Source organism: Sciscionella marina DSM 45152, assembly GCF_000379465.1.
Lineage (GTDB): Bacteria > Actinomycetota > Actinomycetes > Mycobacteriales > Pseudonocardiaceae > Sciscionella > Sciscionella marina.
In genome coordinates this window covers 1131187-1187697 of sequence record NZ_KB905380.1, presented here as the reverse complement: position 1 = coordinate 1187697, position 56511 = coordinate 1131187, and the positions used below count along the sequence as shown (strand labels likewise).

The 56511-nt window shown below is 65.9% G+C and carries 58 protein-coding genes, 1 tRNA gene and 1 pseudogene (1 of these 60 only partly in view); 24 read left to right on the top strand and 36 right to left on the bottom strand.

Annotated features, from left to right (window positions below; genetic code table 11):
- The first annotated feature begins 52 nt into the window (after positions 1 to 52).
- A complete protein-coding gene (locus A37U_RS0105820) occupies positions 53 to 346 on the top strand; it encodes a hypothetical protein (RefSeq protein WP_020495677.1) in 294 nt (97 codons plus the stop codon).
- A gap of 1 nt (position 347) precedes the next feature.
- Here A37U_RS0105820 and A37U_RS0105815 read toward each other — a convergent pair whose 3' ends face one another.
- Genes A37U_RS0105815 through A37U_RS42415 form a run of 3 tightly spaced genes read right to left on the bottom strand, consistent with a single transcriptional unit; the run spans position 348 to position 2509 of the window.
- Entirely contained in the window at positions 348 to 1532 is a 1185-nt protein-coding gene (locus tag A37U_RS0105815) for a cation:proton antiporter (protein ID WP_020495676.1), read from the bottom strand.
- Positions 1532 to 2014 carry a cation:proton antiporter regulatory subunit gene (locus A37U_RS0105810; RefSeq protein WP_020495675.1) on the bottom strand — a complete coding sequence of 161 codons (483 nt, stop codon included), beginning with the start codon at positions 2012 to 2014 and terminating at the stop codon, positions 1532 to 1534. Before A37U_RS0105810 ends, A37U_RS0105815 begins: the two co-directional genes overlap by 1 nt.
- 9 nt (positions 2015 to 2023) lie before the next feature.
- Complete coding sequence (locus A37U_RS42415) at positions 2024 to 2509, bottom strand: GNAT family N-acetyltransferase (RefSeq protein ID WP_020495674.1); 486 nt, start codon at positions 2507 to 2509, stop codon at positions 2024 to 2026.
- 64 nt (positions 2510 to 2573) lie between these two features.
- On the opposite strand from A37U_RS42415, the gene cmk reads away from it, so the two are divergent.
- The 3 genes from cmk to der are packed head-to-tail and all read left to right on the top strand — an operon-like array spanning position 2574 to position 5373.
- A complete protein-coding gene (gene cmk, locus A37U_RS0105800) occupies positions 2574 to 3299 on the top strand; it encodes a (d)CMP kinase (RefSeq protein ID WP_020495673.1) in 726 nt (241 codons plus the stop codon).
- On the top strand, positions 3296 to 3946 hold the full coding sequence (locus A37U_RS0105795; protein WP_020495672.1) for a lysophospholipid acyltransferase family protein: 651 nt from the start codon (positions 3296 to 3298) through the stop codon (positions 3944 to 3946). Before cmk ends, A37U_RS0105795 begins: the two co-directional genes overlap by 4 nt.
- Positions 3943 to 5373: a ribosome biogenesis GTPase Der gene (gene der, locus A37U_RS0105790; protein WP_020495671.1), complete on the top strand. Its 1431-nt coding sequence runs from the start codon at positions 3943 to 3945 to the stop codon at positions 5371 to 5373. Before A37U_RS0105795 ends, der begins: the two co-directional genes overlap by 4 nt.
- Position 5374: 1 nt before the next feature.
- Here der and A37U_RS0105785 read toward each other — a convergent pair whose 3' ends face one another.
- Entirely contained in the window at positions 5375 to 6376 is a 1002-nt protein-coding gene (locus A37U_RS0105785) for an ABC transporter substrate-binding protein (protein WP_020495670.1), read from the bottom strand.
- Positions 6377 to 6512: 136 nt separating this feature from the next.
- On the opposite strand from A37U_RS0105785, the gene A37U_RS0105780 reads away from it, so the two are divergent.
- Positions 6513 to 6586: transfer RNA gene (locus tag A37U_RS0105780), tRNA-Pro, on the top strand.
- 107 nt (positions 6587 to 6693) lie between these two features.
- On the opposite strand, the gene A37U_RS42410 is transcribed toward A37U_RS0105780, so the two are convergent.
- From A37U_RS42410 to A37U_RS0105705, 15 genes are all read right to left on the bottom strand, one after another.
- Positions 6694 to 7911, bottom strand: a complete 1218-nt coding sequence (locus A37U_RS42410; protein WP_083933201.1) for a tyrosine-type recombinase/integrase — start codon at positions 7909 to 7911, stop codon at positions 6694 to 6696.
- Positions 7911 to 8084, bottom strand: coding sequence for a helix-turn-helix transcriptional regulator (locus A37U_RS0105770; RefSeq protein WP_020495668.1), 174 nt, complete (start codon positions 8082 to 8084; stop codon positions 7911 to 7913). Before A37U_RS0105770 ends, A37U_RS42410 begins: the two co-directional genes overlap by 1 nt.
- Positions 8081 to 9430: a replication initiator gene (locus tag A37U_RS0105765; protein WP_040586760.1), complete on the bottom strand. Its 1350-nt coding sequence runs from the start codon at positions 9428 to 9430 to the stop codon at positions 8081 to 8083. Before A37U_RS0105765 ends, A37U_RS0105770 begins: the two co-directional genes overlap by 4 nt.
- A 35-nt stretch (positions 9431 to 9465) precedes the next feature.
- Complete coding sequence (locus A37U_RS48100; RefSeq protein WP_020495666.1) at positions 9466 to 9882, bottom strand: hypothetical protein; 417 nt, start codon at positions 9880 to 9882, stop codon at positions 9466 to 9468.
- Between the two features lie 97 nt (positions 9883 to 9979).
- Entirely contained in the window at positions 9980 to 10624 is a 645-nt protein-coding gene (locus A37U_RS48095) for a DUF2637 domain-containing protein (RefSeq protein ID WP_051111547.1), read from the bottom strand.
- Complete coding sequence (locus tag A37U_RS0105750; RefSeq protein WP_020495664.1) at positions 10612 to 11115, bottom strand: hypothetical protein; 504 nt, start codon at positions 11113 to 11115, stop codon at positions 10612 to 10614. Before A37U_RS0105750 ends, A37U_RS48095 begins: the two co-directional genes overlap by 13 nt.
- 6 nt (positions 11116 to 11121) lie before the next feature.
- Positions 11122 to 11580: a hypothetical protein gene (locus A37U_RS0105745; RefSeq protein WP_020495663.1), complete on the bottom strand. Its 459-nt coding sequence runs from the start codon at positions 11578 to 11580 to the stop codon at positions 11122 to 11124.
- A 6-nt stretch (positions 11581 to 11586) separates the two neighbouring features.
- Positions 11587 to 11823 carry a hypothetical protein gene (locus tag A37U_RS0105740; RefSeq protein WP_020495662.1) on the bottom strand — a complete coding sequence of 79 codons (237 nt, stop codon included), beginning with the start codon at positions 11821 to 11823 and terminating at the stop codon, positions 11587 to 11589.
- Positions 11820 to 12005, bottom strand: coding sequence for a hypothetical protein (locus A37U_RS0105735; protein WP_020495661.1), 186 nt, complete (start codon positions 12003 to 12005; stop codon positions 11820 to 11822). The genes A37U_RS0105740 and A37U_RS0105735 overlap by 4 nt, the downstream gene beginning before the upstream one ends.
- A 26-nt stretch (positions 12006 to 12031) precedes the next feature.
- Positions 12032 to 13507, bottom strand: a complete 1476-nt coding sequence (locus tag A37U_RS0105730) for a hypothetical protein (RefSeq protein ID WP_020495660.1) — start codon at positions 13505 to 13507, stop codon at positions 12032 to 12034.
- A 120-nt stretch (positions 13508 to 13627) separates the two neighbouring features.
- Entirely contained in the window at positions 13628 to 13837 is a 210-nt protein-coding gene (locus A37U_RS42395) for a hypothetical protein (RefSeq protein ID WP_020495659.1), read from the bottom strand.
- A 7-nt stretch (positions 13838 to 13844) separates the two neighbouring features.
- Positions 13845 to 14054, bottom strand: coding sequence for a hypothetical protein (locus tag A37U_RS0105720; RefSeq protein WP_020495658.1), 210 nt, complete (start codon positions 14052 to 14054; stop codon positions 13845 to 13847).
- Positions 14055 to 14058: 4 nt separating this feature from the next.
- Positions 14059 to 14337, bottom strand: a complete 279-nt coding sequence (locus A37U_RS0105715) for a hypothetical protein (protein ID WP_020495657.1) — start codon at positions 14335 to 14337, stop codon at positions 14059 to 14061.
- Between the two features lie 28 nt (positions 14338 to 14365).
- Entirely contained in the window at positions 14366 to 15016 is a 651-nt protein-coding gene (locus A37U_RS42390) for a hypothetical protein (protein WP_157182616.1), read from the bottom strand.
- A gap of 270 nt (positions 15017 to 15286) precedes the next feature.
- A complete protein-coding gene (locus A37U_RS0105705) occupies positions 15287 to 15616 on the bottom strand; it encodes a hypothetical protein (protein ID WP_240437487.1) in 330 nt (109 codons plus the stop codon).
- A 170-nt stretch (positions 15617 to 15786) separates the two neighbouring features.
- On the opposite strand from A37U_RS0105705, the gene A37U_RS0105700 reads away from it, so the two are divergent.
- From A37U_RS0105700 to A37U_RS0105690, 3 genes are all read left to right on the top strand, one after another.
- Entirely contained in the window at positions 15787 to 16137 is a 351-nt protein-coding gene (locus A37U_RS0105700; RefSeq protein ID WP_020495654.1) for a GntR family transcriptional regulator, read from the top strand.
- 265 nt (positions 16138 to 16402) lie between these two features.
- On the top strand, positions 16403 to 17656 hold the full coding sequence (locus A37U_RS0105695; RefSeq protein ID WP_020495653.1) for an NsdA family TPR-like regulatory protein: 1254 nt from the start codon (positions 16403 to 16405) through the stop codon (positions 17654 to 17656).
- A 741-nt stretch (positions 17657 to 18397) separates the two neighbouring features.
- Positions 18398 to 18604, top strand: coding sequence for a hypothetical protein (locus A37U_RS0105690; protein ID WP_020495652.1), 207 nt, complete (start codon positions 18398 to 18400; stop codon positions 18602 to 18604).
- A 525-nt stretch (positions 18605 to 19129) separates the two neighbouring features.
- Here A37U_RS0105690 and A37U_RS0105685 read toward each other — a convergent pair.
- Both A37U_RS0105685 and A37U_RS42385 read right to left on the bottom strand, forming a co-directional pair.
- Positions 19130 to 21175: a prolyl oligopeptidase family serine peptidase gene (locus A37U_RS0105685; RefSeq protein ID WP_026196905.1), complete on the bottom strand. Its 2046-nt coding sequence runs from the start codon at positions 21173 to 21175 to the stop codon at positions 19130 to 19132.
- A gap of 543 nt (positions 21176 to 21718) precedes the next feature.
- Positions 21719 to 23242 carry an amidase gene (locus A37U_RS42385; RefSeq protein ID WP_020495650.1) on the bottom strand — a complete coding sequence of 508 codons (1524 nt, stop codon included), beginning with the start codon at positions 23240 to 23242 and terminating at the stop codon, positions 21719 to 21721.
- Between the two features lie 948 nt (positions 23243 to 24190).
- On the opposite strand from A37U_RS42385, the gene A37U_RS0105665 reads away from it, so the two are divergent.
- Genes A37U_RS0105665 through A37U_RS0105655 form a run of 3 tightly spaced genes read left to right on the top strand, consistent with a single transcriptional unit; the run spans position 24191 to position 27572 of the window.
- A complete protein-coding gene (locus A37U_RS0105665; protein WP_240437486.1) occupies positions 24191 to 25798 on the top strand; it encodes a gamma-glutamyltransferase in 1608 nt (535 codons plus the stop codon).
- Complete coding sequence (locus A37U_RS0105660; protein ID WP_240437485.1) at positions 25756 to 27078, top strand: metal-dependent hydrolase family protein; 1323 nt, start codon at positions 25756 to 25758, stop codon at positions 27076 to 27078. The genes A37U_RS0105665 and A37U_RS0105660 overlap by 43 nt, the downstream gene beginning before the upstream one ends.
- The gene (locus tag A37U_RS0105655) at positions 27075 to 27572 is read left to right on the top strand and encodes an ester cyclase (RefSeq protein WP_338054980.1); all 498 of its coding nucleotides are present in this window, start codon (positions 27075 to 27077) and stop codon (positions 27570 to 27572) included. Before A37U_RS0105660 ends, A37U_RS0105655 begins: the two co-directional genes overlap by 4 nt.
- A 188-nt stretch (positions 27573 to 27760) precedes the next feature.
- Here the strand turns inward: A37U_RS0105655 and A37U_RS0105650 are convergent, their stop codons facing one another.
- From A37U_RS0105650 to A37U_RS42380, 5 genes are read right to left on the bottom strand one after another with little or no spacing between them, the layout of a single operon-like run.
- Positions 27761 to 29146: an FAD-binding oxidoreductase gene (locus tag A37U_RS0105650; RefSeq protein ID WP_020495646.1), complete on the bottom strand. Its 1386-nt coding sequence runs from the start codon at positions 29144 to 29146 to the stop codon at positions 27761 to 27763.
- A 5-nt stretch (positions 29147 to 29151) separates the two neighbouring features.
- On the bottom strand, positions 29152 to 30129 hold the full coding sequence (locus A37U_RS0105645; RefSeq protein ID WP_020495645.1) for a PDR/VanB family oxidoreductase: 978 nt from the start codon (positions 30127 to 30129) through the stop codon (positions 29152 to 29154).
- Between the two features lie 21 nt (positions 30130 to 30150).
- Positions 30151 to 30639 (bottom strand): hypothetical protein, encoded by a 489-nt coding sequence (locus A37U_RS0105640; protein WP_020495644.1) that lies wholly within the window; start codon positions 30637 to 30639, stop codon positions 30151 to 30153.
- Positions 30636 to 31685 (bottom strand): aromatic ring-hydroxylating oxygenase subunit alpha, encoded by a 1050-nt coding sequence (locus tag A37U_RS0105635; protein ID WP_020495643.1) that lies wholly within the window; start codon positions 31683 to 31685, stop codon positions 30636 to 30638. The genes A37U_RS0105640 and A37U_RS0105635 overlap by 4 nt, the downstream gene beginning before the upstream one ends.
- 4 nt (positions 31686 to 31689) lie before the next feature.
- Positions 31690 to 32691, bottom strand: coding sequence for a pyridoxal phosphate-dependent aminotransferase (locus A37U_RS42380; RefSeq protein ID WP_020495642.1), 1002 nt, complete (start codon positions 32689 to 32691; stop codon positions 31690 to 31692).
- Between the two features lie 251 nt (positions 32692 to 32942).
- On the opposite strand from A37U_RS42380, the gene A37U_RS0105625 reads away from it, so the two are divergent.
- Positions 32943 to 34268 carry an MFS transporter gene (locus tag A37U_RS0105625; protein ID WP_020495641.1) on the top strand — a complete coding sequence of 442 codons (1326 nt, stop codon included), beginning with the start codon at positions 32943 to 32945 and terminating at the stop codon, positions 34266 to 34268.
- On the opposite strand, the gene A37U_RS42375 is transcribed toward A37U_RS0105625, so the two are convergent.
- On the bottom strand, positions 34257 to 35075 hold the full coding sequence (locus A37U_RS42375) for an IclR family transcriptional regulator (RefSeq protein ID WP_020495640.1): 819 nt from the start codon (positions 35073 to 35075) through the stop codon (positions 34257 to 34259). The genes A37U_RS0105625 and A37U_RS42375 overlap by 12 nt on opposite strands.
- Positions 35076 to 35580: 505 nt before the next feature.
- Here A37U_RS42375 and A37U_RS0105615 point away from each other — a divergent pair.
- Positions 35581 to 35868 carry a transposase gene (locus A37U_RS0105615; RefSeq protein ID WP_020495639.1) on the top strand — a complete coding sequence of 96 codons (288 nt, stop codon included), beginning with the start codon at positions 35581 to 35583 and terminating at the stop codon, positions 35866 to 35868.
- Positions 35869 to 35908: 40 nt separating this feature from the next.
- Positions 35909 to 36760, top strand: a complete 852-nt coding sequence (locus A37U_RS42370; protein ID WP_020495638.1) for an IS3 family transposase — start codon at positions 35909 to 35911, stop codon at positions 36758 to 36760.
- 89 nt (positions 36761 to 36849) lie between these two features.
- Here the strand turns inward: A37U_RS42370 and A37U_RS0105605 are convergent, their stop codons facing one another.
- The 6 genes from A37U_RS0105605 to A37U_RS0105580 all read right to left on the bottom strand — a co-directional run bounded on the left by A37U_RS0105605 (position 36850) and on the right by A37U_RS0105580 (position 42483).
- Positions 36850 to 37896, bottom strand: coding sequence for a TerC/Alx family metal homeostasis membrane protein (locus A37U_RS0105605; protein WP_020495637.1), 1047 nt, complete (start codon positions 37894 to 37896; stop codon positions 36850 to 36852).
- A 36-nt stretch (positions 37897 to 37932) separates the two neighbouring features.
- Positions 37933 to 38316, bottom strand: a complete 384-nt coding sequence (locus A37U_RS42365; RefSeq protein WP_020495636.1) for a Rieske (2Fe-2S) protein — start codon at positions 38314 to 38316, stop codon at positions 37933 to 37935.
- 8 nt (positions 38317 to 38324) lie between these two features.
- A complete protein-coding gene (locus tag A37U_RS0105595) occupies positions 38325 to 39551 on the bottom strand; it encodes an NAD(P)/FAD-dependent oxidoreductase (RefSeq protein ID WP_020495635.1) in 1227 nt (408 codons plus the stop codon).
- On the bottom strand, positions 39532 to 39891 hold the full coding sequence (locus A37U_RS49350) for a Rieske (2Fe-2S) protein (RefSeq protein WP_240437484.1): 360 nt from the start codon (positions 39889 to 39891) through the stop codon (positions 39532 to 39534). The genes A37U_RS0105595 and A37U_RS49350 overlap by 20 nt, the downstream gene beginning before the upstream one ends.
- A 62-nt stretch (positions 39892 to 39953) precedes the next feature.
- Complete coding sequence (locus A37U_RS0105585) at positions 39954 to 40688, bottom strand: iron-containing redox enzyme family protein (RefSeq protein WP_020495633.1); 735 nt, start codon at positions 40686 to 40688, stop codon at positions 39954 to 39956.
- 181 nt (positions 40689 to 40869) lie between these two features.
- A complete protein-coding gene (locus A37U_RS0105580) occupies positions 40870 to 42483 on the bottom strand; it encodes a hypothetical protein (protein ID WP_020495632.1) in 1614 nt (537 codons plus the stop codon).
- Between the two features lie 213 nt (positions 42484 to 42696).
- Here A37U_RS0105580 and A37U_RS50870 point away from each other — a divergent pair, with 213 nt between their 5' ends.
- Genes A37U_RS50870 through A37U_RS42360 form a run of 3 tightly spaced genes read left to right on the top strand, consistent with a single transcriptional unit; the run spans position 42697 to position 46148 of the window.
- Entirely contained in the window at positions 42697 to 44313 is a 1617-nt protein-coding gene (locus A37U_RS50870) for a gamma-glutamyltransferase family protein (RefSeq protein WP_040586478.1), read from the top strand.
- Positions 44219 to 44752, top strand: a complete 534-nt coding sequence (locus A37U_RS0105570) for a RidA family protein (RefSeq protein ID WP_240437483.1) — start codon at positions 44219 to 44221, stop codon at positions 44750 to 44752. Before A37U_RS50870 ends, A37U_RS0105570 begins: the two co-directional genes overlap by 95 nt.
- Position 44753: 1 nt before the next feature.
- Positions 44754 to 46148 (top strand): MFS transporter, encoded by a 1395-nt coding sequence (locus A37U_RS42360; RefSeq protein ID WP_020495629.1) that lies wholly within the window; start codon positions 44754 to 44756, stop codon positions 46146 to 46148.
- Positions 46149 to 46167: 19 nt separating this feature from the next.
- On the opposite strand, the gene A37U_RS0105560 is transcribed toward A37U_RS42360, so the two are convergent.
- Both A37U_RS0105560 and A37U_RS0105555 read right to left on the bottom strand, forming a co-directional pair.
- Positions 46168 to 46620 carry a GlcG/HbpS family heme-binding protein gene (locus A37U_RS0105560; protein WP_020495628.1) on the bottom strand — a complete coding sequence of 151 codons (453 nt, stop codon included), beginning with the start codon at positions 46618 to 46620 and terminating at the stop codon, positions 46168 to 46170.
- Positions 46620 to 48074 carry an aldehyde dehydrogenase family protein gene (locus tag A37U_RS0105555; RefSeq protein ID WP_205622853.1) on the bottom strand — a complete coding sequence of 485 codons (1455 nt, stop codon included), beginning with the start codon at positions 48072 to 48074 and terminating at the stop codon, positions 46620 to 46622. The genes A37U_RS0105560 and A37U_RS0105555 overlap by 1 nt, the downstream gene beginning before the upstream one ends.
- Positions 48075 to 48185: 111 nt before the next feature.
- Here A37U_RS0105555 and A37U_RS42355 point away from each other — a divergent pair, with 111 nt between their 5' ends.
- From A37U_RS42355 to A37U_RS54785, 3 genes and pseudogenes are all read left to right on the top strand, one after another.
- Entirely contained in the window at positions 48186 to 49967 is a 1782-nt protein-coding gene (locus tag A37U_RS42355) for a PucR family transcriptional regulator (protein ID WP_020495626.1), read from the top strand.
- Between the two features lie 166 nt (positions 49968 to 50133).
- Positions 50134 to 50850: a hypothetical protein gene (locus A37U_RS54790; RefSeq protein ID WP_157182615.1), complete on the top strand. Its 717-nt coding sequence runs from the start codon at positions 50134 to 50136 to the stop codon at positions 50848 to 50850.
- A pseudogene (locus tag A37U_RS54785) lies at positions 50784 to 51215 on the top strand (IS1380 family transposase); the annotation flags it as partial. The gene A37U_RS54790 and the pseudogene A37U_RS54785, both read left to right, overlap by 67 nt.
- A gap of 21 nt (positions 51216 to 51236) precedes the next feature.
- On the opposite strand, the gene A37U_RS42345 reads toward A37U_RS54785, so the two are convergent.
- Entirely contained in the window at positions 51237 to 52094 is an 858-nt protein-coding gene (locus tag A37U_RS42345; protein ID WP_020495624.1) for a LacI family DNA-binding transcriptional regulator, read from the bottom strand.
- A 133-nt stretch (positions 52095 to 52227) separates the two neighbouring features.
- Here A37U_RS42345 and A37U_RS42340 point away from each other — a divergent pair, with 133 nt between their 5' ends.
- The 4 genes in view from A37U_RS42340 to A37U_RS0105520 are tightly spaced (at most 24 nt apart) and all read left to right on the top strand, a layout consistent with a single transcriptional unit that may run on beyond the window.
- Positions 52228 to 52986: an IclR family transcriptional regulator gene (locus A37U_RS42340; RefSeq protein WP_020495623.1), complete on the top strand. Its 759-nt coding sequence runs from the start codon at positions 52228 to 52230 to the stop codon at positions 52984 to 52986.
- A 24-nt stretch (positions 52987 to 53010) separates the two neighbouring features.
- Positions 53011 to 54351, top strand: a complete 1341-nt coding sequence (locus A37U_RS0105530; RefSeq protein ID WP_063712743.1) for an MFS transporter — start codon at positions 53011 to 53013, stop codon at positions 54349 to 54351.
- Positions 54348 to 55346: an NAD-dependent epimerase/dehydratase family protein gene (locus tag A37U_RS0105525; RefSeq protein ID WP_020495621.1), complete on the top strand. Its 999-nt coding sequence runs from the start codon at positions 54348 to 54350 to the stop codon at positions 55344 to 55346. Before A37U_RS0105530 ends, A37U_RS0105525 begins: the two co-directional genes overlap by 4 nt.
- A 17-nt stretch (positions 55347 to 55363) precedes the next feature.
- On the top strand, positions 55364 to 56511 hold the 5' portion of the coding sequence (locus A37U_RS0105520; protein ID WP_020495620.1) for an aspartate aminotransferase family protein. Its footprint extends 196 nt past the window's final position; 1148 of the gene's 1344 nt are visible here — the first part of the coding sequence; the start codon lies at positions 55364 to 55366; the stop codon falls past the right edge of the window.

Sequence of the window (56511 nt, the reverse complement as noted above, 5' to 3'; positions counted from 1 at the left end):
CCGATGATGCCGGGGAAGGCTTGCGAGGCATGGAGGGGCGCAGCGCAAGATCGTGCTGAAGGCGCTCAGGAGACTCGAGCACAGCCCGGAGCAACCCGGTGCGCCGCTCGGTAGCCGCAATCGGGGCGATCCGACCAGCTTCCGGGAGCTCGTCGGCGGAGACCGGGATTACCGGATCGTCCGCCGGGTGGAACGAGATGGCCCGTTCGCTGTGGTCTGGGCGATCGCCGGGCGTGCCGGTGATCGGTGCCATGAGCTCGCGATGTCCCGGTTGCGGCTCCGTGGTGGCGCCATTGCCGCCGAGATAGCGAAACTGCTCGATACCGCCTGGCAGCGAGGCGAGTGACTCAGACCGTTTTCGGGGTGCGGTGGCGCAGCGTGCGCAACCAGCCCACCACCGGCTCGACCAGGCGCGCCCCCACCGGTCCGATGATCGCCATCAGCAGCACGTAGGTCGTGGCGAGCGAGGCCATCTGTTCCGGTACCGCGCCGCTGGCCAGTGCGAGCCCCGCGACCACGATGGAGAACTCGCCCCGCGCGATGAGGGCGGCGCCCGCGCGTGCCCTGCCGAGCGGCCGCACCCCGGCGCGGCGTGCGGCGAACCACCCGGTGACGATCTTGGTGATGGCGCTGATCACCGCGAGCCCGATCGCGGCCGGCAGCACGGGCGGGATCTCGGCCGGGTTGGTGTTGAGCCCGAACACGACGAAGAACAGCGCGGCGAACAGGTCGCGCAGCGGGGTAAGCATCCGGGTGGCGTTCTCGGCGGTGGACCCGGAGATGGCGATGCCGAGCAGGAACGCGCCGACCGCGGCGGAGACCTGCAGCTCGGAGGCGAGCCCGGCGACGAGCATGGCCACCCCGAGTACCCGCAGCAGGAACACCTCCGGGTCGGGGGAGTCGACGATGGCCGAGACGAACCTGCCGTAGCGCAACGCGACCACGAGCACCACGGTCACGCTGACCAGCGCGATCCCGACCGTGGTCAGCCCGCCGAGCAGGGTGGCCCCGGCGAGTACGGCGGTCAGGATCGGCAGGTACACCGCCATGGTCAGGTCCTCGAACACGAGCACCGCGAGGATGGTCGGCGTCTCCCGGTTACCGAGCCTGCCCAGGTCGGAGAGCACCTTCGCGATGATCCCGGAGGAGGAGACCACGGTGACCCCGCCCATGGCGAGCGCGGCGACCGGGCCCCAGCCGAGCAGGAACGCGATCGCGACGCCGGGGGCCGCGTTGAGCACGATGTCGATGAGCCCGGACACCCAGGACCGTTTCAGCCCGGTGACCAGTTCCGCCGCGGAGTATTCGAGCCCGAGCAGCAACAGCAGCAGGACCACGCCGATCTCGCTGGCCAGCTCGGTGAATTCGTGGATCCCGTCGAGTGGGATCACCCCGCCCTGCCCGAAGGCCAGACCGCCGAGCAGGTACAACGGGATGGGGGAGATCCCGATACGCCAGGCGAACCGGCCGAGTACCCCGAGTCCGAAGAAGATCGCGCCGAGTTCTACGAGGGAGATCGCGGTGTCGTGCATCAGCCGCGTTCGAGGATCTCGGCGGCCTTCCGCAAACCTTCGCTGGTGCCGACCACGACGAGCAGGTCACCACCGGCGAGATTGAATTCGGGACCGGGGGAGGGGTGGGCGGTTCCCGCACGCACCACCGCCACGATGGAGACACCGGTTCTGGTCCGCATCGCGGTGTCCCCGAGGGTGCGCCCGTCGAACGGGGAGTGCGGGCCGATCGGCAACTGCTTGGTGCTGATCCCGGTGACGTCCCGCTGCTGCTCGTCCAGCGCGGCGACCAGCTGGGGCGAGCCGAGCAGATTCGCCAGCGCCCCCGCCTCCTCCGGAGTGAGCGGGATCGAGGCGGTGCACGCGTCCGGATCGTCCACCTTGGAGACGATCAGGTCGAACCGGCCGTCACGGTGGTTGACCACGCCGATCCGGCGTCCGGCCTTCGAGGCGAAATCCTGCCGTGTCCCGATACCGGGAAGCGGTGTCACATCGACGTTCACCACTCCACGCTAACCCACCGCGCGGGTCATGAGACTCACCCGTTTGCCCTCACCTGTCTGCAACGTGCCGACCTGGGCGAATCCGAGCCGTTCGTGGAAGCGCAGCGAGCCGGGATTGGGCGGTTCGATGTTGACCTCGAGCGCGATCTCCCCGATCCCGGCCGCCTTCGCCTCCTCGAAGACCGCCTGGTGCAGTGCCGCGCCGATCCCGGCCCCGCGGTGGTTCTCGTCGACCACGATCCGGTCCAGGTACCAGTAGTCGCGGTAGCTCGCCTCGAACCACCGGTAGTTCTCGCTCTCGTACCCGGTCCCCGGGCCGATGACCACGACCAGCCCGGCGAACTCGCCGGAGATCTCGGCCGTGAGCGCGAGCGCGCTGTGCCCGAGGACGGACCGCAATTCGGTCGCATCGAGTTCATTGACCTTGGGGACCGCCGCGTTGTTCAGCCGCAGCGCGGCCTCACGATGCTGTTCACCGAACGGGATGATGCGCATGATCGGCGACGATATCGGGTCGGGCAGAATGGCTGATGATTCGGCCGATATAAGGAGGCGGATAATGCGGGCTGGCACGTTGCGCGGTGTGATCGCGCTCGACGGACCTTCGGGCACCGGTAAATCGACCGTGGCCCGCAGGCTCGCCACCGCACTGGAGGCCGGATACCTGGACACCGGAGCGATGTACCGCGCGGTCACGCTCGCGGTGCTGCGCGCCGGGATCGACCTCGCCGACGAAGCCGCGATCACCCTCGCCGTCGCCGAGAGCCGGCTCGGTATCGGCACCGATCCGGCGAACCCCGGCGTGCTGCTCGACGGTGAGGATGTCGCCGTCGAGATCCGCGGGCCCGAGGTCACCGGTTCGGTCTCGCCCGTCTCGGCGATCGCCGATGTGCGCGAACTACTGGTCGCCGAGCAGCGCAGGATCATCGCCGCGACGGTCGAGGAGCGCGGCGGCATCGTGGTCGAGGGGCGCGATATCGGCACCACGGTAGCCCCGGACGCCGAGATCAAGGTGTACCTCACCGCCTCCGAACAGGCGCGCGCGAACCGCAGGTACCGCCAGGACAACTCGAGCGGGCGGGCCTCGAGCGCCGAGGCCGCGCTCGCCTCGGTGACCGACCGGGACCGCATCGACTCGAGCAGGGCGGTCTCCCCGCTGCGCAGGGCCGAGGACGCCGTCGAGGTGGATACCACCGAACTCGACGCTCGCGGGGTCGTCGCGATCCTCCTGTCCCTCGTGGACGAGCGCGGCCTCGTCGGGAGCGGAACGGAGCGCGGGTCGTGACCACCGCGACCGGTCTGCCCGAGGGCGCCAGTCCCGCGCTGCACGGCGCGGCCAGGCTCCTCGGGCGGTACATGTACCGGCCGTTCTTCCGGATCCGGGTGCACGGCATGGACTGCTTCCCGCGCACCGGGCCGGTGGTGCTCATCGCCAACCACAGCTCCTTCATCGAACCGCAGCTGCTGCTCGGTCTGGTGCCGCGGCGGTGCGTGTTCCTGGTCAAACGGGAGCTGTTCGTCGGCCCGGCCGGGACGTTCTTCCGTAAGATCGGCCAGCTCGCGATCGACCGGAGCAGCCCGGACCGTGCCCCGCTGCTCGCCGCCGTGCGTGTGCTGCGCGAAGGCGGGATGATCGGGGTGTTCCCGGAGGGTACCCGCGGGGACGGGGACGTCGAGGCGGCCGAACGGGGTGCGGCCTGGCTGGTGCGCGCCTCCGGTGCCACGGTCGTCCCGGTGGCGACCCGGGGCACCAGCAAACGGGCCCGCACCGGGTTCCGGCCCCGGGTGGATCTGCTCGTCGGAGAACCGTTCACCCCGGAGATCGGCAAGGGCTCGGCGGGCCTTGCCGAGGGCACCGAACACGTCCGCGGCGAGCTCGCCGAACTGGTGCGTAGGCTTGACCGGATACGAACCGACGGGGAGCAGGCATGAGTGAGTCCGAACTGATGGGTGACGAGGTGCTCGACGGCACCTGGTCGGACGAGTCCGAATGGGAGGAGTTCACCGGCACCGAACCGGCCGAGGACAGCGGAACCGCTGCGCCGCAACCGGTTCTCGCGGTAGTCGGGCGGCCGAACGTCGGCAAGTCCACGCTGGTGAACCGGATCCTCGGCAGGCGCGAGGCCGTCGTCCAGGACGTGCCAGGGGTCACCCGCGACCGGGTCAGCTACACCGCGCAATGGGCAGGCAAGGGGTTCACCCTGATGGACACCGGCGGCTGGGATCCGGCCGCCGATGAGCTCTACGCCGCGGTCACCGCCCAGTCCGCGTATGCCATGGAGCACGCCGACGCGATCCTGTTCGTGGTGGACGCGATCACCGGGGCGATCGCGACCGACGAGGCCGCCGCGCGGATCCTGCGGCGCGCCAAGACCCCCGTACTCGTGGTCGCGAACAAGGTCGACGACGACCGCAGGGTCGCCGACACCGCGGACCTGTGGTCGCTCGGGCTCGGCCAGCCCTACCCGGTCTCCGCACTGCACGGCAGGGGATCCGGCGATCTGCTCGACGCCGCGCTCGCCGCGCTGCCCGAGACACCGAGGGAAAGCCTCGGCCGCGGCGCGGGGCCGCGCAGGGTCGCCCTGCTCGGCAAACCGAACGTCGGGAAATCCAGCCTGCTCAACAAACTCTCCGGGGAACAGCGCTCGGTCGTGCACGAGGTCGCGGGCACCACCGTCGATCCCGTCGACTCGCTCATCGAACTCGACGGGCAGACCTGGCGTTTCGTGGACACCGCGGGCCTGCGCAAGCGGGTCAACTTCGCCGCGGGCGCGGAGTATTACGCCTCGCTGCGCACCAAGGCGGCTATCGAGTCCGCCGAGGTGACCATCGTGCTGCTGGACGCGAGCGAACCGGTGAGCGAACAGGACCTGCGCGTGCTCAGCATGGTCGTCGAGTCCGGGCGCGCGCTCGTGTTCGCGCTCAACAAATGGGACCTCATGCACGAGGACCGCCGCCGGGAACTCGAACGCGAACTCGACCGCGGACTCCGGCGCATCCCGTGGGCGCAACGGGTGAACGTCTCCGCGCTCACCGGCCGTTCCGTGGCCAAGCTCGCCCCCGCGTTGCGTACCGCGCTCGAATCCTGGGACACCAGGGTGCCGACCGGGGCACTGAACTCCTGGCTCGGCGAGCTCGTCGCCGCGACCCCGCCGCCGGTGCGCGGTGGTAAACAGCCCAAGGTGCTCTTCGCTACTCAGGCGCAGACCCGGCCACCCACATTCGTGTTGTTCACCACCGGCTTCCTGGAGGCCTCCTACCGCCGGTTCATCGAACGCAAACTGCGCGAGAAATTCGGCTTCACCGGGACCCCGGTACGGATTTCCGTCCGGGTCCGGGAGAAGCGCAAGAAGAAATAACTCAGACCGCCACCGGTTTGAATTTGCGCTGCCATTCCGCGATCGGTTCGAGATTCTTCGCCAGCTGGAGATGGGAGAACGGGATCTCCGGATTCCACGGCGCCACATTGCCCGCCCGCACCGCGGGGAGTGTGGCGAATGTCGGAACCTTTTTCAGCTCCTCGATCTTCATCGCCTGCGGGCGGGAATCGTAGAGAATGACGTCCGCGGGATAGCGGCCGACCTGTTCCCAGGAAAGCTCGATGAACACCTCGCCTTTCTGGGTGTACGGCGGATCCACGAAATTGACCCCGAGGTCCCGCACATAGCGCGAGTTGTCCTGCTCCTTCGGGTGCGTCACGAACAACTTGTCCGGCGAACCGGAAATCATCATCACCCGCAGCGGGTTCGCCTTCGCGTTCTCCTTGATCGCGGCACTGGCCTTGTCGAACCGCGAACGCGCCTGCTTCGCCGAGTCCGAATCCGGGTTCCCGCCCAGCGAACGGGCCAGCTTCGTCATGTTGTCCAGAATCTGCAACGTGTTCGTGCGCGCCGAGGTGTCGATCAGCGCCACCGGTACCGCCTGCTCCACCTTCGGGAGCACCTCCGGGGTGATGTAGAACGGCTTGTTCGGCAAGAACGACGTCTCCAGCACGAGATCCGGCCGCAACGCCAGCAGCTTCTCGATATCGAAATCCCCGTACTTCTCACCGACCGAGCGGATATTCGCGAAATTCGCGTCACCCGACTGCGGATTCGGCTTACCGTTCACCGGAGAATGCGGGCCGTAGACCCCGGCGAAATGCACACCATAATCATTCAGCGCACCGATCACGCCCGAATACGCCACGATCCGCTGCGGCCGCTGTTTCAGGGAGACCCGCTTCCCGCGCGCGTCCGTGTACTCCCACGAGCCACCGCCCGAAGTCGAATCCGAACCAGAGCCCGAGCCGCCACACGCCGCCACCGAGACCCCGGCCACCGTCGCCAAACCGAGCCCAAGCGCCCGCCGGCGCGAAACCATACCCGTCAACAGTCGACTCCCTGCCTAAACGTCCGTCCGCAGTGAGCTTAGCCTTGCCTAATGGTCTGGAACAGGGTGGGTGACAACCCCCTCGGCCGCGTACGCTACGATCATCACGTCGCACACACGCGGCACCCGGGCTGTAGCGCAGTTTGGTAGCGCACTTGACTGGGGGTCAAGGGGTCGTGGGTTCAAATCCCGCCAGCCCGACCGGCAAAGGGCCGTCTACGCAGGTAGGCGGCCCTTTCTCTATGCCCCGGACATGCCTCGGCCCCGGGCATCCCAACATTTTCCCAACATGCCCAGGGCCGAAGTCTTCAAGCAGCGTCATCGCGGGCCGACCTGCGCAGGGCCTTGGTTCGGTTGCGGTCGAGCTTAGTGGCGACCTCATCGAGGCGGTCCGGGAACAGGTGCCCGTAGATATCCAGCGTCATCGCCGCCGTGGCGTGCCCGAGCATCTGCTGTAGCACCTTCACATCCGCACCCGCTGCGATCGCCAGCGAGGCCGCGGTGTGCCGGAGCTTGTGCGGGGTCAGTCCGAGGTCACCGAGTCCGGCGGCCTTCACCGCGGCGTTGAACTCCCGGACCCGCCAGTTGTTCGCCCGCAGTGACTGCTTGCGTGCGGTGCGGAACACGAGCTGATCGTCACCGCGGTTGCCGACGACTTCACGGAGCACGGGGACCAGGGACGCCGGGATCGGCACGGTACGTGGCTTGCCGTTCTTCGGCAGGCCCTCGCATTGCACGCCGTTGATCTCGGTGAAGGTGCTCACGACCCGGATACGCCGGTTCTTGAGATCCACCTTGCCGATTCGGAGGGCGGCCGCTTCGCCCCATCGCATACCGGTGTAGGCCAGCAGCAGGATGAGCGCCCGGTTGATCGCGGCACCCGCGGTCGGCACCTTGTACTTCGTGACCAGCCCCGCCGACGCCGACGCCAGCCGCTCGATCTGCTCGTAGCTCAGGTACACATGCTCGGACTCAGGCCGGATCGGAAGCTTCACCCCACGGGCCGGGTTGCGGGGGAGCCGCTTGGGTACGCACCACTCCAGCACCATCGCCAGCACCCGGTAGCAATGCCGCGCTTGAGAAGCCCCGAGCCCCGAGCCGCCCTCGTCCTTGGACTTGAGCAGTCTCGCAACCCACGTCGAGATCTCTTCGTGGTCGATCTTCACCAGCGGTTGGTCTCCCCACCGCTCGTTAACGTGATTATCGAGCAGAGCACGGTACTTCCACCAGGTTTGGGGTTTCAGGTCGTGGCGGGAATCGATCCATCGTTCAGCCACTGTCGAGAAGGAAACCTTGCCCTCTACCGGATCGACGTAACTGCCGCTGGAGAGTGAAACCTCCAGGTCGCTACACCGAGCCTCGGCAGTCCGCTTGTTGCGGGCCACTTCGGTACGCAGGCTCCCGGACTGGTCGTAGTACATGACTTCCCAGCGAGACGGCGGTTTCCGCCCGGTGGTCTTCGCTTTCGCAACCGCCGCCTCATATTTCTTTGTGCCACTGCGGTCATATACCCACGCGCGCGCCATCAGATACCGCCCTGTCCGTCGACCCAGGCTTCTACGTCTTCGGGGCGGTAGCGGACGTATTTGCCGATGCGTCGGCCGGTTGGTCCGTAGCCGCGGGTGCGCCATTGGTAGAGGGTGCCGACTGGGATGCCGAGGAATTCGGCCACGTCGTTGATGCTCATGAGCTTGGTCATTGTTCCGGTTCCTTCCTGTGTTTGCGGTTTTCTCGCTGGCGTCGCCCGATGGCTTCGGCGAGTTCTTGTTCGGCAGGGCTTGAGTAGCCGTTGCCGGTGTGTTCCCAGTGATTGATGACGGTGATGTCGTCCTCGGTGACTCCGAGCGCGTCGAGTTGGGTGGTGTAGCGGTGCAGTCGGCGGGCGTTGCGCAGGTGTTCGAGCTGCATCGAGTAGCGGCGGGATTTGGTGAGGAAGTGCCCGCGGAACCCGAGCATGTGCGCCCAGTTCCGCAGCGCCCGCAGCCGGGGCAGGCCACCGAGTCGCCAGGTTTCGCGCATCATGTGCTTGTGGTGCTCGGTGGCGCGAACGTGTTCGATGGCTTCGGCGGTCCGGAATGGACGGTCGGCGGTGTCGGTGGCGTCGGTGCCCTTGGTGGCGTATTTGGCGATGTACCCGGCCAGGGCGTGATCGGAGATGGCCCCGTCGGCGTTTTCGAGCTGCTCGCCGGAGGCGACGGGGCGCACGTCGATTTGGGTGCCCCAGGCGAACGTGAAGGCCCGTTCGACGCCCTCGGCTACCGGGAGGGTCCGGTTGATGCGGACCTCGGCAGCGGCGGTTTCCACGGCGGCGGCGAGCAGTTCCGGTCGCGCCCACGCCGGTGGGGTGTCCTCGGGTCCGCTGGGGCCGTCGAGTCGGATGATGCTGTGGAAGTGCACCATGCCGCGCTGTTGGTATTCGGCGACCTTGGCGTACGAGATGCGGGCGTGGTCGGCGAATTCGCGGACCTTGATCCCGGCAGCGCGGGCAAGTTCGCGGCGTAGCCGGATGGTGAACCGATGCCAGAGCTCGCCGGAGTGGGCTTGCCAGAGCACCGCGGCGGTGTAGTCGTAGGTGGCGGGGTTGATGGCGGTGCCGATGCGGGAGTCAGTCCCTCGGTGGGTTTCACCGCATCGGCACCGGAGCACTTTCCCTGTGGTGTGCACGACTCGGGTGTGCACGGGTCCGAACGAGGGTGCGGTGAGGGTGACGAACAACCGCGGGTGGGTGGCCACGGTGTCGGGCACGGTCTTGCCGCCGGAGATCCCGGAGCGGATCAGGTGAAAGGCGTCTTGGCGGTACACCTCCGAACACGCGGGGCAGACGGCTTCGCGCCGGTTCCCGCACGGGACGAACACCCTGCCCTCGACTCCGGCGAGGTTGTCGCCGGTTTCTTTCGAGCGGATCCAGAACTCGCCGTGGAGATGGATGGGTGCCGAGCACCCGCCGACCGCCTCGACCTTGGTTCGCCAGGTTGACCAGTCTGGTTCTTTGGCCCGCGCGGCAAGGCGTTCCGGGCTCGGGGCAGTCGTCGGGGTGTCAGTCACGGAGACCTCCATGGTCGAGGGCAGGGGAGTGGGATTCACGCAGCGGGTGTGCCGTGCAGTTCCGCGGCGAGGAAGCTGAGTTCGTCCAGGGCGACGGACTCGGACTGTTCGGGTTCGAGGTAGACGAGCCCGGCCGCGGCCTGGTAGTCGATGCCGTCGTAGACGGTCACGCGGACACCGCTGTTGAGTCGGCCGGTGATGCTGATGTGCAGGCTCTCGCCCGTGGTGCGCCGCCAGGTGCCGGTGATGCCGTGCAGGTTGCGCGTCCAGAGCAGCAGCGAGGACAGCACCGCAACCGGATCGGTGTAGGCCTGCACCCGGGGGTGAATATCGAGCTCCAGGTCCTCGGGTCGGAGGTGGATGCTGGTGGGTTCGGGCATGCCGACCGAGTCCGCGTATCCGGCGTAGGCGGCCATCAGGGTCGAGGTCTTGGTGTTGGTGCGGGTACACATGATCGTGGTCCTTTCGTTGTGGGGCACAGAAAAACGACGCTGACCGGGTGGCCGAGCGTCGTAGGTGGTGGCGGTATTCGGTTGTGTGACTGGGGTTTCAGGCTGCGCGGCTGAGTTCGGTGACGAGCTCGGTGGCGAGCCGGTCGGGGATGCCGATGTGTTGCTGTATGTCGGCCGGGGTCAGGCCGCGCTGTTCCCGGTGTGCCTTGTCGGCGAGGTCGAGCACGGTCTTTCTCATCGTGGAGGGCAGCTTGTCCACCGCCCCACCCGTCTTTTCCCGCGGCGAGCTGTTGGTGACCAGTTCGGGTGGGGTGGCGGGCTGTACGGTTTCCGGTTGTGGGACTGGGGTTTCAACGGCGTTTCCGCGGGAGGGGCGGAGGGCAAGCTTGACCACGATGAGGAACCCGAGCGCGGGCATCGCCGCGACCAGCCACCCGGCCGCCGACGGTTCGGCAAGGGCGACTTGGGAGATCATCTGGACGATGAACGCCACCGCGAGCACCGCGGCCGGGAACCGGATCGGGTTGCCTACGGTCCGGTCGTGGTGCAGGCGCAGTCCGGCGACCACGGCCATGCCCTCGATCACGACCGCGTCGGCCCAGGCGAGCCACCCGGTTTGCCCGTGGGCTTGTGCCCAGTCGTGGGTGTGGGTGAAGCCCGCGGCCCCACCGATCCCACCGAGCACGACCATGACCGTGGTTTGTAGCCACCGCAGCCAGCGTTCCCGGTTCACGACTGCCACCGGGCGTGGTCCTGCTTACGTTTGCGGGCTTTGGCTTCCTCGAGTTTCCACATGTGGCAGGTGTTCCCGAGTAGTTGCAGTTGCCCGCCCAGGCACAACAGCATCCGGTCCAGGTACTCGATCGCGGATTCGACCTCAGCTTCGCTCGCCGTGGCGGGGAGATCCTGATAGCTGGCGACGAACCGTTGGTGTTCGGTCATCAGGGCTTGGTCGATCCCGAGCGAGAATACCCGGACACCGAGGTTGCGCCCGGAGAGGTGCCGCTGGCCGCCCCAGCGGACGCCGTGGACCGCGAGGAGGTCCTGCACGGTCTCCGACTGCCGACACAACGGCACGATCATGTTCTCCACCAGGTGCCTTGCGACCTTGTAATCGCCCAGTGGCGTGCTATTCGGTGACCTGGTGACACGGTCGGGCCAGAACGCGAACCGCCCGTAGATCTCCCAGTAGACATCGATGTTGCGCGTATTCAGATCGAGAATGCGGGACATTGCTGGTCACCTCCTTCGTGTGTTGGCCGACTTGGCTTTCCACATGTGCTCGGTTTTCCCGAGCAGCTCGCACTGTCTGGTCAGGCACTGGGCCATGCAGTCGAGCAACCGGACCGCTTCGTTGACCTCGCTGTCGGTGGGAGAGCCCGGCGTGAGGTGGTCGTACTGGGTGGCGAAGCCCTGGTATTCGTGGATGAATCCCTGATCGATCACGGCCGAGGACGCGGTACCACCGGGGTACCAGATGTAGGTGTCGCGTAACCGGGACCCGTAGCGCAGGGCGGTATCGGCGAGTGCGTCGAGCTGCTGGTGCAGACCGCGGACCATCGTTGCGACAAGGTTGACGATCACCGAGGAGTCGCTGCCGTGGTTCGGGGTTTGCTCTGAGCACAGGCGCCGGTATTCGCCGTAGCAGTCCCGGTACCGTTTCATTCCGCTCTGGTCGAGCTCGAATTTCCAGGCCATCACCGGTCACCTCCGGCCCGTGGATACGTCATCGATCATTTGGTAGCGGTAGCTGCCGTTGATCCGTTGTGCGCGCCATTCGCGGCGGATCAGCACGGTCACGAGCACGAATGCGGCCCCGGTGACCGTGAGCAGCAGGACCCGCCACACCAGGTCGGTCACGATGATGTATTCGGCGAGTCCAGCCAGGCCGAAGCCGAGTGCGGTTTTCAGCCACATTTTCAGGAAGTGCAGGGCGATCATGACGCGCTCCCTTCGGTTACGGTCCAGCCACTCGGTAGTTCCGCGTCGAGGTAGGTTCGGCCCAGCTCGCTGTTCCCGCGGTTCGGGTAGAACTGGGATTCCTCGCGGACGTGCAGCAGCATTCCGAGCACCACACAGGTGGCGTTGTTCTCTTCTGGGGTGCCGACGATCCGGATACGCATCGCGGTTTCTCCTTTCTGGTTGCGGTTCAGGCTGCGACCGGGAGTCGCAGCACGTTGGGTTCGAGCGCGGCCTGTGGCGTGCAGGTGCGCACGAGTTCGTCAATGTCCTCGTCGGTGGTGTGCCCGGCGCGGACGCGGACGGGGTTGCGGGAACGGTCGTCGCGGGTGAACCCGATCCCGGTGTACTCGGGGTCGATCGGGATCTCGTCAGCGAGCGCCCCGCGCACTCGTGCTTCTTCGCCGAGGGCCATGTCCACATAGGACGCGGACTCGACCGAGAGGCACACGCGCAGGTTGAACAGGTCCCGCATCGGCAGGATGTCCTTGGTGGGTTCCTGCAGGAACGCCCACACCCAGTAGCCCGGGGCGCGGCCCTGGGTCATGATCTCGGTGATGATCTTCGTGAGATCCCGGGCGGACACCCCGAGTGCGGTGGCCATGGCCATCTCATCGATGATCAACAGATTCACCGGAGTGGCGGGGGAGAGTTCGAACTTGCGCTTGCCCTCCTGAGCGAGACCGGTCTGCACGGTCTTCATCTCGTCCCGGAAGGCCTTGATCAGCGTCAGCGCGTCCTCGCCGACAGGACCGGACTGGCCCCGGTTCTCACCGTCCTCGTCTTCGTCGTCATCGAAGTCCATGTAGGACTCGCCGGTCTTCCCGGCGACGTGGTCGGCGAAGCGGTAGAACAGCGGGCGAGCGCGGGAGGTTTCCATGCCGCCCTTGAGGTCCACCATCCAGATACGGACAAGCCCGTCCCGGATCAGCGGCCCGATACCGCGTAGCGGGTTCCACATCAGCCCCGACTTGCCCGAACCGGAACTACCGATCCCGAGGACGTGGCGTTCGAGGAGGTTTTCGGTCCAGTCCTCGCCGTACTCGGTCTGCCCGAACACGACCTTGCCCAGGTTCACCTCGTCGGCGCTGTCGGGGACCGGGGTGGCGGGGATCGGTTCGGGGAACGGGTTGCGGTGTACCAGGGTCAGCATGATCACCTGTGGTTTGACCTTGGTGATTCCCAGCGACTCGACGTTCAGCGCGGCTGCGAGTTCGTCCTGCCATTCCTGCCAGGTGCGCAGGCTCTGCCCGCGGACCATGCGAACCTTGATCCGGTCGATGGTCGGAGTGGGGGAGGACACCCGCAGGATGCGCGGCATCAGCTCCGCCCCGGTGCGGCGGTCTTCCTTGACCAGGTCGCAGGCGCGGCAGATGTTCTGCCAGCGGAACCCGAAGTACCGGATCCAGCGGTGCCGCCACGCCCGCATCGCCGATGCCGCATACCGGTCATAGGTCGAGGGGTGCGCGCGTGCCCACCCGAGACACGCGGCCACGCTGCCCGCCGCGATCGAGCCCGTGGTCACGGATCCGAATTCGTTGACCGCGGTGATCACCGCGCCCGGGGCGAGAACACTTCCCGGATGCCGGGCCACCCATCCGGCCGCGCGGAACTCGGCACCCTGACGGCGGCCCTGCTTACCCTGCTTGGTTTTGTTGCGTGCCATAGATTTTTCCTCTCGGGACGCGAATCGGCCACACACCCTCGGGGCCGGTACGTGCCCGTCAGATGTGTGGCCGAATTCGCAGGTCGTGTGTGAACTTGTTGTGCTGCAACGGACTATGGTCTATCCGCGGGGCTTGCTTCCTGGTTTCTGCTTGCCGTACAAGGCCTTCGCGTCCACCATTCCCACCGAATAGGACGCCACCGCGCGTGCCGTCTCGTTGTAGAGGTGCTTGAACCCAGCCCTACGGATCTGAATGCCACGCATCGTCTCCTTGAGCCGGTTCATCGACTTCGTCAGATCCTCGGCAAGCGCGTTCACCTGATGTGCCATGACTCGATCACCCTTCCGTCTCGTTCCGGCCGGACAAATCTGCCCGGCGTACCTGGCGTGCCAGATCCATCCGGCACTGCGCGATCCGGATCCGCAGCGACGCGGTCTCGGTCGTGGGACTCGCGAGACCGTCAGGGCTGAACTCGATCAGATCCACCGCGGCATCCGCGACGCTCAGCGTCCGGGCCGCTTCCTGGTACATGTCCGACTCGTCCACCGCGCTACACCTTCCAGCCGTTCGCGATCAGCTCGGCCTCGTACTTCTTCGAGGCGGCCCGCAGGGTCTGAAGCTGTTTCTCTGCCCGCTTTTTCAGGGTCGACAGCTCTTTCTTGTCCGGGATGCGCCAGCCCGAGGGGTGATTCCCCGAGTCCCGCATGCCCGAGAGCACCCGCGTGCTGTCATCGAGTACCTGTTTCACCTGGGCGATGGCTTGCTGAAACTCGCCGTACTTCTTCACCGCGTGCTTGTTCACCTGGTTACTCACCACTGGTGCGACCATGTGCCGGTCTCCTTCCTGATCTGTTGACTCACTTGCCGTTCAGGGAGTCGTGCAGCTCCCCGCGATCCGAGGACCATCCCGCGCGGCGCATGCACTCCGGGCACGTCGGCGGATCGTCGTCTTGGTGGTCGCTGTAGCGGACCCGAGCGCCGCAGTACATCAACACGCTGTCCTGCAGGCCGGTCGCATTCGCGATACCCGACATCGGACGACCGATGTGGCGCACCGACCCGTTGTCCTTCACCGCCGGGCGTGCCTTCAGATGTGCCCAGCGGTTCATCGCGTCCCGCGTGCTGCGCGGCACCAGAACCGAGTGCCCGAAGCCCTCGCGGCGGTTGCGCCACACGTACAAGTGCTGCCCGCCGACCGTCAGCCACTTCTGACGGATCAACTGCTCGACCACGATCGCCTCGTGATCGGGAACCGTGGTGATCTTGTTCGCGTCCGGATCAATCACCCGGCACACCCGATCAGCCACACCCGCCAGCACATACCCGTTATCCGTACGAGCACGATCGAGAACTTCCTCCACCGCGGCCATATCGTTGACCTTCCGCGGACGCTTCCGCTTCGGCTTCGCATTCTCCGTACCGACCGTGTTGCCGAACAGGTCCGTATCATTCGCCGTCATCGCGACCACCCAGACAGCCCGTACCGGCGTAGCCGCCACCATGACCACCGATCATCTCCTGACCTCCCATCTCGTTGCGCCCGTTGCCTTTTGCACCGGACACAGCAGCCCCCGAACCACACGAGCTCGGGAACCACTGTGCACGGTCAAAACCGCACAAACTCTCCTGGTTCAAGGCAGAATTCGGCCCACTATGGAATTCATCAAAGAACACGCAGCCCACGAAAACGGCTTGAATTCGAAATATCGAAGGGACTCATCAGGCCGGTCACAATCCCGGCGACGCCTCCCGGCGTTTCGTCCAGAACCCGCAGGTCGTCACTCGAACGACGTGCCCGCCCGCTTCACCGTCGACGCGCGGAACGAGATCCCCGAGTTCGTGACGACACCGTTCGCGTTCGTCATCTGATACGGCGACACCCGCGGATTCACCAGCTCCACCTGATCACCGTCACCGAACTCTTCGCCCGGGTCGATCTCCAGGGTCACGCGGATTTCCTCGCCCTTCGGACGGCGGCCACCCTCCTCGGTGCGCCGCTGCTTCACGAACAGCGACACCACGAACATCTGATTGCCGTCACGATCGGTCGCCAGCACCGCCTTGCCGTTGTCGTCCTCGAACGTCTTCGGCTCCGGCGGCTCCGTCACCGTCAGCGAGTACCCATCGAACAGAACCGGAAGATTCCTCATCATCGTCTCCCTATGTCGTATGTCGTGCTATGGCGTTCTAGTACGAGACTAACACAGTGATAGTACAGTCCCATTCCTCCATTCGTGTGAACTAGCGCGTACTAGGTCGTATCGGTACAGTTCCTGCTATGACCTCGCATCTTGCTGCGCACCCATACCAGGTGGTCGCCGGGCGCATCATCGAGAAGATCCAGGCTGGCGACCTGAAGCCGGGGGAGAAGTTGCCCTCGGTTCGTGGACTTGCGCGGGATGCGGACGTGTCCACCGTGACCGCTCAGAAGGTGCTGACGTACCTCGCTGAACTCGGTCACGCCGAGGTGGTCTCCGGGCTCGGCTACTTCGTAACCGAACAGCAGCCCGGCAACAGCGGGGTGTCCCTGGAAACCGTTACTGATCAACTTGACCAGCTCCAGCGGACTGTCGCTGACCTCGCTTCACGGGTGGAGCGCCTGGAGAATCCGCCCGAGTCTGAGCGGTGACGCGCTGTTGCTCCAGTCCGCGGACACGAAGCTCGATGTCATCAAGGTCAGCCTGCAGGCTCCGCAGCCTGACGCTGATGATGTCGAGGTCCGTTCGTTTGCTGTCCATGCCATCTACTGTCGTCCACTGACGAGGTCTGGCAACAGTGTCGCTGCAGGTGACGGCTTTATGGCGCGGTCGTCATCCCCTCGTCACCCCCGCATCACCACCACGTCCAGCCCGGCCGTGGCACAGTGGAAGTGAACCGTTCGAGGAGGGTGCGCGATGGGCAAGGCGAATCCGGATACGGCGCGCAGGATTCGGGCTCTACGCGAGGGTAAAGGGCTGACCGTGCGCCAGGCCTGCGAGGAGATGCGGCGTCACACCGACCGCGTTCTTCCCGAGCCGGAACACCTTGAACGCCGGTGGAAGTCTTGGGAGTCCTTGGGCAGCGGGGCGAGCCATCCTGGTGAGGAGTACCAGAAGCTCATCGCGGCCACGCTCGGTGTCGTCACCAGCACCCTCTTCCTGCCCGAGCAGAAGTCCGCTCCGGCAGATCTCCTTGCAGTGACCGGAATGGACACTCTGGAGATCCTCGGGCGGCTCCAGGTGACCGACGTCAGTAATGCCACCTTGGACGGACTACGGGTCACCGTCGAACGGCTCTGCTCGTCCTATGCGTCCCAGCCCGCTGCCACGTTGATCGTTGAAGGTCGGCAGTGGCTTGCGCGACTGGTCGAGATGCAGGAGACCACGAAGCTCACCCTTGCCCAGCGCCGCGACCTTGCCGAGCAGATCGGATGGCTCGTACTGCTTGTTGGGTGCCTCGAATACGACCTTGGTGCGCCGTCGCGTGCCGAGGGGACCCGCCGATTCGCGCTCAGTCTGGGCAAGGAGATCGAGCACCCGGGGATTCTCGGATGGGCGCACGAGATGAAGGCCTGGTTTGCCCTCACCGGCGGGGAATACCGAGCGGTCATCGCGGCCAGCGAAGCCGGGGAGACCGCTGCGCGAGACCACAGTGTCGCGGTGCAGCTCGCCGCGCAGCAGGCGAAGGCCTACGCCCGAATGGGACAACTCCCCGAGATGCACAGCGCGCTCGAACGCGGGCGGGTCCTCCTCGACAACATGCCCTACCCGGAGAACACCCGGAACCACTTCGTCGTAGACCCCCTGAAGTACGACTTCTACGCCATGGACTGCTACCGCCACGTCGGCGACGACCGACTCGCCCGAACCCTTGCCGACGAAGTGATCCGTGGCAGCACGGACTTCAACGGCAACGTGCACTCGCCCATGCGCGTCACCGAAGCTCAGGTCACCCTCGGGGTAGCCGCTGCCCATGAGGGCGAACTCGATGAAGCCGTCGAACACGGCCAGCGCGCGATCTCTGGGGAACGGAAGTCCCTGCCGTCCCTGGCGATGGTCACACAGGACCTCGTGACCGCACTCCGGAACGACTACGCCGACGCGCCCGCCGCCAAGGAGTACGTCCAACAGCTCCGCACCGTCCTATCCGAGGGCCGCCCGGACGCCTGAACTCCCGTCAGCCGTGCACGGCGCGGAAACTCCGCTGTGTTCAGACTTTCTCTACTTCTTCAAGGCGGCCCCCTCCGGGGGCCGCGGGCGACAGTGCTGTCATCCGCGGGGCAAGGCGGGCATGCGGGCTGCCGCCCGGTCCCGCCGCCCCGCGGACAGCGCGACGCCCGCGGCCACCCGCCCGGAGGGGACCGCGATGCGTAGAAGGCCGAACTACAACAGATGTCCTCGCCGGACGGGCAGATCTCCGGGATGGCAGGGGAGGCCATGCGTGCGTCCCGTGGAGTAGCGGTGCCGGAAGGTGTGCCATCCCATCGACCTCCCGAGGGCTATCACACCGAGCTCGGGGCGCAATCTTGGCAGGATCGGCTACGGTGATCGGAGAGGTTGCACCCCGACCACGGCGTGATAGGGCGTTGCCAGGTCGACGGGATGGCACACCGGGGCCGCTGGTGTGGGGGAGCGGGAACCCAACATTTTCCCAACATGAGGTCGCCGGATGCCGCGAAACGACCGCATACGCTGACAGCCACCACGGCAGGTGAGCGGGCTCAGGGCGGTATCGGTGCAGGCAGCGGGAAAGCCGAATATCGTCAAGGGGTCGTGGGTTCAAATCCCGCCAGCCCGACCGGGAGCGGGTTTCCGCAGCTCACAGCTGTGGGAACCCGCTTTTTGTTGTTCGATGGCGTCCGTCCTGGTCAAGCACAGCGCTCAGTGACACCTTGACTCGAGGATGCCGACATGACCGGAGATTTGACTAAACAGTGTCTACCGCGACCGCAGGCGGCGGTGTGGCGGTCGTATCTGGACGAGTGGGATCGCGCTCTGCGGGCGGGGAACTACCCGGAGTCGACGCGCTACAACTACGAGCTCGCGGTCACCCAGCTGGCCGAATTCCAGCCAACTCGAAGTCCTGCTGGCGACCTGTTCGGGGAAGTCCTTCGCTGACCGCCGCGACACCGCAGTGATCCGACTGCTGCAGCAGGCCCCGCGTGAAAACTTTGACTGTGCGCGTACTGCCAGGCTCCGATCGCTGCCGGAGAGGGGCCACCGACGGCTGGTGTGGCCCCCACGGCCGCCATGGTGGCGATCAGAACCGGCGTTCTACGTCGAGCTGTCCTCATCGAACATTCCTCTCCGCGTCGTCGTGGCCTGGTAGCGGCGATTGGGTCCGTCCGTCGGAGAGGCCCCGTCGATCGCCCGCGAGGCGCGGTACAGGTGCGGTCAGGGCAAGTGGAGTCGCACGATCTGGGTGTCGTCGCCTTTGCCGGTCGTTTCATCGATCTCGATGCTTGAGGTGACGCGGTTGAGGGGGTATCCACTTCCGGTGTGCTGTTGGTCAGCACGGTGATGCTGCCCAGACTGGATTCCACATCGAACGCGGGTGTTGTTCCGCGAGGAGGGGTCGACTGTGGAGCCAACCGAGCTTGTAGGAGTAGACGACGCATTCTTGTCCTTCCGCCGGCCGCGCTGTTACCGGAGCCGGTCGAGCAGGAAGGTGAGCCAGTCGGTCGTCTGTTCGATGGCGATGTTCATGTCGGTCGCGAACCCGTGCCCTGTGTTCTCCCAGATACGCAGGTATACGGGGGCATTGCCCTGTTGGGCTGCTTGCAAACGGGCGGCGAACTTGCGGGCGTGCCACGGCGGGCACCGGGGGTCGGTGTCGCCGGCGTCGATGTAGACGGCGGGGTAGTCGCTGTCTACATCGACGAGATGATAAGGGGAGATGGTCAGCATCCTTCGGACCTCGTCGGGATCGTCGGGATCGGCGAGTTCGGTGGCGACCGCCAGCCGGCCGTATGGTTCGCGGCAGGCGCCGAGCATGTCCATCAGTGGCACCTGGGTGACGACGGCACCCCAGAGATCGGGGCGTTGGGTCATCGCCACACCCGCGAGAAGGCCGCCGTTCGACATTCCGGTGACGGCTAGCTCAGCGGGTGTCGTGCGGCCGACGCCGATGAGCTGTTCAGCAACGGCATAGAGGTCGTCGTAGCAGTTCTGTTTGGTGCTCATACGGCCACCGTTCCACCAGTCGCGGCCGAACTCGGCGCCGCCGCGCAGGTGGGCGCAGACGTAGGTGCCACCCGCTGCCACGAAGGCGGCCTGCGCGGAGTTGAACTGTGGCAGGAAGGCCAGATTGTAGCCGCCATAGGCGTAGATGAGGGTTGGCTGGGACGTTGTGGTGTCGGTGTCCGCATGCCGCACGAGGTGGTACGGGATGCGGTTTCCGTCCCTGCTGGTGGCCCAGAGATCCTCCACTACGGTGTTGGCGAGGGTGACTGCGAGTTCCCGGAGCACCTCGATTTCGGTGTCTCCCGGCCGGTGCCGATACACTCCCCAGGAGGAAGTCAATGTGGAATGGGCGAAAACGTATTCGTCGGGGTGGCCAGTCTGGTGCTGGCCGAGCGCGAGGAATTGGAAGGGGAGTTCGCCCAGCGCGCCTTTTCCCGGTAGCGGAACCGCACCCGTGACAGCACCGTTCTGGTCGAAAATCCGCACTCTGGCATAGGTGTCGATAGACTGCGACACGTACAGCAGCTCGCCGACGGTAGTGAGACCGCGCAGCACCGCGTCGGATTGGGGCACGATCGTGGTCCACGCCTCGGGTTCCGGCTGGTCGAGTTCGATGGCGACAATGCGGCCACGGGGCGCGTCGAGATCGGTGACGCCAACGAAACGCCCGCCTATCACGTACCCCGCCAGGTAGGCATCAAGATCGGTGACGAACGGACGCCACTTCGGTTGCGCGGGGGTATCGAGGTCGGCGACGGCCACGGGGATCGGGGCGAAGGTGCGTTCGACCGCGACGAGGTGTCTGCCGTCGCGGGAAGGCAGGACCATCCGGTACTCCGTCCGGGTGGTCCAGGGCACGTCGACCGGTGTGGTGGACCCGGTGGCCACGTCGTGGAACATGATGTGCTGATTCAAGTCGATGGCCGCCCCGTCGAAAGCGGTGAAGTAGAAGCCGCTCGAATCGCGCAACCATTGGGCGCCGCCGGTGTAGCTGTCCATCAGCGGCTGGGCAGGCGCATTGGGCAGGATCGCGCCCGAGCCAGTATCGATGAGCCGAATGGTGTTCTGTTCGCTGCCATCGTGGCAGAGCCCGACGGCGAGCACCGTGCCGTCCGGGGATGGCGAGAACCAGGAAAGGAATGGCGGGATGCCCGACGGGTCGTACTGCGGGTCGTAGAGCACGCGCCCCTCGCCGTATGGCTCATCGGCGACGATCAAACCCGCCTGCGACGAGCCGGGTGCCGTGTACTCGCGGAACCATCTTCCGCCCGCGTAGGTGGGGATCGTGGCGAGCCCGGGGACCATGTGCCGCTCGACGAGTTGCCGTACGCGGCAGTAGTCAGGTAGGGCGTGCACCGCTTCCGCTGTGAGCTCGTTCTGAGCGCGTTGCCAGGCGCGCACTTCCTTGTTCCTGCCGTCTTCGAGCCAACGGTAGGGGTCGGCCACGGTGACGCCGGCGAGTTCTTCTGTGGCGTCGACCGTCCGGGCGCTGGGATAGATGGGCATGGACACGAGTAGGTCCTCCCTGATGTAGGAATGCGCGTCAGTCTGACCCGACTGGCAATGTGGCGGTACCTCCATTCGTCAAAACGATGGTCCGGTGGGCGCGACGTCCGTCGACCGGACGGTCCAATACGGTATGCCGCAACGAATTTCGTTCGCGCCTGCCGTGAACCGCGTTGACGGACGGTCTGGCTGCCCTACAGAAGTATTTTGGTACGAACCCCAGTTGACCATCGTCGCAGGTGGTCAGACAGGTCTCCCGGGGACCGATTCCGGTCAGCGGGATATCTCCTCGTTGCCGAGGATCCGCCGCAGATTGAGGAAATCCCGGTGCGTTCGCCGCGCCCCGACCAGCACTCGTGTAGTTCGTCGATCACCGGTATTCGGGCCGGCTCCTGTCGGCGCGCGGGAAACAAACCCCAGCGCAACCACTTCGAGACTGACACTTGACGAAGCTTCCACGCCTGGTTCCGCTCGGAGCGATGGCGCCGTCCGCTTGATAGCACAGCGAAGAACATGGTGATGTCGACGTGTTCGGCAAACACGTCAGGATAGCGTTCGACTGTGGGCATCGGAACTGGCCGAGAAGTTCGTCGAACCGAGCGGGCTGGGCAGCGGGACGTAGGGTGCCTGGTCGTCAGGGCCCTCCTTGCGACGGGGGCCGGTGAAGACGGGGCGGTCGTCGAGGCTGGGAGGGATCTGGAGGTGGTGATCGGTCACTGCTTGGATGTCGATCGCCAGTTGGAGGAGCACGGCCTCCGTGAACGGCGGTCCTGCCAGCTGCATGCCGATGGGCGATCCGTCGGTGGGGCTGAATCCGGCCGGTACGGAGACGACGGGGAAGTTGGCATCGTTCCAGCATCCGAACTGCATCAGCGGCAAGGCACCATCGGCGATGGCTCCGAAGGGCTCGCTGTGGCTGCCCGGGTGCACGATGGCGGCGAGGCGGTGCTCCGCGAAGATCTGCGTCCACGTCCGCGCATACTCCGCCCGATTCGCCTGAGCCCTCACGTAGTCGATCGCGCTGCCGGCGTTGTCCATGTCCGCGAACATCGTGGTGAACTCGTCGCGGTACAAGTGGCCGCGTCCGTCGAACTGGGCATGCAGCACCCGCGTCTCGGCCGCGAGGATGACTGCCCAGGCTGCTGCGCCGTCCGACACCGTCTCGAGCGGGTTCTCCGGCCAGTCGAACTCGACGAGTTCTACTCCGATACCGGTAAGGTCTTTCTTGAACCGCTCGAACATCGTTGCGACGCCGTCGGAGAAGGGATGGTCGGCGAACCGCGGTACCCCGACCCTGGTGCCTGCTGCTGGACAGGTTCCCGGCCGCGGATGTGTCGGGTAGGTCGCGGGCGCCGGCTGAGCGTAGGTCGAGCAGTCCGTCTCGTCGCGTCCTGCCATAGCGGAAAGCAGCAGCGCGCAGTCAGCCGCGCTGCGAGCCATTGGCCCCACTACGTCGTAGGTAAAAGTGATCGGGATACATCCGGCGGTGCTGATCAGCCCGAACGTCGGTTTCACGCCCGTCACGCTGTTGAACGCTGCCGGCATTCGGATACTGCCCCGCCCGTCGCTGCCCACTGTTGCAGGCGCCGTGCGCGTGGCCAGCGCGATCCCGCTGCCACTGCTCGAGCCGCCAGGCGAGAGCGAAATGTTCCATGGGTTGATACCCCACGTCCCGCAGGCGAACTCCCCGCAGTGCAGGTGTCCCAAGAGGACCATCCCGGCTTCGCGCAGGTTCGTCCAAGCCGTCGCGTCGATTCGAGCGACGTTACCCTGCAGCACTGCGCTATCGGCGGTCAACGGCAGTCCGCTGACCCCGACAACTTCCTTCAGCCCGACCGGTATCCCGGTAAGCGGTCCGGCCGTACCTGCGGTGAGTGTCTGGTCCGCAGCGGCCGCGGCGGCACGCGCCTCCTGTTCGTAGACGCGGATCCACGCGCCGTACTTATCATCGCGCGTCGCGATGCGCGACAGGTACGCTCCGGTCAGTTCGACTGCGCTGATCCGTTTGGCATGCAGAGCCTCCGAGGCCTCGATGACGCCCCAATCGGCAGGATGATCAAGCGACACGACTGCTCCCTCCAAGTGAAGGACTCTCCAGCTGCACCGTGAACGGTTATCCTCCAGGATCGGATGAGGACCGAGGAACGGACATTCGTTACCGATTCGCGGCGGACGGCACGACATGTGTTGCGATCACGCTGCTCACCCCTCCGACATCGCGGCAGGATCGTCCGCCGAGAATGGCACCGGGATCACGTCGTGCACGAACACAGGCGTGTCCATCGGACCGAATCATTCATGAGGTCGAGTCGGCATATTCCCGTGTGGCTGCTGTTGGCACGGCTGCCTACTCTGGGTGGGTATCGGCGGGGTTGTCGACCGTGTCGAGCGCATCGTCGAGTCTTGCCGGGAAGCGTTTCTCACCACGTGGGCGGTGTGGTTGGTTCCGTCGCTGAGGTCGGTCGGTCGGGGCCTGTGGGCTGCTGTCGAGCATGCTTGCCGATAGCCTGTTGGCCGTGTCGCGAGTACCCGCGCCGGTTGCGTCAGAGCGTGCGGATGGCGACCGGAGCTGGTGACCATTTCGGCGACGTTTCTCGACAATGCGGGCGATGTCGTTCGCATTGCGGCACAATTGCGTGTGCACCGGCCACGTTGTATCTCCGGTTGAATCGGCTCGGAAGTCCACGGCTACGAGCTGAGCCGGGAGGGCCGGCTGTTGCGACACTTGAGCGTGAATCCGCGCAGTCTGGCAGCTGCCTACTCCAGCGACACCGCTCCGGCCACCGCGGCGTCGGTCAACGATGTTCCGCGAGGATCAAGGTTGCGACCGGTCAACCGTCCACGACAGCTGTCGCGTGTCGATGGTTGTAGTCGCGACAGCTGCTCACTGTGCGGGATGGTCTGCGGGCTGGAAGCTGGACTGCGATCGGCCGCGAACGGACCGGAAGAAGGCAGCTCATGAGTAGTGACCGAGCCAGGATCGGGCCGAAACGGCCTGTGGCGGGGAAACGGGCGGTGGCATCAAGCCAGCATCCGATCGTCACCGACACGATGCTTGACACGCTGCGCGCGGGTGGTTCGGCGGTGGACGCGGCCATCGCGGGGTGTCTGGTGCAGGCGGTGGTCCAGCAGGATATGACCAACCATGCCGGTACAGTCTCTGCGCTGGTGCACGATGCGGCCACCGGGGAGATTCTTGAGCTCAACAGTATGGGCACTCTCGTGCCTGGGCTGGCGCCGTTTGCACCGGTCCCGGCAGGCAAAGGGCTCTACACGGCCGCGCAGGCCTTGCCGGGCATCCCCGGTATGCCGCGGGCCGTGATCCCGGGCTTCATGCCCGGGATGCAAGCGTTGTTCGAGCGATTCGCCACGCTACCGTGGGCACGACTGTGTGAGTCTGCGGTGCGGTGGGCCGAGGAAGGGCACGTCGTCACGTCGTTCGAACACTGGGTGATGGCACAAACCGTGGACTTCTTCCTCTATACCGAGTCCGGTCGCCGACACTTCGCCCCCGCTGGCCATTTGCCGCAGGTCGGCGATCAGTGGGCTTCCCCGGACCTGGCCGAGACCATGCGCCGTCTGGCCGAAGAGGGCCCAGACTATTTCTTGACTGGCCGATGGGCACAGGAGTTCGTGCAGCGCGGCAATGACCTCGGCTGGAAGGTCAGGCTGGAGCATCTGACCGCGATCCCGCCGCGCTGGGCGTCCGGACACCGTTGGGAACACAACGGCCATACCGTCGTGCAGCAGTCCGCGCCCGAGCGCCAAGGCATCTTTTGCCAGATCGTGCTCGGTATCCTCGACGAACTCGACATCACTTCGGTCGGGCACTGGTCGCAGAATGCGGAAGCGCTCTACTATCTGGCGCACGCGTTGCGACGGGCTACGCTGGAGACGGGGCTGGTCAACGACCCTACGGTGTTCGGTGACACCACCGCTGTGTTGACCTCGATGCCGCTGATCAAAGGATTCGCCGACATCCTGCGTACCGCCAAAACGAAAATCGACCTCACTGAACACGTCAGATTGACTCGCGGCTTCCCGGCCATGGCCTCATCCGGCGCGTCGAAGCAGCCGGCGGGCAGTTGTGAGCTGACCGTGATCGACGGACACGGCAATTGGGTACAGATGATGAACACGTTGCAAAGTGGCGGTATCCCGGGTGAGGTGGTGGGCGGAGTGCCCATGGTCGGTAGCCACGCCATGAACAGTCTCGCCTCGCCTATCGAAGGCTGGGTCACCGGCGGGGGCCGGATGCGCTCGATCCTGTCCAACACCATGATTTTACGGGACGGGACGCCGTGGCTGTCGCTCGGCTCGCCGGGCAATGTGCACTGCACGGTACCGCAGGTGCTGTCGAACATCCTCGATTTCGGCATGGCCCCCTACGACGCGGATGATGCGCCCCGATGTCTGCCCTACGAAGACGACCACACCATCTCGGTCGAGTCCCGCGTCGGGCCGGAGGTGACCGCGGGCTTGGCGAGGCTGGGTGTGCTGGCCAACCCGTTACCCGCCTACGACTACCACATGGGCACTTACCAGATGGGGTGGCGGGCCGAGGATGGCACGCTCAGCGCGTGTACCGGGCCCCGCCGCGAGGGCCTCGCCGACGGCTTCTAACTCGGCCCAGCAGTGAATTCTCGTTGTCGAAGAACGAAGGAACGAGCGTGTCGATGTGGCTGGTGGGTGCGACCGTTATCGACGGGACCGGAGCGGATCCCGTTACCGGACAAGCGGTGCTCATCGAGGAGGGAAGGATCGCCCGGGTCGGCGGAGCCCCACCCGTCGGCGCCGAGGTGATCGACTGCTCGGGCGGGTTGACCCTCATGCCCGGTTTGATCGATGCCCACGTGCACCTGGGCTGGTCCAGCGACACCCGCGCCATCAACCAATACGAGCTGTCGGTCGCCGAGCTCGCCGCGGATATCTTCGCCAACTGCACCCAGACCCTGCACGGGGGATTCACCACGGTGCGCGACACCGGCGGTATCGACGGCGGGCTGGCCGGCGTCGTGGCCAACGGCAAGATTCCAGGCCCGCGGATCCTGCAATGCGGGCCGATTCAATGCCAGACCGGCGGGCACGGCCACCTGGCCGCTGACTGGGAACCCACACACCTGTGGGACGGACACGGCATCCCCGGGCTGCGGCACATGGCGTTGCTGTCCGATAGCCCGGACCAGATGCGGGCCAACGTGCGGGAGGCATTCCGCCGCGGTGCGCAATTCATCAAACTGTGCGTGACCGGCGGCGTGGTGTCCTTCCACGACCAGCTCTCCGACACGCAGTTCACCGTGGAAGAAATCCGGACGGCCGTCCATGAGGCCGCGGCCCGGGGCACCTACGTGACCGTGCACGCGCACAACAACACCGGCCTGCGTAACGCGATCGAGGGCGGCGTGCGCTGCGTAGAACACGGCACCGCGATCGACGACGAGATGGCCGCGCTCATGGCCGACCGCGACATCGCCCACGTGCCCACCCTCGCCGTGGTACGCGACGTGCTCGACGACGCGACCCGACTCGGTCTCCCCGCCGAGATCGCGGCACGTGCCACCGGTGCCTGGCAAGGCCAGATCGATGCGATCCACGCATCCAGGAGGGCCGGTGTCCGGCTCGGGCTGGGCTCCGATCTCATCGGCCCCGGCCAAGACCACCGCGGCACCGAACTCGTGTTGCGCTCGCAGGTCGAATCACCGATGGCCGCGCTCGTGTCGGCCACCGCCACCAACGCCGACATCCTCGGCATCGGCGATCAGGTCGGCACGATCGAGGCAGGCAAGCGCGCCGACCTCGTCGCCTTCGCCGGCGACCCACTTGCCGACCCGAGCCTGTTCGCCGACCGCGACGCCGTGGTCCTGGTCATCCAACGCGGCCGGATCGTCAAAGACCAGCGCTGACCTATCCCGACGCGCAATCAGTACAAGCCAGATACCTGGTTCTGCGGCATGATCTGCTTCGGGCCCCATCCCGGAACCGTGCCCGAGATGCCCGTATCAAGCCGGGGGCGAGACAACGCCGAAAGCTCGATTGGACGAATCGGCCCAACGCTGTGTACCACGGCCCCAACGGCCGCGAGCTTTACGGCACCGGCGACATTCAACACGACATCCTCGCCATGCTGGCCATGCTTCCCGACGCCCGGATGTATGTCGACGAGGTCTACTGGAACAGCACCGCAGAAGAGCAGACCAAGGTCGCAGTGCGCTGGACCCTGATCGGCACCAACACCGGACCCAGCCGCTACGGCTCTCCGACCGGTCGCCGTGTCCGCGTCCTCGGCATCTCCCATCAGCATCTCACCGCCGGACGCGTGGTTGAGGAATGGTCCGTGTACTCCGAATTCAACCTCCTCAAACAGCTTTATCTCCCGCACCGCAACGAAAACGCGTGAACGCATCGGCCCCACCGGCACGCCTCGCGGGGTCGGTGCTGGTTGAATGAGCCGAAATGAGTGGCACAAGCTGCGGCTGGTTGGGGCTTGTCGACCAGAGGCGCTCGTCGCGGGCCGTGATGGCACGCGTACCTGCGTCGAGGACCGCATCGGCGATCTTGGACGGCGTTTCTCGTGTACTGCGGGATTCAATATGCCTTGCCGGGGTTCATGATCCCTCTGGGATCCAGTGCGGTCTTGATCGCCTGCTGTAGCTGGAGGATGTCGCAGCCCAGTTCGTGTTCGAGCCAGGGGCGTTTGAGCGCGCCGACGCCGTGTTCACCGGTGAGCGTGCCGCCAAAGTCCAGTGCTGTCTGGAAGGTTTCGTCCGCGGCGCACCAGACCGCCGCGGGTGCGTTGCCGTCCGGTTCGGCCTCGAAGACGAAGGTGGGGTGCAGGTTGCCGTCTCCAGCATGGGCGACCGTGAGGATGGTGACGCTATGTTCGGTGCCGATCCGTTCGATGGCTTCGATCATCTCCGGCAAGCGTGATCTGGGGACGCCGATGTCCTCGACAAGGCAGTGTCCGAGCCGTTCGGCTGCCGGATAGGCCAGCCTGCGCATCTCGAGCAGTTGTGCCGCTTCGCTTGCGTCGCTGGAGGTCGCGGCGAAATCGGCGTCGGCTGCGGTATAGGCGGACTCTACATCGCGCGCCACTCGCGCGGCGTCCGGAGAATCGAGTTGGGCGATGAGCATGGCTTCGGTCTGTGGCTCCAGCCCGATGTGCTTCCAGTCGTCGATGGCCTGCAACGTGTTGCGGTCGATCAGTTCGAGCAGGCTGGGTTCGATTCCCTGCCGGACGATGGCCGCCACGGCCTCGGCGGCGGCGCGCAGCGAGGGGAAGCTGCCGACGATCGTCACCGGGTCGGCGCGTGGTCGCGGTCGCAGTGTGACCGTGGCGCTGGTGATGATTCCCAGGCTGCCCTCTGAGCCGACGAACAGGCCGGTCAGGTCCAGACCGGCGACGCCCTTGACGGTACGGCGCCCGGTGTGGATCGTCCGCCCGTCGGCAAGCACGGCTTCGAGTCCGAGTACCGAGTCACGGGTGACGCCGTACTTTACGCAGCCCAGTCCTCCGGCGTTGGTGGCGAGGTTGCCGCCGATGGTGGAGATCTCGAAGCTGGACGGGTCGGGTGAGTACATCAGTCCGTGTGCGGCGGCGGCGCGTTTGAGATCGGCGTTGATGACGCCTGCCTCGACGACGGCGTACATGTCATCGGGTTCGAGTTCGCGGATGGCGGTCATCTGTGCGGTGGAGACGATCAGGCACCCGTCGGTGGCTGTGGCTCCGCCTGCCAGACCGGTCCCGGCGCCACGCGGCACCACGGGGACGCCGTGTTCGCCCGCCCAGGCCAGGGCGGTGGCCACATCCTCGGTACGTTCGGCGAGCAGCACCCCGCATGGGCGGCCCGGTGCGACGAGGTGTGCGTGATCGCGGCGGTAGGCATCGGTCACGTCGTGATCGGTGAGCAATCGACTGGTGGTCAGGCGCGCGGCAAGATCTTCGAGTCGTCCGGTCGCTTTGTCGTCTCGCATACCCGTCACAGCTCCAGCACCAGCCGGGAGCACCGTGCGCGTCCAACGCAGATCATCATCGTGTCGTTGGCCGCCCGCTCCTGCTCGGTCAGCAGGCTGTCGCGGTGTTCCGGTATGCCCTCGATCACCTTGGTCTCGCAGGTGCCGCAGATGCCTTCCCGGCAGGAGCTGATGTGCTCGATGCCGTTGGCCTCCATGGCTTCGAGCACGCTCATGCTCGCGGGTACCGTGATGGTGGTGCCGCTGGCCCGTAGCTCGACCTCGAATGCTCGTTCCGCGGCCGGGTCGATGGGTTTGCGGGTTTCGGCGGTGAACCGCTCGATGTGCAGCGCACCGTCCGGCCATGCCGTGCACCGCTGTTCGATGGCGGCGAGCAGTGGTGCCGGGCCGCATCCGTACACGAGGGTGTCTTTGCGAGGCTGCGCTAATTCCGCGTCGAGATCCAGCAGGCCGTACTCGTCTTCGGGGCGGACCCGGACCGCGTCGCCGTAGCGTGTCAGCTCGTCGAGGAAGGCCATGGTGGACCGGGACCGGCCGCCGTACAGCAGGGACCAGGAAGCCCCGCGCATCCGGGCTTGCTCGATCATGGACAGCAGTGGGGTGATGCCGATTCCGCCCGCGATGAACAGGTAGCGCGGCGCCGCCGCGAGCGCGAAGTTGTTGCGCGGACCGCGAACTTCGACGAGATCGCCAGGACGCATGGTGTTGTGGATCGCGGCCGAACCGCCGGAGCTGGCCGGTTCGCGCAGTACTGAGATGCGCCAGGTGCTGCGGTCAGCGGGACTGTTGTTGAGCGAGTACTGGCGGATGTGCGTGCTCGCGCCGGTACCGGGGACGGTGAGGTCGATATGCGCGCCCGGCTGCCATTCGGGTAGCTCGCCTCTTTCTGGGCGGCACAGGTGCAGGGAGAGGACGCTCTCGGACTCCCAGGTCATCCGGATGATGCGCAGGCGAAGTGGTTGTTCGTCGTGTGTGGTCGGCATGGCGGGTCGGCTCCGGACTGGTCAGGGAACCCAGCTGATGGGTTGCGTGGCGGCGGATCGGATGCGGACCAGACACAGTGAGGTCGGTCGCTGTTCGGCACGTTCGATAGCGAGCACGAGCGGGTCGTCTCCTTCGAGCACGATGGCATCGAAGGTGTCGAGGACATGTCGGCCTTCGAGGCGGGCACTGCCTTGGCCGACGACCAGTACGGTGAGTTCGTGCGGATCCCGGTTGATCTGGCTGGGTTCCCCGGCGATCAGCATCTCAGTCTTCGCGGTGACCCGGTTCGGATCACTATCGAGTCGCAGTTCGCATACGGTGCCGCCGTGCTCGCCGAAGCTGACGGTATGGCGTTCGATGGCCGGTTTCGGTTCGGTTCGTGCCGCGTGCGCTGGGATCAAGCACAGGTCCCACTGCCACTGCTCCCGGCCGGGCGTGTCCGGCGAGGCGGCGATCTCCCAGCCGTCCTCGCGGTAGCGGTGCGCGTCGCTGCGCAGCAGCAGCCTCACGAGGCTCTCCCCGCGGAGCGCCGGGGCGGCGCGGGCGTTTCCGCCTCGGCGCCTTCCGCGGCGAGAAGTTTGGCCATCAGTCTGCGTGCCTTGGCCACGCCCGCGTCCTGGCCGATGAGCACATCCGGTACCGATGAAGGGCGCTGGCCCATTCGTTGCTGCTGCAGTTCGAGGGCGTCGGCGTCCTCGTCGAGCACCTCACCGAGGTTGGTGCGCAACAATTGGTTGACATCCTCGTCGCCGACGTCGAAGTTCCGGCAGAACGCGTAGAAGTACCAGCTGGTGGTCTCGGTTTGCGGGGTGATTGCGTTGAGGACCTCGAGCAGGTGCCCGTCCTCTCGCCTGCCGCCAGGCTCGACCACACCGGCATGGATGACGTGCAGGCTCGGTATCTGGAACTCGGTAGTGTGCCAACGGTCCACACGCGTCAACCCGGTCGCCTTCTCGAATAACGGAGACGGGTGACAGTCCGGCATCCACCGGTCGACGCTGATCACCGTGCCGTCGACCTCGACAGTGACCCCGTTGACGTAGACGGCTTCATCCCCGATCGAAGAGGTGTGCAGGAAACCCTCATGGGTCAGGTCGAGGAGGTTGTCGTGCACCAACTCGGCGCTGGATTGGAACAGCCGCGTGTGCGTCACTCTGTCCCACCCCGGATCGGTCATCCAGTGCGTGTCCGGAACAGGGCTAGTCGTCGCCTTCTCAGGCTCGCCCATCCAGACCCACACCCACTGGTGCGACTCGGCAACCGGGTAGCTGTGCACGACGGCCCGCGGCGGGATTCGGTCCTGTGCGGGCACTTTCACGCAGACACCCGCGCAGTCGTACTCGAACCCGTGATAGCCGCACTGGATGTTGTCGCCGATGACCTGACCGGCCGAGAGCGGGTAGGCACGGTGCGCGCACCGGTCGAGCAGTGCGACCGCCGTACCGTCCTGTTTGCGGTAGAGCACGATCGGTGTGTCGAGCACCGTGCGGTGCATCGGCTCACGAGTCAGCTCCCCGGACCACGCGATGACATACCAGGCGTTGCGGATGTACATGCCGTTACTCCTTTGTCTCCGAGTTCCACGCGGACGAGCGCACCGGCGTGTCCGTGGTCAGTGCCCGTTCGAGCATCTCCAGTCCCGCTCGAGAGGGGACGCTGATCCGCACGGTCCCGGGCAGCCCGAGCCCGGTTCCAGGACGCACGGCGATACCGTGCGCGCGCAACCGTGCGACCAGCGCGTCCTCATCGGGTGTCACCGCCAGGGCGAAGTTGGCCTGCGACGGCACCACGGTGTAACCGGCATCGGTCAACAGCGCGGTGAGCCTGGCACGGTTGCTTCTGGTGAACTCGCGAGCATGCCGCAGATGCTCCTGGTCGCGGAGACCGGCCAATCCGGCCGCCTGGGCGAGCGCGCCGACCGAGAACGGGGCACGGATCCGGCGCAGCGTGGCGACCAGATCCGGCGGGCCGACCAGATAGCCGACCCGCATGCCCGCGAGCCCGTAGGCTTTCGAGAAGGTCCGCAACACCACGACTGATCCCTCGGCCACGAGGGGGATCGCGGTCATGGCGACGGGATCGTCGGCGAAATCGATGTAGGCCTCGTCGACGACGACCAGACCCGCCTTCGCGGTCGCGGCGAACCGTTCGATATCCGCACGGCTGTGCGTCGTGCCGGTCGGGTTGTGTGGATTGCACACGTGCGCGAGCTCCGCTGGCACTCCGGCCATCGCGTCGAGATCGTGTGCCCAATCCCGCAACGGGACCCTGGTGACCTCCGCACCGGCGGCAAGCCCGCAGATCTCGTCCATCCGGTACGGGGGGTCGGCACAGACAACGGTTCCCCCGTGCGCCGCGTACGCCCAGCTGAGCAGATAGATCAGCTCGTCCGAGCCGTTACCGACGAGGATGGCTTCCGGGGGCACGCCGTGATGCCACGCCAGTTCATCGCGCAGTTCGTCGGCGAGCGGGTCCGGATACCGGTGCACCGCCCCCGCCGCTACCGCCAGAGCATCCAGGACCGCAGGGCTGGCTCCGAGCGCGGATTCATTGGCGGCCATCGAACCCGCTCCATCCGGGGCGGGTGCACCAGGGCGGTACGGCTCGATTCTGCTCAACCAGCGGCGGGGGGCGACGTTCATGCCTCAACCGTCGCCGAGCAGGGTAGCTGGGCGCCAGTTCTCACCGGCGACTGCTGTCCCATATGTGAGACAACAGTCGGCGCCAGGACCTACCGGTAGGGCCACCGCGGCGTGCCTACTGGTAGCGACCACGGCACAGGGTTGTGGCATGGCTCGGTGGAGATGCAGCGATGAACGTGGATTCACCCGCGGATCCGAAAAGAACCTCTGTCAGCGAACACGGGAGCCCCGTGTCCCGGCGGGCCGTCGTACTGGCCAGCGTGACCGGGACGGTCATCGAGTGGTACGACTTCATGCTCTATGCCACGGCGTCCGCGCTGGTGCTCGGCCCGGCATTCTTTCCGGGAGGAAGCGCGGTCGCCGGGACGCTCGCGGCGTTCGCCACCTACGCCGTCGGCTTCTTCTTCCGTCCGGTAGGGGCCGTGGTGTGCGGGCATTTCGGCGACCGCATCGGCCGCAAAGCGATGCTCGTGTTCACCCTCGTGCTCATGGGCGTTTCGACCGTGCTCGTCGGCGTACTGCCGACCTATTCAAGTATCGGTGTCACCGCACCGATTCTGCTCATCGTGCTGCGTTGCCTCCAGGGGTTCGCCGCAGGTGGCGAATGGGGTGGAGCCGCGCTGCTCAACGTGGAGCACGCGCCACCGGGCAAGCGCGGCCGGTACGGCGGGCTGATCGGGGCCGGGATCGCGGTGGGCATCCTGCTCTCCAGCGCGGTGTTCAGCGCCGTGTCCGGTGGCTTCGGCGAAGCCGAGTTCACCGCTTGGGGCTGGCGGATCCCGTTCCTGGTCAGCGCGGTACTTGTCGCCTTCGGACTGGTGATCCGGATGCGGGTCAGCGAGTCGCCCGCCTTCGAACAGGTCAAGCAGAGCGGACAACAGGCCCGCATCCCGCTGCTCGAAGTGTTGCGGAACAACCCGAGACAGCTGTTGCTTTCCATCGGTACCTACATCGGCGTGCACACCTCGATCTGGATCGTATACACCTTCATGCTCACCTACGGATCGCTCAACGGCGTCGGGGAATCCGTCATGCTGGGCGCGGTCACGGTCGCTTCGATCGTCGAACTGGTCGGCGACCCCTTCTTCGGTGGCCTTTCCGACAAATACGGCAGGCGAACCGTGATGCTCGGCGGCGCGATATTCACCATTCTGTTCGTATTCCCCATGTTCTGGCTCGTAGACAGTGGCACCTCGGTGCTGGTGTACCTCGCGCTCGCGGTGGCGCTGATCGGTATCAGTGCCCAGTACGGTCCCGCTGCGGCGTATTTCTCCGAGCAGTTCGGCGCCCGAACCAGGTACAGCGGCGCTTCGCTCGGTTACCAGGCCTCGGCGACCATCGGCGGTGGCACGGCACCACTGATCGCTACCGCCCTGTTCGCCGCCGCCGGCAACCGCCCGTGGGCGGTCGCTCTCTATGTCATCGTGCTGACCACGCTGACGATCGTGTGCGTCCGCCTTTCCCGGGAGACCGGGCACGATGAGCTACCGCGGTGACTGTTCCGTCGTTGGAGAGCCCGCGTCATAACCAGGCGGTGTCCCACGCAACCGACCGGTCAGGGTATTCGCCGCATTGCACACCGCGAGCGCGATGTCCGGCAAGTCTTGCTCGGCCCGTGATTCGGTGGCGAAACTGACTCCCACCGAAGCGATCGGCAAACGCCGGTGGTCGAAGACCGCGGCAGCGATGCAGCTGACTCCGACCGTGGTGCAGTCGCTTTCCACGCTGTAGCCACGTTGCTTGTCCTCCGCGAGCGTCTGTCGCAAATCGAACAGCCGCGTACTGCCGAACCCGGTCCGCTCGACAAAGGAGTCACTACTCGGGAACAGCGCCCGAACCTGGGAACGTGGCAGGAAGGTCAGAATCGCCCTGCCCACCGCGGTCAGCTGCGCCGGCAGCCGCACACCGACGTCGGTGATCAACGACGTGGACAGACCAGGCGCGGCGTGCTTGCACAGATACAGCACCTCATTGCCGTGCAGCACCGCAAGGTGCGAGGTCTCGCCAGCCTCCACTGTCAAGTTCGAAAGCACCGGCCTACCCAGTTGCTGAAGCGGTTTCGAGCTCAGATACGCCGAACCGACCTCGAAGGCGCCAACACCAAGGCCCCATGTCTTCTGCTCGGGAAAATACACGACGAAGTCGCGCTCGCGCATCGTGGCCAACATCGGATACAGACTGGACCGCGGAATCTCACACGCCTGCGCGATCGCCGCCGCAGGTTGTGGCCTCGCGCGTCCAGCAAGAAACAACAGCACCCGCAGCACGCGGTCGATCGATCGCCTCGCCGATTCTTCCGCCACAAGCCGTCAACTCCATAATATATCGATCACCGGGCGCAACCCAGCGCACCCATTCCGGCGGTAGCACCGATACTGTGCCGTCGTGCCCTTCGCGCAGCGGTGGCACTATACGACGACCCGAACCGCATCCACCAGGGTTTGCTTTACAGAAGGGTTCTGACAGACTCGAGGAAGGTGATCCAGCAACGCCGAGAAGCGTCAATCGGCGCCGTCACGGCTTCGAGGCGCCGATTCCGGTGGCGATCGAGATCCCATGAGGACTGTTGGTGGCGGCGTTGCGCGCGGCGGGTGTATGCGATCAATCCGCTGGCAGTGGTCCGGTATCGAAAACGGGCCCAGGCCAAGCCGAACCAGCCATCGTCGTATCTTCGCTGTCAACCTGGATCTCTTCCAACCGGAGCAACCGCTCCAGCACGGTCAAGACCACCCACCACCCACAAGATCATGGACAGTCCCAGGTGAGCTTCCCCTTGGATCGTGGAGGCATGCGCTATAGGGAGTAGTCATGTCGGAAACACGACGAAAGTTCGATCCGGAGTTCCGTGACGGCGTGGTGCGCCTGGTCCTGGACACTGGCAGGCCGGTGGCCGAGGTGGCCCGTGAGCTGGGTATCAACCCTGGCACGCTGGGCAACTGGGTCGCGAAGCAACGCGAGCACGGCAGCACCGATGGTGCCTCGGCTGATCCGGCTGCTGAGGTCAAGCGGTTGCGGGCTGAGCTGGCGTCGGTGCGGGCGGAGCGCGACTTGCTCAAGCGATCAGTGCTCGGGTGGGTAGAGGAGGCGACGAAATGAGCGTGGCCGGATTCATCGCCGACCAGAGGACCAATCACCGGTGCCACACACGATCACCTGCGCCCTGCTCGGGGTCAGCCTGTCCTGGTACTACAAATGGATCAGCCGTGCGCCCACGGCCCGGCAACAACGCCGAGAAGCGCTGGATGCCGCGGTTCGCGAGCGGTTCGAGGCGTCCGGCGGCACCTACGGGTCTCCATGCGTGCACGCGGATTTGCGTGAAGCTGACTGGCGGGTCAGCGTGAATACCGTGGCCGTTTCGATGCGTCGGCAGGAGCTGGTGGCTCGGAAGGTCAAGCGGTACAAGGGTTTGACCCGTCAAGATCGGTCTGCGCCGAAGGTTTCGGATTTGGTGCGCCGGGACTTCACCGCATCGGCTCCGAACCAGAAATGGTGCGGTGACATGACCCAGATCCCTACCGGTGAATGCCCGCTGTACCTGGCCACTGTCATCGACCTGTACTCACGACGACTGCTCGCCTGCTCGGTTTCCGAACATCCAGACGCGGCCTTGGCCGCTGATGCGATCAAAATCGCCGCCACGGTCCGCGGTGGCCGTGAACACATAGCGGGCGTGATCTTCCACACTGACCGCGGATCGGTCTACACTTCAACTCGATTCGCGTTGCTGTGTAAGGAAAAGCTCGATATCCGGCAGTCGATGGGCAGGGTCGGTTCCTGCTTCGATAACGCTGCGGCCGAATCGTTCTTCGCCACCCTCGAACACGAACTCCTTTCCCGGTACCGGTTCACGATCAGGAACGAGGCCAAGACCGTGATCACCACCTGGTGCCACCAGTTCTACAACAACAAGCGCCGCCACAGCAGCGCAGGATTGCTGGCACCGACCGAGTACGAGAAGACCACCCCTGACCAACCAGCAGCGGCCTAGAAACCCTCCACGATTTCAGGGGAACTCCAGTCTGATCAATTTTGATATATGTTTCATGCCCGGCTCTCTTGTTGTCAAACAATTGGTAACTATAGGTATTTGGACGCATCGACGGTAGGGGTTTCTCCGGAGGAATTTCCTGTGCCCGTCGATGCCGATCTCCATACCGGGTCGCGTCGATTTGCCAGGAAGCTGACAAGTGCGGTGATAGCAAGCACGCCCGTGATCACGGACAACGTCACCGGGGTGTCGGGTTCGGGAACATGGATTCTTTTGCCGCCGTTGAGGAATGGTAGCTCATTCTCATTCAGTGCGTGCAAAACCATCTTGACGCCGATGAATGCCAGTATCGCGGCGAGTCCGTAGGAGAGATATCGGAGCTTTTCGAGTATACGATGCAACAGAATGTAAAGGTGTCTCAACGCCATCAGTGCAAAGGCGTTAGCTGTGCATATCAGAAATGGCTCCCTGGTGATACCGAAGATCGCCGGAATGGAGTCGAACGCGAACAGCAGGTCGGTGATTCCGATGGCCACGATCACGATGAACATCGGTGTCAGCCACCGTCTGCCGGACAATCGCACGGTCAACCTTGCGCCGTGGAATTCCGCCGTCGTCGGATACAGGGAACGCAACAGTCGGACCGGTCTCGGTTCCGTCCATGCGCCTTGCGGTTCCTCGGTCCTTTGACGGAAGGTGTTGACGGAGGTGATGAACAGCAGAGCGGCGAACAGATAGGACAACCAGCTCAATGCGTTGATCGCGACGACGCCGATGACGATGAACAAGGCTCGCAACACGAGCGCGATGACGATCCCCAACAGAAGCGCCCGGTGCTGCTGGGCGGCAGGAACCTTGAAGGTCGACATGATGATCATGAAGACGAAGAGATTGTCCACCGAGAGCGAGTATTCGGTGAGGTAGCCACCGAAGAATTCGCCGCCGTACAGGGCACCGGCCGACAACCAGACCACGGCGCCGAACAGTGTTCCGAGCCCGATGTAGATGGCAAGCCAGCAGAGCGCGTTCCGTGCGGTGGACGGTGCACGGTGACGCGAACCGAACAGCAAGTCGGTGAGCACCACCAGCACCAGTCCCGCGATCGTGACGATCCAGAGCCAAATGGGTACGGACACAAAGTCCTCCTGATCCGGTCGAGACGGTGCTGGCGGTCAGGCTCCTCCGGTCGGTGGACTCAGCCGTCGCGAGCCGGACGCTCTGCGGTGTTTGGCTGCCTCGGCCAGTTCTTCATCGATGCCCACGAACACGTAGCCGTCCGTTTCTCGCACCGGGAATACGGCGATCGGTCGTGTCGCGGGCGGGTGCAGTGGTTCACCGGTCTCATAGTCGAACACGCTGCCATGGCAGGAACACAACAGGCCTTCATCGGTCACACGACCGCTGGAAAGCAGGCAGTCCAAATGCGTGCAGTAGTTCGACATCGCGTAGACTTCCCCTTCGGAACGCGAAAGTGCGATCTCGACTTCACCGGCGAAGAAGCGACGGACGACCCCTTCCGGTATCTGGCCAGACCTGGCGATCTGATGAAATTCCACGGATGCTCCTATACGGTAGCGCTGTCCAGCAGCTCGAAGAGATCGGTTTCCTCGTCGAGGATTGTCTGGCTCGATACCGGCGAACCGGCTGTGATGAGTTCCTTGACCGCGGGGATCTCGTCGCCACGCCCCACCGCGAACGCGGCTTCGAGTGTCCCGTCACGCAAATAGCAGGCAAGAAAATTCCGTTCGGCGATGCTGCCCCGGACAACCAGCTGCGCGTCCGGATGCGGGCACGCCACGAATTGCAGGCCGAATCCGTATTGATCGGACCAGAACCATGGAGCCCGGTCGACGGCACGGCCAGGTTTGCCGATGAGCGCCCGAGCCACGGCAGTGCCCTGCTGGACGGCGTTGTCGAAGTGTTCGAACCGCATGTGCCGATCACCGGACGGATACGCCGCGACATCTCCTCCGGCAAAGATGCCGGGCATCGCGGTTCGGCAATTCTCGTCGATGACGATGCCGCCGGCCGGAGCGAGAGCGAGTCCTGATTCGAGCGCGACCGAGTCGTTCGGCTCGGCCCCGACCGCCACCACGATGAGATCCGCTTCGAATACATCGTCCTCGGTCCGTACCACTACGCCACCCGTGGTGGACTCGACCGTGCTGATCCGCTGGGCGCAACGCAGGTCGACACCGAACTCGCGGTGCAAATCGGCATACCATCGGGCCAGCGACGGGCCGAGTTGGCCGAGCATCGGCAGCCGCAAGGCTTCCAAGACCGTTACCGCGAGGCCTTCCGCCCTGGCCGAGGATGCCACCTCGGAGCCGATGAGGCCGCCCCCGATGATCACGAGGCGTTCCGCGGAGGCGAACAACTCGCGGAGCCGCTCGGCATCATCGAGCGTACGCAGGTAGACCACTCGTTCCTCGTCAAAACCGGCCAGACGGCGAGGACGGGCTCCGGTGGCCAGCAGCACGGCATCGCCGGGAACGGACGCCCCGTCTTCGAGCCGTACCCTTCCAGGTTCGACCGACACGGCCCGGGTTCCACGCAGCAGCTCGACATCATGAGCCAGGCACCAGGGTTCATCGAGACAGGTGAGCTCCGCTGTGGTGCTCTCACCTCGCAGGAATTCTTTGGACAGCGGTGGCCGTTGGTACGGCGCGTGCGGCTCGTCCGCGAGCACGGTCACCCTGCCTTCGAAACCGCGGCGGCGCAGGGTGCGCACAGCGCTCGCCGTCGCTTGACCTCCGCCGACCGCGACGAAACTACGGGGCAGCTCGGACATCGGTTCTCCTTTCGCCACGCGGTCGAACCCCCACGTGTATGACCCCATCGATCACGCGAACCTCGTGGACTGGCTGACATTCGTCACGATCTTCTGCTTGACCGGTCTCCGGATCGAATTTCCACTGATGGCCCGGGCAGATGACATGGCCCTGCCAAACCGCCCCCGCGGACAGGGAACGGCCCTTGTGCACACATACATCATCGAAAGCGAAAACTCGTTCACCGATCAGGAAAATCGCCACCGCCCGGTCTCCGACATCGATCCGGATCTTCTTCCGGCGACTGAGTTCGGCGAGTGTGATCGTGGCGATCCATGCATCAGTCCGTGTACCGCTCACCTTCGGACCTCCGGTCGGGCCGCGGGGGCCCGAACGAACCCCCGCGGCGACGGAAACTGGCTTCACAACGTGGGCGCCACGTAGGTCTCGTAGAGTTCCTTCGTGTAGGCGAATCGCATTTCAGCGCCCCACCTGACCATCTGCAAGCACCGCTGTTGCAGTTCGGGTGTGTCGGCGTGGTTGAGCACGATTTGGTAGCCACGCTCCCCGTGCACTTCATCGGAGGTTATGTGTAGATCGAAGAACTCGATCTCGTCTTCGCTGAACCGATAGGTCTCCCGCAGCGGCACGATTTGCTTTTTGTAGATGCTCGGCACCTGTGATTCGAGTCCGACGACGAGAGCGGCGGTGGCCACGACGAAATGCTCGCGCATGGAGATCGCATAGCACCACGCCTGCAAACCGCGAGTCACCGCGTTCATGTTCTCCGGATCCTCGATCCGCTCCCGTGAGGTTCCGCATGCTTCGCCGAACCGGATCAGCAAATCGGTGTGCCGGATGTCGGCGAGTTCTTCCTCGTACATGTTCTGCAGCAGGAAGTCTTTGGCGTCGGTGTAGTGGTCGGGGGTGTTGCCGTAGATGTAGCCGAGATAATCGGCGAACGGACCGACGTAGTGGTAATGGTTCTCGGCCCAGCGCGCGAAGTGCTGCCGCTCCAGTTTGCCCTCGGCCCAGGCCGTGCTGAACGAGGCGTTCTTCGCTTCGCGTCCTTTGATCGCATCCTGCAACGCGGCGCGAAAATCATCGTGGGACAGCAAACCGTTTGCCGCCGTCGAGTTGTCAATCGTCAGGGTCATGGCGAACCCTCCTGAAGCATCGAATGATTCATGGACGAAACCGGGATACCGACCGGCTCGCGGCCGGAACCCGATACACAAAACGCTAGTCCGTACGCCGTCGGAGGGCTCTGGTCAATCAGCACAGCGGAGCGGGAGTTCTTGCAACACCCGGCACACCAGTGTGCGGGACCGCACCGCACTACAACAACAGAGCAGCCACGAGCGTGGACAGCACCAGCCCGGCGATCACCGGCAGGAAACACTTGCGGACCAGTTCGGTGACCGGCACACGGGTGACACCGGCGACGACCAGCAGGGAAGACCAGGCGATCAGCAGGCCGCCGCCAGTCCACACCGAACCCATCTGTCCGACCGCGGCGAGCGTCTCCGGCCTGATGCCGACACCGGGCCCGAGCGCTCCGGCGAGCGAGCCGGTCAGCGGCAGCCCGGAGAAGCCGGATCCTTCGAGTCCACACGCCATCCCGACGATGAGCACGCCGAAGCAGACGACCACCGGATTGTGCGGTATGAACCGTTCGGCCGCGGTGACCAGATCGACGAGCAGCCCGGGCGCGCGCTGGCCGCTCGGGTAACCGAGGATCTTACCGGCGAAATCGGCGTTGCCGAGGAAGAAGAAGCCGGCGATCGGCAGCACGGCGCCCATCGCACGGAAGGCGAAGACCAGGCCATCGGTGATGTGCCCGGCCACGGAACCCAGTGCGTTCTTCGGCCCGTCGAGGGCGAGCACGGCGACAATGGTCAGCACCGCCGCGATCCCGCCGACGAGTTTCGCCGCCGATCCATCGCCGACCGGCGGGACGAGAGTGGTGAATTTTCCGAGGGCCATGTAGATGATCATCAGCAGGAATACCAGCGGAACACCGACCGCGAAGATTCGGGACAATCGCAGCACTCTCGGCTTCTCCATCGGCACGTCCTCGAGCGCGATCGCTGTATCCTGCCGTAGCGTGCCGCCGGTTTGCCCGCTGGCACGCGCACCAGCCCGCACAGCGCCGGCACCAACGGCAATCGGCTGAGCGGCGTTGGGCTCGGTCGGCACTGGCTCCTCGGCGTGCCGTCTGCGCAAGGCGAACAGCGGGCGCCGCATCAGCCGCCACCGCGTTCCGTACTGTGTGGACGCCCCGTTTTCCCACCGTTTCAGGTGCTCATCGGACGGTTCGGCCATCCGGCCGCGCAGCAGCAGCGCGGTGATGACCAAAGCGGTCACTCCGGTGACCAGCGAGAGCACCAGCGCCACATCGGCGACAGCGGATCCGGAGACCCCGGCGGCAGTCGCCGAGAAACCCGGAGCCACCTGCATGATGTAGTCGCTGGAAAGCGCCATGCCCTGTCCTGCTATGGCGATGACCATCCCCGCGCCCAGTGCTGGCAAGCCAGCCCGGATCGCGGCGGGAACCAGGATCGCTCCGATCAACGGCACCGCGGGCGTCGGCCAGAAGAATAGGCTGATGCCGTATCCGGCGACGGCCAGCACGAGAAAAGCCGACCAGCCGCCGCGCATGATCTTCTGGAACGGCGTCACCATGCGCTGATCGGCTTTCATCGCGCGCAATGCTCCGAGTAGCGCGGTGACCATGGCGATGATCAGGAAAATGTTGAACAGTTCGGACGCTGCGGTCAGGCTTGCCCCGAAGATCGACTCGATGCCCTTGATCGGGTCGCTGGTCATCGCCCATGCGGTCGCCAGCGTTGCGATCAGTGCGGGGACGACGACATTCATCCGTGCGATGGTGACGCCGATGATCAGAACAACCCCGGCCAGATAGATCCAGTGCGCGGCAGTCAGCCCCATTGCTGGCTCCTTCTCGCCTGTCTCGGCGATGATTGTGGTGGTGTTCGGGCACGGTGCTTGCCACGGTCGCCTGATCGCTACGACAACTGTGCACACCGGCCAGGTACGGGATTGTGCACAGTGGTGAATCAAGCCGAATGCACAGACCACGCCCGGAACGCATGTGCATTTCGCACCTACAACGACAAGCGCGTTCCATGGCACGGTTCGCGAATGACCAGCACGGCAACGACATCCGGGTTTCCGGAACCTCACCGAGCCCCAGGGCTCGGCACCGAAGGCATGGTAGCGGCCAGCCATCCAGCTGTCAGCCTCGCGGGCATCAGCGCCCTGGAAAGCGGTGGCACCGCCGTGGACGCCGCGCTCGCCATGGCGGCCGTCGCCTGGCTCGCGCTTCCTGGCCAATGCGGCATCGGTGGTGACGCGTTCGCGCTGCTGCACGAGCCGGACGGCACGGTCACCGCGTTCAGCGGCAGTGGCTACGGTCCGGATGGTGGTACGCCGGAACGGTACGCGCGGCTGCGCCACCTTCCGCGCTACGGCGCGCTTTCGGTCACCGTTCCGGGTGCCATCGCCGCACTGACCGCACTGCACGAGGCCGGAGCAACGCGTGCGCTGACCGATCTCTGGGAACCGGCGGCCGCGCTTGCCGCGCGCGGACTGCCGTGCACGCAACGAACCGCGGACGATATCCACTGCCACGCAACGAGATTGGCGGCGGATCCACAGTTAGTCACCGGCCTGTTACCGGGCGGGACCAGCCCAGTGCTCGGCACAAGACTGACCCAGCCGGCACTTGCCGAATCGATCAGGCAGCTCGCCGCCGCCCCTGCTTCGCTCTACACCGGCGTGCTCGCCGAACGGGCGGTCGAGTACCTCGCCGGACTCGGTGCCCCGTTCTCCGGCGCGGAATGGTCCGCGACCGGCACCGTACTGCCCGAACAACCGCTGACCCGCGAGTACCGGGGCCACTTCGTCTACCAGACCCCGATCCCGACACCTGGATGGATGGTCCTCGATCAACTCTCCGTCTGTGAGGGAGAACTCGGCGCGGCCGCGCTTTCCGCCCACGAGGTGCACTGGCTGGCCGGGGCGGCCCGGATCGCCTTCGCCGACCGGTACGCGCGGGCTGGAAGCGAAAACCGCGGTTGGTTACACGGTGGGCAACCCAGCGCGATCAAGGCTGCCCGCACGCGCATCCGCGACCGCGCCCTGCCCGGACCAGCCGGTGCACGACCGGACGGGGACACCACGTCGATGGTCGCCGTGGACCGCGAGGGCCGTGCGGTGAGCCTGATCCAATCGCTCGCGTTCACCTTCGGTGCCGGGATCGCTATCCCCGGTACCGGAATCGTGTTGAACAACCGGCTCGCGCGCGGTGCCTACTTGATCCCCGGCCATCCCAACCAAGTGCGGCCACGGCGCAAACCCTTGCACACGCTCAACACCTGGTTGGTCACCGACGAACACGGACGGCTGCGCCACGTGGGCAACACCCCGGGCGGCGACGGCCAGGTCCAGTGGAACGCGCAGCTGCTTTCCCACCTGATCGACCACGAAGCCGGCCCACAAACCGCCGTGGACGCCCCTCGGTTCTCGGTGTTCCCCGGCAGCGATGCCGAAGACCTCGGCGCGCCGCCACAGCTGCGCGCCGAGGACCGGCTGGGCGCCGCAGTGTTCACCAGCCTGCACGCTGACGGGCACACGATCGTGCCCGTCGGGGACTGGGGCGCCGGTGGCAGCGCCCAAGTCATCACCATCGACCACGCGCTCGGTTGCTTCCTCGGCGGATCCGATTCCCGACAGGAGGGGGTGGCACTCGGTGTCTGACCCCCTCGCGCCGGTTAAGCCGGACCAATTTCCACAGCCACAGGGCCGGTATCTCGGCGCAGTATCGGCTGCCGGCCTGGTGCACAGTGCCGGGATGACACCGCGCCGCGCGGGACGGCTGGTCGTGCGTGGCGTCGTCGGCGAGGAGGTCACCCTCGATATGGCGGCCTGGGCAGCCGGTCTGGCGGCCGGAAATGCGTTACTCGCGGTCAGCGAGACGGCGGGTGGGCTGGACCGGATCCAACGGTGCGCCCGGATGGTGGTGTACATCCGTTGCGCGCCAGGGTTCACCGAACTGTCGGCGGTCGCTGACGGTGCCTCGGCAGTCCTGGCCGCGCGGCTCGGCGAATCGGCGCTGCCTGCCCGCGCGGCCGTCGGCGTGTGCGCGCTGCCCGGTGGTTCTCCGGTCGAAGTCGAACTCACCGCGGTCGTGCGCTGAGATGGCCGTGGATCCGGAGAACGATCAGTACGCGGCGGCGTTCGGGGGCCATCTCGGTGCGGGTGCTGGTCGCCCGCTCATCGCGGCGCTCATGCTGGGAACTTTCGCGAGCACCATCGCGAACACGCTGGTCAACGTGCCGCTGGCAGCGATCACCGAGTCCCTGAGCGAACCGCTGACCAGCGGCACGCTGGTGGTGGTCGCCTTCAATCTCAGCTGTGCGGTCGGCCTGCCGTTCGCCGGATGGCTCGGCGACCGGCTGGGCAGACGGCGGGTCTTCCTGATCGCCATGGCGGGTGTGAGCGTCGGTGCACTCGGCGCCGCCGTGGCCCCGAACCTGGCGCTCTTGATCACGTTCCGCTTGGTGCAGGGCTGTTCCGGAGCGTTGGTGCTGCCGACCGTGCTCGCGCTGCTCACCTCGGCCGCGGGGCCGGGCAGGCGCGGACAGGCGGTTTCCTGGTGGGCAGCTGCCAACGGGGCGGGTCAGGCAGCCGGTCCGACAATCGGCGGGCTGCTGGCCGATGAACTCGGGTGGCGTTCGGTGTTCCTCGTGATCATGCCTTTCGCGCTGACGGCCCTGCTCGGCGGGCTGCGCTGGATTCCGCGGACGCCGTCGCGGGTCGTCCGTCTCGAGGCAGCCGGTGCCACGACCCTTGCGGCCGGGGTGGCGTTGGTTCTGGCCGGTGCTTCCGCTGTGTCCGCTACCGGGCTCACCCGCGTGTTCGGGATCGGTGCACTCGGGCTGGCAGTCGCGCTCCTGGTGGTTTTCCTCGCACTCGAGCGGCGGTCCACGCAGCCTTTCGTATCGCCTCGACTTCTCGCCGATCCGCGGTTCCTCCGTTCTGCCTCTGCGGCGATGTGCCAGATGTTCTGTCTGACCGCGACACTGCTGACCGTTCCGCTCTACCTGACCGCCGACAGCTGGGACGCCCGTGCGGCCGGGCTACTGATCGTCCCGCTCCCGCTGGCCATGACCGTATTCGCTCCGGTGGCCGGGCTGCTCACCGAACGGTGGAGCCCACGCCGTGCGCTGCGCACCGGACTGGTCGCGCTCGGGCTCGCCGAACTCGCCCTGGCCGGCGTACTCCTTACCGATGCTGTGGGCCCGGTACTGGTCACCGTCGCTGCTTGCGTCGGCGCTGGGATGGCACTGACCCAGACCCCGGCCGCGGCAGGGGCGACTCGGTCAACGCAGGAATTCGACTCCGGCACCGGCCTCGGGGTATTCAATATGCTGCGCTTCGTCGGCGCGGCACTCGGCGGGACCGTCGTCGCGCTCATACTCGGCGATCATCCAAGCCGGGCTTGGGAATTCTCTGCCATGGCCGGTGTCTGTGCCGCAACGGCGCTGCTGGCCGTGCTGTCGACCTTCGTCGGCCGGGTCGTCCCGCGCTGAAACAACCCGGCCGCAGGGCTCAGGTCGTCATGGTACCGGCGACGTGCTGTTCGAACGCGGTGAGCGCAGCGGCACCGACCGCCTTGTCCTGCTCCCCGTTGCCACCGCTCACGCCAACCGCACCAATGATCTGGTCGCCGTACACAATCGGGAAACCACCCACGAACACCGTGAACTTTCCCGGATGCATGTGCTGTATCCCGAAAGCCTCATTGCCCGGCAATGCCGGCCCGTTCGGCGGCTCGTTGAACAAATGGGTCGGGCGTTGATGCCCGGCAGCAGTGAACGCCTTCGCGATGGCGATGTCCACACCGGTCAGCCGCGCACCCGTCATCCGGTGCAGCGCGATCGGATGGGCACCATCGTCGGCCACACAGATCGTCTGTTTGACACCGATCCGCTTCGCCTCCGCCTCGCCGGCCGCCAGGATGATCGTGGCGTCTTCGAGGTCCAGCCGGTGAATGGTCTGCATCAGTTGCCTCCATGGTTGAGATAGACGGTCTTGGTTTCAGTGACGAAATCGATGGCCTGGCGTCCGCCTTCCGGGAATGCACCGCCAGCGGACGCGTTCCACCCGCCGAACGGCGGGGCGACACCATTACCGGTGGTCGGGGAGTTCACTTTCACCAGTCCGCACCGGGCTGCGGCAGCGAAACGGTGTGCCACCGAAAGATCGACGGTGTGCACTCCCGCGACCAGTCCATGCGTGGAGGCATTGATGACCGCCAAGGCCTCCTCGACGTCGCGCACAGGCAGCACCGAACAGAACGGACCGAAAACCTCATCGGTGACCAACGGATGCCCCTCAGGAACGTCGGTGAACAAGGTTGGCGTGATCCAGTACCCATCGGGGTCGTTGCCATCGGCCGACTGCGCTTGCGCGGCGGGCCTCGCACCAGCCGCGACAGCCGACTCCCGCAACCTGCTCAACCGCGCGAACTGAGCGGCGGTAGCCACCGGCCCACTGGTGACCCCGTCCTGAGTACCTTGGCCGACCCGAAGCCGGCGTACCTCGGCGGCCAACAGGTCGGTGAACTCGGTGACCACCGGTTCCGCGACCAGGACGCGGTCCGTCGAAGTACACGCCTGCCCGGTCAGCCCGAATGCTCCGGCCGCGACAGCCTTGGCGGCCGCGGCCAGGTCGGCGTCGGCTCCGACCACGGCAGCGTTGCGGCCGCCGAGCTCGAGCTGGAGACGGACCCTGTCGCTACTGCGCGTACGGATCACCGCACCCGTAGCGTCCGAGCCCGTGAAACTGACCGCGCGAACACGTTCGTCCTGCAACAGAGCGTCCATGGCGGCGTTGTCCTGGCCTTGCACAACCGGTAGCACCCCTTCGGGGGTCCCGGCGTCCCTGGCGAGCTCGGCGAGTAATGCCCCTGTCGCGGCGGTGATCGGGGACGGCTTGAACACCACGGCGTTGCCGACGGCCAACGCCGGGGCTATCTTACGTGCCGCGAGCGAGACCGGGAAGTTCCACGGCGTGATCGCGGCGACCACACCGAGCGGGGTGCGCAGGGTGTAGGCGAAGGTGTCCTGGGTCTCGGCTGGGTACGTGGTTCCCTCAACGAGGTAGGCCAGTTGAGCTGCGAGCCGGAACTGCTCGACCGACTTCGCGACCTCGCCGCGCGCCGCCCCGATCGGCTTTCCCTCCTCGGCGGTGATCAACGAGGCAATCTGCTCACCACGCTGTTCCAGTCGGTCAGCGATCCCGTCGAGGACACTCGCCCGGCGCAGTGGCGGTGCCGCCGCCCACTCCGGGGCCGCCGCCTCAGCGGCATCGATCGCAGCACGTACCTCGCCGGGGCCGGCGGGGTGAAAGGTATGGACGATCCGATCCGGTGAGGCCGGATCGACGGACACTTCCATCGCGGGCGGGCCCGATCCCGGGGATCCGGTCCCCTCGGCTGATGGTGCGGAATGCACGAAGAACCTCCGACGAATTGTGGACAGTGACGGCTCTTCAGCATTGTCTGGGTCAACCCTGATGGCCGACACTGGACGAACTGCACCGACTCGTGAACCGGAAGTGGGCATATGGCACAGGAAACGACGGCCCGAACTCCGACGACCACCGATGAACCCGGCAGCGCACAGGATGAACGTCCCGAAAGTGAGCCCCTGACCGTAGCCGCACTGCTCGCCGAGCCCTTGCTCCGTAACACATTGGTCGCGGGCTCGGCCGGGGTGCATCAGCCGGTCCGCTGGTGCCTACCGCTCTCGGAGCTGTCCGGCACCACCGACCGCGAGGGCACCGTGGTGCATGCGCCGATGACGGACCTGCACGGCGACACCGGCGCAGCGAAGGTCCACACCGTCAAACGTCAGGGCGCAGTGGCGATCCTGGTACAGCTCGAGTCCCTCGACTCGGCACCGGGCGGCGAGCTCGGCACCGTGATCGCGGAAGCCCGCGAAGCAGCCGATGAGGCTGAACTGCCCTTGGCGATCATGGCCCCCAGCACCGATTACCGTACGGTCAGTCAACTCGTCGCGACCAAAGTACTCGCCCAATCGACGCACGTACTCGAATATCGTGACCACGTACACCGCGCACTCGGTGAAATACTCGCAAGAGGCGCCGGTGTGCGGGCACTGGCCTCCGGTATGGCACGCATGGCGAAAACTCCCGTATTGGTCCTCGATCTCGACGTTCGTCTGTTGGCATACGAAAGTGCCGCGGGCACGCAGAAACCACAGCCAGAACCGCTCATCGAGACACTCGCGGACTATCTCGGCCGGCTGACCGCACAGGCACCATCGGCGACACCATCGATCGAGCCATCCATGCTCGCGCCGATCGGAACAGCCGCCAGCACGGTGCTGATCGCCTCGCCGGTGACCTTCGGCGGCGAGATCACCGGCGTCGCGGCCGCGCTGGACACCGTCGACGCCGACCCACACGACCGTGCGCAGCGGCGGATCATCACCCATGAAGGCGCCGTGCTCATCGGATCGGAGCTGCTCCGGATCCGTTCGATCACCGAAGCCGAGGAACGCACCCGAGGCGATTTCATCGTCGACCTCGTGCATGGCCGGTTCGCCGACAGCCAGCAACTCCAGGCCAGGGCCCGATATCATGGGTTCGACGTCGATGCCAGCTACATCGTCGCCGTGGCAGAGCCGGACCCGCCGATCGCCGACCAGGCAAAGGCAGTCCGCCAGCTCAACACTGCCGCACGCGCCGTCGAACGTCACTTGTCCGAGACCGGGCTGCCCGTATTGACCACACAGATCGGCGGGAACCTCGTCGCGGTATGCCCCCTCCCGCAACGCGCAGACAACAAGACAGGGCGGGAAACGGCCAACGCCGTCCGCGAGTTGCTCAGCGAACGCCTGGGTTCCGATGCCAGAGTGGCCTTCGGCAGGAACGGCATTGGTGCGGCCGGGATCGCCGCCAGTTATCGCCAGGCACGAACCGCCCTCGCGCTCGGCCGTCGTATCGATGCGCCACCCGTCGCCGGGTACGATGATTTACGTGTCTTCGTCGCCATCGGCGAGCTGGCACGCTCCGAAAACGGCCACCGGTTCGCCGCGGAGCTGCTGACGCCGCTGCGGCATACGGATGGAAATACCTGCACACTGGAAAACGTCGTCCTTGCCTATATCGCCGAATCCGGCAACCTCAACGCCGCTGCACGGCGGCTCCAGTTACACCGCAATACGACGCTCTACAAGCTCAACCGGGTCAGCAGGGCACTGAACATGGATATCCGATCGGCGGACACCCAATTCATGATCTGGCTCGCTCATCACATCGACATCCTGCAGAAGGTCGACGAGACACTCGACGCCGAACTTGTTCCGCCACTCAATACCTGACGGAAGAGTCGGCGTAAGCCTCAATCCACCGATCCGATTGGGGGCGTGAGCGCGTCGTAAAGCGAGAATGCCCTTGTATTCTGGGAAGATTGGACTGTCGAAAGGAACAATCTGGCCCACAACCAAGGACACCTCGTAGAGGCAACCTTCTCGTATGCTGCCGGTGGTGTCAGCCACGTTCGACGAACCGAATCTCGTGTCTCCGGCCGGGCTCGTCCCGATCATGCAACTGGCGGAGAACGTCGACCTTACCGGGCTGGCCGACGAGTACCTTTCGGTGCACACGGACAAGGGCTCGCACGCTGGGGCGAAGGTCACCGCCCTGGTCGGGGGCATGCTCGCGGGGGCCGACTCGATCGACGACATGGCCCTGCTGCGGCACGGCGCGATGAAGAAGCTCTTTGATGGCTGCTATGCCCCGTCCACGCTCGGGTCGTTCCTGCGGTCCTTCACGTTTGGGCACGTGCGGCAGTTGGACGCGGTCGCCTCCCGCGTCCTGATCGGGTTGAACCAGCAGACACCGCTGCTGGCCGGACTGGACGAGCGAGCGATCGTCGACATCGACGACTCGATCATCGAGGTCCGCGGCCACAAGAAGCAGGGTGTGGGGTTCGGGTACTCCGGCGTCTGCAGCCTGAACTCGTTCATCGCCACCGTCTCCACCGGCCGGGTCGCACCGGTGATCATCGGTCAGCGGCTGCGTAAGGGCGCGGTTGGCTCCCCACGCGGCGCGAAGCGTCTGGTTGCCGACACACTGAAGACCGTGGCCAGGATGCGACCGGCTGACGCTGTCGGGAAGGTGCGGATTCGGCGTTCATGGGGCACCCCAACATTTCTGCTGTCCTCAAGGCCAGGGCGGACGTGTCGGTCACGGTCCGGTTGAACGCAGACGTCAAGCGCGCGATCGCCACCATCGGTGAGGACGCGTGGACTTCGATCGAGTATCCGCAAAGCCATCTGGGACGACGGGACCGGCAGGTGGATCTCGAAGGTGGAGGTCGCCGAAATCGGCTTTACCGCGTTTGCCGCTCAACGCAAGGCGACCGCGTGCCCGGTCGGCTCGTGCGCCGGATACCGGACGTCAACGCGGACAAGAAGAAGGCGGCCGGGCAGGGAACCCTGTTCGGTGTGTGGCGTTTCCACGCCTTCTTCACCACCGTGGCCCAGGATGAGTTCGACACGGTCGCAATGGACCAGCTGCACCGGCAGCACGCGATCATCGAGAACGTGCACGCGGACTTGAAGGACTCGGCCATCGCCCACCTGCCCTCAAACTCGTTTGCTGCTAACGGTGCCTGGCTGGTCCTCGCGGTCGATCACGGCGACATCCTCGGGAACGCGGTAGCTGCAGGCGATCACCGCGCGCACGGCGGCCAGGGCGAGCGGGTCGTTGAAGCAGAACAGGCCATCGACCCCGGCGGCGAGCAGCGGTTCCAGTACGCCGGTGAGATCGCCGTGTTCGTCGCTCGGCGGGTAAGCGACCAGATCGGGGTCGACGTGCTGCCCGGCCTTCCGTAGTGCGCGGCCGTAACCGTCCCTGCGCAGTTCCGCGACGACCGGGCTCACCGATTCGGGCGGGGGAGTGACCAGGCCGATCTTCCGGCACCCCTGGTCGAGCAGGTGCCCGGTCGCCGCGCGGGCGGCCGCGCGACTGTCCACGCCCACGCTGTCGGCGGCCTCGTGCAGTCGTTCGCCGAGCAGGACCAGCGGGGTGTGGTCCTTGCGGAGCGCGAGGTCGGCACTGGTCAGCTGCCAGGGGCAGAGAATGAGTCCGTCCACGAAATCGGCGTGGAACCCCTCGGTGAGCAGGCGCTCGCGTTCGGCGACCCCGTCGGTGCAGTCCACCAGCACGGTCAGCCCGCGCGACTGCGCCTCCTTCACCAGCAACTGGGCGAGCTTGGCGAAATACGCGTTCCGGATCGAGGGAACCCCGACCGCGATCATTCCCGAGCGGCCGCGGCGGAGATTGCGTGCCGACACGTTCGGCCGGTAGTCCAGCTCTCGGATCGCCGATTCGACCTTGGCCTTCGTGGCCGGCGAGATGAACCGGTAGCCGTTGACCACATTGGACACGGTCTTCACCGACACGCCCGCGAGCTCCGCGACATCCCGCAACCGACTGGCCACGACCTCATCCCCGATCAGCCGATCGACACCGCAGCCGACTGTACAGGGCCGCGGCGTTCGTGCTGAAGCTTGACGTGTCCGGAGAGAGGGACGTACTGTCCGAGAACAATATTTTGAAAGGATCTTTCAGTCAATGAAAGACTTGAGTGGTGTGCAGGCGGTGGACCGGGTCGCGGCGTTGTTGCGGGTCGTCTCGACGGCCGGTGGCACGCTTGCCGAGACCGCGCGGGCCACGGAGTTGAGTGAGGCGACGGCCTTGCGCTATCTGACCGCGCTCGAGCACTACAGCCTCGTCGAGCGTGATCCGGGGAGCCGCGCCTACCGGGTCGGGCCGGGACTGCTGGAGTTGGCGAACGGCTGGGCCGGTGGTGAGGACGTGCTGGCCGCGGCCGAACCGGGGATGCGCCGTCTGCTCGAGGAGTTCGGCGAGACCGTGAACCTGGGGGTGCGAGCGGGCGAGACGCTGATCGTGGTGCACGCGCTGGAGAGCCCACGCCCGATCCGCAAGGGAGCCTCGGTCGGGGAACGAGACCACTGGAACTGCACGGCATTGGGCAAGGCACTGCTGGCGGCCATGCCGGAAGCGGAGGCGAAGGCGCTGGCGAACAGCGCGATGAGCGAGCGGCTGACCGAGCGCACGCGGACGAGCTGGACCGCGCTGCTCGGCGATCTGCGTACCGCGCGGGATACCGGGTACGCGGTGGACGACGAGGAATCCTCGCTCGGCCTGCGCTGTATCGGGGCGGCGATCACCGACCGCTCGGGGGCGCCGAGGTACGCGATCTCGGTCAGTGGGCCGGGTGATCGGCTTCCGGTGGAACAGGACTCCGTCATCGGCGAACGGGTGGCCGCGGAGGCCGCCGCGGTGGCGGTGCGGCTCGGCGGTCGCTGAGCGCGCGAAGAAAGGGACAGTCCCATGGGAACGAGTAACGGCAGTGTGGCCGCGAAGCCCTCGATGGCGAAGGTCATGTGGGCGACGGTTCTGGGAAATGTGCTGCAGTGGTACGACTTCATCGTCTACGGACAGGCCGCCGCGCTGATCCTGAACCGGCTGTTCTTTCCGGATTTCTCCCCGATCGCCGGAACCCTGGCCGCGTTCGCGACGTATGCGGTCGGGTTCCTGGCCCGGCCGATCGGCGGCGTGGTGTTCGGCAATCTCGGCGACCGCAAGGGTCGTAAACCGGTCCTGATCATCACCCTCGTGCTGATGGGGTTGTCCACCTTCTGTATCGGTCTGCTGCCCACCTACGCGGCGGCGGGCTGGCTGGCCCCGGTGCTGTTGGTGCTGCTGCGCCTGGTCCAGGGCCTGGGCGCGGGTGCGGAATACGCGGGCGCGGTGGTGTTCTCCGTGGAACACGCGCCAGGGCGGCGCGGCTACTACGGCGGCTTGATCTCGGCCGCCAACTTCCTCGCCCTGTTCCTGGCGACCGGAGTGTTCACGCTGTTTTCCTGGTTGCCGCCCGAGGACCTGGCCTCCTGGGGCTGGCGTGTTCCGTTCCTGATCAGCATCGTGATCGTGGCCGCCAGCCTCTACATCCGGCTGCACATCAGCGAGACGCCCAAGTTCGAAGAGGTCCGCTCGACGAGCTCCGCGGCGCGGATGCCGCTGCTCGGGGTATTCCGGCACTATCGCAAGGAACTGCTGCTCGCCATCGGCGCCGGGTTCTTCCTGGAGGGCGGCGCCTATGTGTTCCAGGTGTTCGTGCTGTCCTATGTGGTCACCGAACTGCACCTGCCGAGAAGCGTGGCACTGGTGGGGTTGCTGCTCGCCGCGGTGGTCGGCATGTTCACCATGCCGTTCTTCGGTGCGCTTTCGGACCGGATCGGCAGGCGCAAGGTCTACCTCGGCGGGGCGCTGTTCTCGGCGGTGTTCGCCTTCCCGTTCTTCTGGCTGGTCGATACGGGCAATTCGGTGCTGATCTCGGTCGGCATGGTGATCGGTCTTTCCTTCGGCGCCGCGGCGATGTTCGGCACGCTGCCGGCCTTCTACTCGGAGATGTTCAGTACCCGGTTCCGGTACAGCGGCGTGGTGCTCGCCAGGGAACTGACCGGCGCGTTCGTCGGCGGGCCGACCCCGTTCATCGCTGCCGGTCTTGTCGCGCTCACCGGCGGCGCCTCCTGGCCGGTCGCGGTGTTCATGGTGGTGACCGCAGTGATCCCATTCTTCGCGGTCCTGTTCTCCCGGGAGACCGGGCACGAGGAGCTCGCCTCCGGACAACCGGTCCGGGAAATCGAGAAGCAAAGGGACGAAGTATGACGACACAGGGATCGCCGGTACTGGTGACCGGTGCGACCGGACGGGTCGGTTCCCGCTTGGTGGACACGCTGCTGGACCAGGGCAGGCCGGTGCGGGCCGTGGTACTGCCCGAGGATCCGGGACGTGCCGCGCTCCCCGAAGCGGTGGAGGCGATCGAGGGCAGCCTGACCGATCCTGCCGTGGTGGCCGAGGCCGTCGACGGGGTCGGTGCGGCCGTACACCTTGCGGCGACCATGGATTGGGGGCCGGGCGCGAACGATCGCCTGTTCGAGGCGAATGTGCGGGCCACGTATCTGCTGTTCGAGGCGTTGGCCGGGCGGGACAGTGCGATCGGGCGGGGCCGTGCGATCGAGCGGGTGGTGCTCGCCTCCAGCGACGAGGTGTATCCCGCGCTGCAGGTGGGGGAGCCCATCGCGGAGGAGCGCCCGCTTGCCCCGTACAGCTTCTACGGCCTGACCAAGGAGCTGGACGAACGCCTCGCCGCCTACTACCACCGCACCGGTCTCGCGGTGACCGTCGCCCGGTTCTCCCTTGTCGCCGCGGCGGAGGAGATCACCCATCCGGACGGCTGGTCAGGACGGCTGTTCTTCGGGTCCGGGCTGCGCACATTGCTCACCGGTCTCGGGCGCACCGAGGCGGTGGCCGCGCTGGACGCACAGGTTCCGGACCAGGAGAGCTGCCTCGTGCTGGCCAGGGACGAGCAGGACAGGCCGTATCGCTTCCAATTCTGCGATGTGCGCGATCTGGTGCACGGCCTCGACTGCCTGCTGCGCGAACCGGCCGTGGTCGGCGAGACCGTCAACCTCTCCGGTCCGACGGCCTTCGGCTACGACGAGGTGGTGCCGGAACTGGCCGAGCGGATCGGTGTCCGGTACCGGGAGATTCGGTTGCCCGGGCCGCGGTTCGACGTGGAGATCGAGACCGCCAAGGCCGTCCGGCTCGCCGGTTACCGCCCCCGATACGACGTGCGCACCATCATCGATCAACTGAACTGAAGCTGGAGTAACCAAGCATGCCAACGAATTCCGTTCCCGACCGCGCCAGCGCCGTGATTCCCGGCGGGGTCAATTCCGGACAGCGGCGTATCCCAGGGCTCACCGATCTGGTCATCGCGGCCTCGGAAGGCGCTCGGTTCACCGATCAGCACGGGCGTGGCTACACCGACTATCACGCCGCTTTCGGTCCGCCATTGCTCGGGCACAACGATCCGGACGTGTCCGCCGCGGTCGCCGAGGCGGCGCGCAGCATCGACCTGGCGGGTGTCGGCGTGACCGAGGCCGAGGTGGAACTCGCCGAAACGATCGCCGAGCTGGTGCCGAGCGTGGAGCAGTTGTTGCTGACCTCGACCGGGAGCGAGGCGACCTTCCACGCACTTCGGGTTTCCCGCGCGGTCACCGGTCGCCGGCTCGTGGTGAAGTTTCAGGGTTGCTATCACGGGTGGCACGATTCGGTGAGCCTGAACGTGATCTCCGCGCCGGAACGGATCGGTGCGCAGGATCCGATCTCCACCGGGATCCTTCCCGAGGTGCTGGACGCCACCCTGGTACTGCCGTTCAACGATTCCGGGGCGGTACGCCGGACCTTCGCCGAGTACGGCGACCGGATCGCCGCGGTGATCCTGGAACCGGTGCCGCACAACGTCGGCTGCCTGTTGCCCGCCGAGGAGTTCCTGCGCACCCTGCGCACCGAGACCGAACGGGCGGGCAGCGTGCTGATCTTCGATGAGGTGATCACCGGCTTCCGCCACGCCCTTGGGGGCTGGCAGTCGATCTGCGGAGTGACCCCGGATCTGACGACCATGGGCAAGGCGATGGCCAATGGGTACCCGATCGGCGCCCTCGGCGGGCGTCGCGAGCTGATGAGCCAGTTCAGCACGATTCCCGGTGCACCGGCGTTCTTCGCAGGTACCTACAACGGGCATCCGGCCATGGTGGCCGCGGCATTGGCCACGATTCGCAAACTGCGCACGGAACCGGTACACGAGCACGTGTTCCGGCTCGGCGGCGCCATCCGTTCCGGGCTCACCGAGGTCTTCGCCGAACTCGGGGTGCCCGCGATCGCGCACGGCTACGGCTCGGTGTTCGTCAACTATTTCCTGGACGGCCCCGCGCCGAGTACCTACACCGATCTGCTGCGCAACGACGTCGCGCTGTTCGTGGG

What these genes read in the sequence shown, in the direction of transcription:
- A37U_RS0105815 (WP_020495676.1), bottom strand. Translation starts at nt 1,532, where the DNA reads ATGCACGACACCGCGATCTCCCTCGTAGAACTCGGCGCGATCTTCTTC.
- A37U_RS42415 (WP_020495674.1), bottom strand. Translation starts at nt 2,509, where the DNA reads ATGCGCATCATCCCGTTCGGTGAACAGCATCGTGAGGCCGCGCTGCGG.
- cmk (WP_020495673.1), top strand. Translation starts at nt 2,574, where the DNA reads ATGCGGGCTGGCACGTTGCGCGGTGTGATCGCGCTCGACGGACCTTCG.
- der (WP_020495671.1), top strand. Translation starts at nt 3,943, where the DNA reads ATGAGTGAGTCCGAACTGATGGGTGACGAGGTGCTCGACGGCACCTGG.
- A37U_RS0105785 (WP_020495670.1), bottom strand. Translation starts at nt 6,376, where the DNA reads ATGGTTTCGCGCCGGCGGGCGCTTGGGCTCGGTTTGGCGACGGTGGCC.
- A37U_RS42410 (WP_083933201.1), bottom strand. Translation starts at nt 7,911, where the DNA reads ATGGCGCGCGCGTGGGTATATGACCGCAGTGGCACAAAGAAATATGAG.
- A37U_RS0105770 (WP_020495668.1), bottom strand. Translation starts at nt 8,084, where the DNA reads ATGACCAAGCTCATGAGCATCAACGACGTGGCCGAATTCCTCGGCATC.
- A37U_RS48100 (WP_020495666.1), bottom strand. Translation starts at nt 9,882, where the DNA reads ATGTGTACCCGCACCAACACCAAGACCTCGACCCTGATGGCCGCCTAC.
- A37U_RS0105750 (WP_020495664.1), bottom strand. Translation starts at nt 11,115, where the DNA reads ATGTCCCGCATTCTCGATCTGAATACGCGCAACATCGATGTCTACTGG.
- A37U_RS0105745 (WP_020495663.1), bottom strand. Translation starts at nt 11,580, where the DNA reads ATGGCCTGGAAATTCGAGCTCGACCAGAGCGGAATGAAACGGTACCGG.
- A37U_RS0105740 (WP_020495662.1), bottom strand. Translation starts at nt 11,823, where the DNA reads ATGATCGCCCTGCACTTCCTGAAAATGTGGCTGAAAACCGCACTCGGC.
- A37U_RS0105735 (WP_020495661.1), bottom strand. Translation starts at nt 12,005, where the DNA reads ATGCGTATCCGGATCGTCGGCACCCCAGAAGAGAACAACGCCACCTGT.
- A37U_RS0105730 (WP_020495660.1), bottom strand. Translation starts at nt 13,507, where the DNA reads ATGGCACGCAACAAAACCAAGCAGGGTAAGCAGGGCCGCCGTCAGGGT.
- A37U_RS42395 (WP_020495659.1), bottom strand. Translation starts at nt 13,837, where the DNA reads ATGGCACATCAGGTGAACGCGCTTGCCGAGGATCTGACGAAGTCGATG.
- A37U_RS0105715 (WP_020495657.1), bottom strand. Translation starts at nt 14,337, where the DNA reads ATGGTCGCACCAGTGGTGAGTAACCAGGTGAACAAGCACGCGGTGAAG.
- A37U_RS0105700 (WP_020495654.1), top strand. Translation starts at nt 15,787, where the DNA reads ATGACCTCGCATCTTGCTGCGCACCCATACCAGGTGGTCGCCGGGCGC.
- A37U_RS0105695 (WP_020495653.1), top strand. Translation starts at nt 16,403, where the DNA reads ATGGGCAAGGCGAATCCGGATACGGCGCGCAGGATTCGGGCTCTACGC.
- A37U_RS0105690 (WP_020495652.1), top strand. Translation starts at nt 18,398, where the DNA reads ATGACCGGAGATTTGACTAAACAGTGTCTACCGCGACCGCAGGCGGCG.
- A37U_RS0105685 (WP_026196905.1), bottom strand. Translation starts at nt 21,175, where the DNA reads ATGCCCATCTATCCCAGCGCCCGGACGGTCGACGCCACAGAAGAACTC.
- A37U_RS0105650 (WP_020495646.1), bottom strand. Translation starts at nt 29,146, where the DNA reads ATGCGAGACGACAAAGCGACCGGACGACTCGAAGATCTTGCCGCGCGC.
- A37U_RS0105645 (WP_020495645.1), bottom strand. Translation starts at nt 30,129, where the DNA reads ATGCCGACCACACACGACGAACAACCACTTCGCCTGCGCATCATCCGG.
- A37U_RS0105635 (WP_020495643.1), bottom strand. Translation starts at nt 31,685, where the DNA reads ATGTACATCCGCAACGCCTGGTATGTCATCGCGTGGTCCGGGGAGCTG.
- A37U_RS42380 (WP_020495642.1), bottom strand. Translation starts at nt 32,691, where the DNA reads ATGGCCGCCAATGAATCCGCGCTCGGAGCCAGCCCTGCGGTCCTGGAT.
- A37U_RS0105625 (WP_020495641.1), top strand. Translation starts at nt 32,943, where the DNA reads ATGAACGTGGATTCACCCGCGGATCCGAAAAGAACCTCTGTCAGCGAA.
- A37U_RS0105615 (WP_020495639.1), top strand. Translation starts at nt 35,581, where the DNA reads ATGTCGGAAACACGACGAAAGTTCGATCCGGAGTTCCGTGACGGCGTG.
- A37U_RS0105595 (WP_020495635.1), bottom strand. Translation starts at nt 39,551, where the DNA reads ATGTCCGAGCTGCCCCGTAGTTTCGTCGCGGTCGGCGGAGGTCAAGCG.
- A37U_RS0105585 (WP_020495633.1), bottom strand. Translation starts at nt 40,688, where the DNA reads ATGACCCTGACGATTGACAACTCGACGGCGGCAAACGGTTTGCTGTCC.
- A37U_RS0105580 (WP_020495632.1), bottom strand. Translation starts at nt 42,483, where the DNA reads ATGGGGCTGACTGCCGCGCACTGGATCTATCTGGCCGGGGTTGTTCTG.
- A37U_RS50870 (WP_040586478.1), top strand. Translation starts at nt 42,697, where the DNA reads ATGACCAGCACGGCAACGACATCCGGGTTTCCGGAACCTCACCGAGCC.
- A37U_RS42360 (WP_020495629.1), top strand. Translation starts at nt 44,754, where the DNA reads ATGGCCGTGGATCCGGAGAACGATCAGTACGCGGCGGCGTTCGGGGGC.
- A37U_RS0105560 (WP_020495628.1), bottom strand. Translation starts at nt 46,620, where the DNA reads ATGCAGACCATTCACCGGCTGGACCTCGAAGACGCCACGATCATCCTG.
- A37U_RS42355 (WP_020495626.1), top strand. Translation starts at nt 48,186, where the DNA reads ATGGCACAGGAAACGACGGCCCGAACTCCGACGACCACCGATGAACCC.
- A37U_RS42340 (WP_020495623.1), top strand. Translation starts at nt 52,228, where the DNA reads ATGAAAGACTTGAGTGGTGTGCAGGCGGTGGACCGGGTCGCGGCGTTG.
- A37U_RS0105530 (WP_063712743.1), top strand. Translation starts at nt 53,011, where the DNA reads ATGGGAACGAGTAACGGCAGTGTGGCCGCGAAGCCCTCGATGGCGAAG.
- A37U_RS0105525 (WP_020495621.1), top strand. Translation starts at nt 54,348, where the DNA reads ATGACGACACAGGGATCGCCGGTACTGGTGACCGGTGCGACCGGACGG.